This window comes from Proteus vulgaris (genome assembly GCF_033708015.1).
GTDB lineage: Bacteria > Pseudomonadota > Gammaproteobacteria > Enterobacterales > Enterobacteriaceae > Proteus.
Map to the genome: position 1 here is coordinate 2819886 of NZ_CP137920.1, position 57671 is coordinate 2877556.

Below are 57671 nucleotides of genomic sequence, written 5' to 3' on the forward strand. Positions count from 1 at the left end.
GTTTCTGACTTTACAGGTAACCACGGTTACCTACAAACAGGTAATATTGTTGCTGGTAACCCTCGTGTTGTCAGAGCATTATTAGCTGAGATTCGTAGCGAATTAACAGATGCATTAAAACGTTAATTTTATTGATACGAATTAAAATATAAAAGAAAAAGACCATCATATTATGGTCTTTTTTATTTTACTTACTCATCTATCGCGAATAGTGCGCTCACTGATAATTGGCTAATTTCGTGTGTGATATTCTCTAATAATTGTGGTGTTATTTCTTGTTTATCAATACGAAATAAAAATGCTTTTTTCGCGATCACAAACCCAAGTATTTGCCCAATGATCGCATGAGCACGGATAGTTGTAGTTAATGCCTTACTATTTTTATCGATTAATTTAATCAGATGGGATAGCCGTAAATGAAAAGGCTCAATAAAATTACGGTAAATTAACTCATAATTTTCAGTAGGCTCCAATTGCTCACGTAAAATCAACTGACTGTAATAATGACGCTCTGGTGCTAATAAAGCTTGTGTTAATCTTGAGACTAATAATGAAATCAGTGAGGCAAGTGATCCCCGATCTAACTTATTTTCTTTTAATAGAGACTGAAGCTTATTATCAAATTGGTCAAAATGAATTTCTGACGCTAATTCTGTCGCAATATATTGAATTACTGCGGTATAAACCCCCAGTTTCCCACCAAAATGATAAGGAATTGCTGATTGATTAACACCAGCATCCTGCGCAAGTTGTCTCGTTCTCAACCCACTTATTCCGTGTAATGCAAAAAGCTTAATACCTTCTTGTACTAACTTTTCTTGAGTCTGTTCTGTACTTATCACAGTTTTACTGGTGTTTTTCATTATTTATTAACTATTTATTATTAGGCTTATAAATCAGCCCGCATTAATTGTGTTGAGTTTGAATTTAACTCAATCCCATTACTTTTACCAACGACAACCGTACCACCTAAGTTACATAAATGATGACCGAAGCCACAGTTAGGTTCAAATGCAAATGTCATCCCTTCTTGTAATACAATTTCTCGTCCCGGATTTGGTAATCGTTCAATTTGTTTATAACGACTAGCCAATGGCAATGATTCAATACCCGGAGCAGTACCAAAGCCAATAGGCCCGTAAGGATTAATGCTATGGATAAGTGGATGTACATGCCATCCTCCTGATTTTAATAATGGTTTTTCCATTAAATCAACGACTTCACCAAAAGTAACACCCGCCTTTAAATGTTCAACACCTATTTGATAACATTCACGAGCAACCAAAGCGGCTTTTTCTAAATTCTCATGAATTTTACCCACGGCAACGGCAGCTTGGTGTTGTGTTTCATACATGCCATATAAAGCGAAGATTTCTGATAACACAATATCCCCCATTTGAATTTCACGAGGGGCTTGTGAACGATATTGCCAAGCTGGAGGCCCCCAACCGATGTATTCAGAACCTGAACCCATGAGAATTTCAGCCGTAAACCCACCTCTGGATAAACACGTCGCAGTAATAGCAGCAGCAAGATCGGCTTCTGTCGCTCCTGGTCTGGTTGTCACGCGCATAGCTTCACTCATTGCTTCACCAATGGTTGCCGCATATCTTATGTGAGCCAGTTCTTCTTCACTTTTGATCGATGCGCGTTTAAAGAAATCACGATAAACACAACTAAATTTAGCATAAGGAAATGCATCTTTAATACCGTTTAGAGTATTAAATGGCATTGCACCATCAAAGTAGAATGGAGGATAAGGCTCTAAACCAATCACACCAATATGTGCATTTTGTTGCACTCCCATTTCTTTCAACAATCGGGCAATATTACGCCCTGTTTTTCCTACAACAAGATTATCTTCATCAATCCACTGCAAATCACCGCGTAGTTTTGCTTGCATATGATCAGCGATCATCATTGGTGCAAAAGTAACGATAAGTGGTTTTTTATCTTCATGAAAAATAACGACCGCCCCGAGTCGATCATTTGTAAAATAGTGATCAATACAAAATGGTGCGGGTGCGGCAGATTCTCTATCACCATAGACAATCAATGTATCTAGCTGATTATCTTTCATAATATCTCGAGCTAACTGCCAGCGTCTGTCTCTTTCTTGTAAAGAAAAACTCGCTGGGATCTCCAATTTATTATTCATAATAGTACCTTTTAACATTCATTCATTTGAATGAATTAAATTTACCCCTAATATTTATGATAATCAATGATTCACTTGATCAAAAAATGCGCTTTTAAAGGAGAAAAAAAAGATCTGCAATATCAAGGGATATTACAGATCTTAATTTTTATGAAATAAAAAATTAGGTATTTTGAGGCTGTACTTTGGGTCTGATAAACATAGCAGGGATCGTTAATGCGGCCATTAACCAGAAGATCAATGATTCTTGATTAGGTAGTTTTTCATACAACCAACCAGAGACAATGGTCATGATCGCAATACTGCCGCCCATCGCTAATGCTGAATACACTGCTTGTAGACGAATAATTTCGTGCTCTTGACGTGCACTAATAAAACGCATCGCAGCTAAATGGCACACTGTAAATGTACCACTATGTAATATCTGAACAATAATAAGCGCAGGTAATGCGGTAAAACTTCCCATTAATCCCCAACGCAACAGTCCAGCAAAAGCAGAAAGTAAGAGTAGATTTCTTGCACTCCAACGGCGGAATAAACGATGGCTCAGCATAAAAACAACCACTTCTGAAACCACACCTAATGACCAAAGATAGCCAATTGTTGCGGTATCATATCCCGCTTTTTCCCAATAAAGTGCACTAAAGCCATAATAAGCTGCGTGTGCACCTTGCAATAAAGAGACACATAGCAGAAAACGCCAAACGGGACCATCTGAAATGAGTTTTATAAAGGACACATTATTGTGTTCTGCTTTTTTCACTTTACCCTGTGGCATAACTTTAGGGCGTAGCATAGATGTCAGGAATAGTGCAAATGTACTGGCAATCAATCCATAAAGAATAATGGGATGTCCAAACGCATCAATTAAAATGCCTAACAATGATGAGCTAATAATAAAAGCGATTGAGCCCCAAACTCGGATTTTTCCATAATTAAAAGGAAACTGCTTTTGCCACGTTCCGGCTAGAGAATCCCCTAAAGGCACCATTGGTGAAAAGAAAACGTTAAACCCGGTCATCACAAAGAATAACCATGCCCAATGACTCCCCATCATAAATGCAACAGTAAAAAGTAATGAAAGAAAAGCGAATAATCTCAATGCAGTGATAAGTTTTGATGGATCCTTTACCGCAGGCGTTAAAATTAGGCTACCAACAAAACGTGCGGTTAAACCTACACCCAATAATAGACCTATCATTGCAGGATCGACACCCTCTCCTTTTAGCCATATGGACCAAAAAGGCAAAAAGATACCGTATGAAAAGAAATAGGTAAAATAATCTAAGGCAAGCCACAATGTTGATGGAATAACCATCCAATCCCCCATTTTTAAGATGCAAAAAAACCCGCCAAGAACAAGTTCTCGAAGCGGGCTTGTACAACGGGTTTTATTATATCGTTACAAACTTATGCGTAAACTGGAAATTTAGCGCAGATATCCAAGACTTTTTGTTTCACTTTCTCAATGTTCGCTTCATCATTGATATTATCAAGGACATCACACATCCAACCGGCTAATTCACGAGCTTCCGCTTCTTTAAAACCACGACGTGTAATTGCTGGAGAACCAATACGAACACCAGAAGTTACAAATGGGCTACGTGGATCATTTGGTACACTGTTTTTGTTAACAGTGATATTTGCACGACCCAGTGCAGCATCTGCGTCTTTACCTGTAATATCTTTATCAACTAAATCTAATAAAAACAGGTGGTTTTCAGTTCCGCCAGATACTACTTTATAACCGCGATCTAAGAAAACTTCTACCATTGCTTTCGAGTTTTTAGCAACTTGTTGCTGATAAACTTTAAATTCTGGTTCCATCGCTTCTTTTAATGCAACCGCTTTACCTGCAATAACATGCATTAAAGGGCCACCTTGAGAGCCTGGGAATACAGCAGAGTTCAGTTTTTTATAAAACTCTTCATCACCACCTTTAGCAAGAATAAGACCACCACGTGGACCTGCTAAAGTTTTGTGGGTTGTTGTTGTAACAACATGCGCATGAGGAACAGGGTTAGGATAAACACCCGCAGCAACCATACCTGCTACGTGTGCCATATCAACAAATAAGAATGCACCAATGCTGTCTGCAATTTCACGCATTTTAGCCCAATCAACCAGACCAGAATAAGCAGAGAACCCACCAATGATCATTTTTGGTTGATGTTTTTTAGCTTGAACAGCGATATCTTCGTAATCGATTTTACCTGATTCATCAATACCATAAGGTACGATATTATACAGTTTACCCGAGAAGTTAACGGGTGAACCATGAGTTAAGTGGCCGCCTTGCGCTAGGTTCATACCTAAAACAGTATCACCTGGTTTTAATAATGCCATATAGACAGCGGCATTCGCTTGAGAGCCTGAGTGAGGCTGTACGTTAGCATAATCTGCACCAAATAATGCTTTTGCACGATCGATAGCCAGTTGCTCTACAACATCCACATACTCACAACCACCGTAGTAACGTTTACCCGGATAGCCTTCAGCATATTTATTTGTCAGCTGAGATCCCTGCGCCTGCATAACACGAGGGCTGGTATAATTTTCAGAAGCAATAAGTTCGATGTGCTCTTCTTGACGAGTCACTTCACCTTCCATTGCATTCCATAATTCTGGATCGTAATCAGCAATATTCATTTCACGTTTTAACATTCACATCTCCTGACTCAGCTAACTTCACTAAAGACAAACTCCCATTTGGGAGAAAGAATGCCATACAGTGTAAACTCTTTTTCTTCATTGAGATACCCCTTAATGAAAAAATACGCAATCGTTTGCCATCCAATTATAACAGTACATTATTACTTTTTAACAACCTCATTTTATCCTGCGCTTATTCCTCTTTTTGAGGCACATCTCGTCTTATTTTGCAAACCCCCCACATCATTCTCTAAGAATTGAGATTTTTTGTTAAAAAATAAAAACAGAGATTTACAAAATAATCAAAAAGAGATAAGTTGCATATAAAATGCAATTTATAAAAATTCACAATAAACTGAAAATTTTTCAGGAGCAATTATGTTAGATGCACAAACTATCACGACAATTAAATCAACAATTCCCCTCATTGCTAGAACAGGTCCTGCATTAACTGCCCATTTTTATGAGCGAATGTTTTCTCGCCATCCAGAGTTAAAAGACATTTTCACGATGAGTCATCAAAGCAGTGGTGCGCAACGTGAAGCCTTATTTAATGCGATATGTGCTTATGCAATGAACATTGAAAACTTAGCCACCATTTTGCCTGCTGTTGAAAAAATCGCACAAAAACACGCCAGTTTAAATATTCTTCCTGAACACTATCCCATCGTTGGTGAAAATTTATTAGCCACAATTGATGAGATGTTTAGTCCTGGACAAGAAGTACTCGACGCTTGGGGTGCGGCTTATCAAGTATTGGCTGATGTCTTTATCAAACGCGAAGAGCAAATTTATCAACAAAAAGAACAAGCAAACGGAGGTTGGAGAGGACTACGAAACTTTAAAGTTAAACATAAAGTAAAACAAAGTGATGTTATTACCAGTTTTGAATTAGAGCCCGAAGATGGACTTCCTGTGACTGCTTATCAAGCAGGGCAATATTTAAGTCTTTATATCCGTAATGAACATCTTGAAAACCAAGAAATACGTCAATATTCATTAACTCAATCTTCAAATAATAAAACCTATCGCATCGCAGTAAAACGCGAAGATCAAGGCATTTTATCCAATTTTCTTCATAACCATGTTCAAGAAGGTGATACTTTACAAGTCGCAGCACCAGGGGGAGATTTTTATTTAGATGTATCACCAACCACACCAGTCACCTTAATTTCAGCTGGAGTGGGTTTAACGCCAATGCTATCTATGTTACACACACTTTCAGCTCATCAAGCTAATATTAATTGGTTACATGCGGCTGAACATGGTGGTGTTCATGCGTTTAAAGATGAAGTTAATCAAATCGGCAATCAACTTTCGCACTATCAACAAGCAATATGGTATCGCACACCACGTTCTGAAGACGTGCAAAATACAGATTATCAATTCGAAGGCTTAATGACATTAAACCAAGTGGAAGATTGGTTAGTTATTCCTGATATGCATTTCTATTTTTGTGGTCCATTGCCTTTTATGCAATCTATTGCTAAGCAACTTATTGAATTAGGTATTCATAGTGAAAAACTTCATTATGAATGTTTTGGTCCTCATGCTGTTATTACACAAGATCAACAATAGAAATACCTTTATTAACGTTCAATTTTAAATTGAAGAAAAAAGCGCTGATAAAATTATATTTACTAGCGCTTTTATTGATTATTTTACTGCTTTTTATGATTGATATTTATTTTCAATCGCAGTAGGAATAACATGATCTTTAGCAGAAAAACCATACCAAATAACACTCGCTAAACAGAGCGTATAACCAAATAATTCACTGCCCTCTTCCACCATATTTTTAACAGCACGGTTATAATCTTCGCCTAATAATTTATGCCAAAGTATTCCCATCCCAAATAAACGAGAAAACAGTAAAATACATAATAGACCCGCGACTAACATTCCATGGCTCGGATGAGTAATAAAGTGAATTAAACCTTTTAACGTTCTCTTACCTTCTCTAATTGCAACTGCAATACAAATAAACGCCACCGTTAGCGCAAACCAAACCCAAGAACCATGTGCAATCTGATCAAATACACCGTCTAACTCACGAATTAAAATACACAAGAAAAAGCCCATAATAAGCGTGAACGCCCCCCGTTGTTCACTTTCTTGGCACGCTTTAACAAAAAAGAATAAGCAGATAATCGCGACAATAATCTCTTGACCTAATTCAGTTACCGATGTTTCAGAAATACCATTATCAAACACCAAAATATCAAGAAAGATAAATCCCGTAGTGATAGCGATTAACACTGCTGCACATAAAAATAAAGCAAGACACTTTAATAAATAATTAAACACTTTTTTGCCCATACCTTAATGATTTTTAATATTGATGATAATAACTTTCCTTAAAAGTTATTGAATAACATTTTGTGCCTTGAAGTTAACAAAAAATAGTAAAATAAATTGTTCAGTATCATCAATAGACTTGTATAAGATATAAATAGCATTATAGGCAAAACATAAAAAAACTAATTATGTACAAGAAAAAGAAAAAGCTCGATATTTTGATTAAAAATATCGAGCTTTAATAAAAATGCAGAATATATTTATTTGGCTTAAATTAATAACTAAATAGCTTCTTCGTCTTGTTCACCAGTACGAATACGAATAACACGATTCACATCAAAGACAAAAATCTTACCATCACCAATTTTACCTGTTTGTGCCGTTGTCATAATAGTCTCTACACAGGTTTCAACAATCTCATCAGAGACAACAATTTCAATCTTCACTTTAGGTAAAAAGTCGACCATGTATTCAGCGCCGCGGTAAAGCTCAGTATGCCCTTTTTGGCGACCGAAACCTTTCACTTCTGTTACGGTCATTCCCGTGATACCCACTTCGCCGAGCGCTTCTCTTACATCATCTAATTTAAACGGCTTAATTATCGCTTCAATTTTTTTCATCGTATTATCCTGCTATTACCAGTTGTGGCGACCAAAACCGCTTGTAATTGGGTATCTGCGATCTTTACCAAAATTACGACTTGTAATACGTGGCCCAACAGGGGCTTGACGTCGCTTATATTCATTAATATCGACTAATTTTATCACTTTACGGACTGTCGCTTCATCAAATCCGACTGCAACTAAATCAGATACAGATTTATCTTGTTCAACATAACCTTCAAGAATAGCATCCAGAATGTCATAAGGAGGTAAATTATCTTGGTCTGTCTGTCCCGGTGCAAGTTCTGCTGATGGTGGCCTATCAATAACACGCTGAGGAATAGCGGGTGAAAGTGTATTACGATATTTAGAAAGTTCAAAAACTAACGTTTTAGGTACATCTTTTAGTACATCAAAACCACCCGCCATATCACCATACAATGTGGAGTATCCCACGGCTGATTCACTTTTATTGCTTGTCGTTAACACTAAACGGCGACGTTTATTCGACATTGCCATCAAAATAACAGCACGACAACGTGCTTGTAAATTTTCTTCGGTAGTATCTGCCGCGGTATCTTTAAAAATAGGGGCAAGCTGAGTCATAAAAGCATCAAACATGGGTTCAATGGAAACCGTATCAAACTCAACACCTAATAAATCTGCTTGTTCTTTTGCGTCATGAATACTCATTTCTGAAGTATAACGAAATGGCATCATAACAGCCTGAACACTCTCTTTTCCTAAGGCATCAGCCGCGATAGCAACCGTTAATCCAGAATCAATACCACCAGATAATCCAAGAATTGCACCTTTAAAACCGTTTTTAATGACATAATCACGTGTTGCAAGCACTAACGCTTGATAAACTTGCGCTAAAGGTGAAAGTTCTGGCGCAGGATCTTCCATCGGAATAATATTTAATTCGTCAAATTCAACGATGGTAGTTTGCTCATCAAATGCGGCTAAACGATGCGTAATAGTACCGCGTTCATCAAATACTTTTGAACAACCATCAAACACCAACTCATCTTGACCACCAATTTGGTTAAGATAAATCACAGGAAGATGTGTTCTTTGGCAATGTTCTTTAATGAGTTGTGTACGAACATGGGGTTTTTCACGGTTATAAGGAGATGCATTAATAGATAGAACGAGATCAGCACCTGCTTGCTTTAATGCATCGATAGGTTCATTGATCCAAATATCTTCACAAATTAACAAACCTAGATGGTAGCCTTTAAATGGTACCACACAGCGCTCATTGCCTTGTTGAAAATAACGCTTCTCATCAAACACACCATAATTAGGTAATTGCTGTTTGAAATAACGCGCTTGTAATTCACCTTTATAGAAAAATGAAAGTGCATTGTAAATTTTGCCGTTTTGCCACCAAGGATGTCCAACAACAATCGCCGTTTTTTTACTTGCTTGTTCTAAACGCGTAAGTTGTGTTTCACAACGCTGTTGGAAATCAGGACGAAATAGCAGATCTTCAGGAGAGTAACCGCATAAAGCCAATTCAGAGAACATGACTAAATCAGCCTCTTCTTGTGCTTTAACGGTAGATAACATGCGTTCGCAGTTACCTTCAATATCGCCAACAACCCAATTAAGTTGAGCCATGGCGAGTTTTAGTTTACGACTCATAACAATTAGTCTCTCCGCTATCTTCCGCATAAAAGGAAAGTTAGTTTAAAAATATATTCGTTATCTGAAAAGGTTATTCTTTAAAATCATTCGCATCTAGCTCATGACGAGATAACAATTTGTAAAACTCAGTTCGATTACGCCCAGCCATACGAGCGGCTTGGGTCACATTGCCCTTTGTCATTTGTAAAAGCTTTCTCAAATAGGTCATTTCAAAATGCCCTCTAGCTTCTGCAAATGTAGGCAGTGCTGTATTTTCACCTTGTAATGCCTGTGTTACAAGCGCTTCACTAATCACGGGTGCCGTTGTTAACGCAACACATTGCTCAATCACATTAACCAATTGGCGCACATTACCCGGCCAACTTGCTGTCATTAAGCATTTCATCGCATCGGTTGAAAAGCTTCGAACAAAAGGTTTATGACGTTTGGCAGACTCTCTCAATAAGTGATTAGCAAGAATAGGAATATCTTCGGCCCTCTCACTTAATGTCGGAATACGTAAATTAACCACATTTAAACGATAGAACAGATCTTCACGAAATTCATTACGTTCCATCGCTTTAGGTAAATCACGATGCGTTGCAGAAAGAATACGTACATCAATATCAATATCGCGGTTACTGCCTAATGGGCGAACTTTTCGCTCTTGTAAAACACGTAATAACTTAACTTGCAATGCCATTGGCATATCGCCAATCTCATCTAAAAATAATGTGCCACCTTCAGCGGCCTGAAACAGACCTTCACGACTACTCACCGCGCCTGTAAAAGCGCCTTTCGCATGACCAAATAATTCAGACTCGAGTAGTTGCTCTGGTAAAGCACCACAGTTAATGGCGATAAAAGGTTTTTTTGCTCTAGGACTTGCGCGATGGATAGCTTGAGCAAGCACTTCTTTCCCCGTACCACTTTGACCATTGATAAGTACACTCACATCTGATTGGGCGACGAGTTTTGCTTGCTCTAATAAACGTAGCATTTGCGGGCTACGTGTTACGATATCTTTTGACCATTCCTCATCTGAAACAATCGTCACAAGCTCAAGAGCTTCATCAATCGCTTTATACAGTGCGTCTCTATCAACCGGTTTGGTTAAAAAGCTAAATACCCCTTGCTGTGTTGCCGCTACCGCATCAGGAATAGAGCCATGAGCAGTAAGAATGATAACAGGCATACCGGGTTGTTGACGTTGTATTTCAGCAAACAATGCCATGCCATCCATTTCATCCATTCGGAGATCACTAATAACAAGGTCTATTTTTTCTTTTAAGAGAAGTTTTAGTGCTTCTTGTCCACTTTCAGCGGTGAAGATATGAAAACCTTCACTTGTTAATCGCATACCAAGTAACTTTAATAACCCAGGATCGTCATCGACAAGTAAAAGATTTGCTGATTTATGGCCAGCCATGCACATTCTCCTTATTTAGAACCTGCTTCAGTCGGTTTTGAGCTTTGTGTGTCAGTATCCGTTTTGACAGGTTCTGGTTTTACCGCCTCAGGTTTCGTAGATTCAGTTTTCGTAGATCCTGATTTTGAAGGCTCTGGTTTAACCACTGTTGCAGAAGGTTGTTTTTCCTCGCCCTTTGACTTATCTGTTATCGATTGCGTCGAAACAGGTTTTTCAGTCGTTTTTTCAACCTCGGGTTTTTCGGTAGTCGGTTTCTCTGTATTTACTGTTTCGGTTTCCGCAGAGGTTGCGGGTGCGCTCTCGGCTAAATCTTCATTTTGCGATAGCGAATCAACAGAGCTACTCTGTTTTCTATTCGATAACTGACGTTCAATTTGGGTAAGGCTTTCAAGCTTTTTCAGGGTCACATTCAGTTCATGCTGTAACACACTATTTTCTTTTCTTAGCGTATCAATTCTATTATCCGTATCTGTGGTTAAACGACGATAACGACTTTTTTCTTCTGCTAAAGAGAGAATGAGTGTTTGGTTCTCAATCCATGTCGATAATAGTGTTCGCATAGAACTCGGAAATTGTAATTTATAGCTTTCTAATAACACTAATTGTGTTCGACGATCGGCAATCGTCATTCCCGCACGCTCTAATAGGATACTTTTATAAAATGCATCATCCCAACCTGTGACGACAACACTGCTTGCTTGACGCTGTGCTTCTGTCGTCATTATGCGGTTTGTACATTCAATGACACGTAACCAATAAAGTGCGTTATTGATACCTTCATCATAAAATGAGCTTAATGTTTTGCATTCAGCCCAACGATAATCAATCGTTTTTTGTTTAACAACAGGGATTTCTTGCTCAGGCTCTTGTGTCTCAGTGAGCGACTTTGGGGTACACCCTGAAAGAACCAGCGGAAGCATAATAAATAAGAAACACTGCTTCCAATTTGATACGATTTTTCTAGTTGATGCAGGGGCCATAGATAACAATTCAATACCAAGCATCTTCTTATTTATTTTTTTATACTCATGATGAGGAGATGCTCGTTTTTGTGACCTGATTTGCATTATTTAATCTCAGAAAGTAGCGGTAATTCAATACGAAAACAGACATCGGCATAGTCAGAAGGAACAACGCTTAATTCACCTTCCATTCTTTTGATACAATCATGAGCAATACTTAAACCTAAACCACTTCCTTTTACAGCCCCTTTACGTAGCAACGATCCTTGGAAAAAGGGTTCAAAAATCATTTTTTGTTCAGATTCAGGGATAGGCGTTCCTTTATTGGCTATATCAATAACTATTTTCTGTTCAACTTGATAACTAGAGATCCAGATATTACCTGATTCAGCACCATAGTGCACCGCATTCGAGTAGAGATTGTCGATAACTCGTGATAATAACGTCGCTTCTGCTCGACATGTGGTTAGATTAAGTGAAATTATCGTTTTAATATCTTTTGCTCTCGCGGGTAAACTGTGAGCTAATACCACGTCATTGACTAAATCAGTCAAGTTCACATCTTCTATTTGTTGAGGGACTTCAGAAAGTTTACGATTATAATCAAGCAGTTGTTCAATTAATAGTTGTAATTGCTTGCTGCTATTATCAAGAATTGAAACGACTTCTTTTTGATCAAGCGTTAAAGGACCTGCTACTTCATCAGCTAATAATTCTGTGCCTTCTCGCATACTGGCTAATGGTGTTTTTAACTCATGAGAGATATGACGCAGAAATTCATGTCGCTGTGATTCAAGCCATGCTAAACGCTCACTTAACCAAATAATACGTTGAGCTAATGAACGTAACTCTCTAGGCCCTTGAAAAGTATCTAAATTATTACTGAGTGTGCGTCCTTCACCTAATCGATTGATCATCTTTTCAATCCCTTTAACAGGACCAATAATCATTCGAGTAAATAGCGCAATGAGGATCAAGCTGAAAACAAAAACGATAAGACTTTGCCAACCGAAATAGCGACCTTTCTCAGCAATTGCCATTTGGAGTTGTTCACCACGGCTAAAAATAATCTCTTTAGTTAATACCACAATACGGTTATTGGCATAAGAGAACTGCTCTAAAGCTTGTTGCATCTCTTTGGTGGGCTCACTGCTTTCACATTGAATCGATGTTAATTTTTCAAGTGAGGTATTAAGTACATCGGCTTCTTTAGAAGCAGAAAGAGGTATAATGGTTTGCTGTAATGTTGAGAAGAGTTTGGTGTATTGCTGGTAACGTTGCTGATACATATCATCATCGGTTTTATCTCTTAACACACAATATCGACGATAGTTTCCTTCCATTTCAATTGCTAGATTTCGCATCACTTCACTACGTTCAGTATCTGCAAGTGCATTTTTATTAGTAATAGCCGCCTGATTACTTAATTGATCAAGACTTTGATAAGCCTGATAAGCAAGCACAAGCAAAGGTAATAACACCATCCAAAATGCCATTATTACGAGCTGTCTTAAAGAACGAGGGAAAATACGCCACTTTTTCAATGAAATCATCTCAACACCTATTAGAGTAATGCGATGCTACATGACTTGATAACAAGAAAAAAGTCCGACATTAGGAAAATCAAATAAGAGAACAAACACAAACGAGGAAATGGGGCTGACTCTAGAAGTGGGAGAGCGGAATATCTTACTGAGATATTCCGCTCGTCAATATTTCATCTCTTTTTTCTCTAAAAGAGAATGAAGGTGGTGCCTCACTCCACGTGTCGCCCTGTGTTTGATAAGGTCCGAAGACGAGTATCATGATGTTGGACGGTAGGCACCTTACTCTGGCGTCATTCCTGGCTTATGTGGTATGTTCCCACCCATATTGTGGACCGACATAAAAAGTTGAATGAGCAACTGATTTATATAATGCACAAGGCGTGCCAACTTTTCAAGTAAATATTTAACGCGTTGAAAATAAACAAAAAATAAAAAATCTCTCTAATATTTTATTTATCACTCTTTTTTATCTAGTTATAAAACAATCAAACTGTCTCCATATCCAGACAGAGTTACCCTAAATTTAATAATTACTTATATTTCAATTAATTAAATGTCGCCAAAAAGAGACACTTAAAATAACGAGTGTCACCTATTTTATACAATGAAAAATAATTCCTTTATTATCAATAAAATAAAGCCTCTAACAATGTAGAGGCTTTATGTGTTTATTACTAAGGTAATATTACCTTTGATTAATCAAATTGTTTTCTTGCATTGCGGAATAAACGCATCCAAGGGCTGTCTTCCCCCCAGTTATCTGGATGCCAAGAATTACTGACCGTTCTAAACACACGTTCTGGGTGAGGCATCATAATGGTTGAACGACCATCTTTTGTCGTGACCGCAGTGATCCCTTTTACAGAGCCATTAGGATTTAATGGATATTGTTCTGTTGGATTGCCATAATGATCCACAAAACGTAATCCTACTAAATTTTGAGCCTCTAGTTGTGCTAATTGCTCTGTATTACGGAATTCAGCAAACCCTTCACCATGAGAAACAGCAATAGGCATTTGTGAACCCGCCATACCTTGCAATAATAATGATGGGCTTTCTGTCACTTTCACTAAACTAAAGCGCGCTTCAAAACGCTCAGAACGATTGCGAACAAAACGAGGCCACAAGTCTGCACCTGGAATAAGTTCGGATAATGTTGACATCATTTGGCAACCATTACAGACCCCAAGAGATAAAGTATCTTGGCGTTCAAAGAATTGAGCAAACTCATCACGTAAACGAGAATTAAATAAAATAGACTTAGCCCAACCTTCACCCGCACCTAATACGTCACCGTAAGAGAATCCACCACAAGCCACCAGCACATCAAAATCACTGAGTGAACGTCGTGATGAATGTAAATCACTCATATGAACGTCGATAGCATCAAAACCCGCCCTATCAAAAGCAGCCGCCATTTCAACATGAGAATTAACACCTTGTTCTCTTAATACCGCAATACGAGGACGGCTTCCAGTTGCAATATAAGGTGCAGCAATATCTTCATTTGGATCAAACGTTAACTTCACATTTAACCCTGGATCGTTGAGATCTTGTTTTGCTTGATGTTCTTCATCCGCACACTCTGGATTATCACGTAGACGCTGCATTTGCCAAGTTGTCTCTGCCCACCAAAGACGCAATGTACTGCGTTTTTCATTATAAACTTCGGTTTCACGACTTTGGATAATAATGGCGTCATTTTCTGTTGCTTGGCCTAAATAATGTAAACAATCCGCTAAGCCATATTCAGCAAATAATGCTTCGACAACCTCTTGATGTTCACCACGAATTTGGATCACACCACCGAGCTCTTCATTAAAGAGTCCCGCTAAAATATCTTCATCAAAAGCACTAATATCAACGCTTAAGCCACAATGACCTGTAAATGCCATTTCGGCAAGAGTGACAAATAATCCACCATCAGAGCGATCATGATAGGCCAACAATTTGCCATCACTGACCAATTGCTGCATCACATTGAAGAACTGTTTTAATTGCTCAACATCACGAAGATCTGCCGCTTTCTGACCTAGCTGACGATAAACTTGTGCGAGTGCCGTCGCACCTAATGCATTATGTCCATTTCCCAAATCAATCAAATACAAGCGGTTGCCTGCTTGTGTTGATAATTCAGGTGTCACTGTTTTACGCACATCTTCAACACGAGAGAATGCCGTAATAACTAAAGATAATGGGGATGTTACTTCTTTAGTTTGACCGTCTTTATCTTGCCAACGCGTTTTCATTGACATCGAATCTTTGCCCACAGGAATAGTAATGCCTAACGCTGGGCATAGCTCTTCACCAATGGCTTTCACTGCGTCATATAAACCGGCATCTTCACCAGGGTGACCTGCGGCAGACATCCAGTTAGCCGAAAGCTTAATGCGATTAAGCGCTTCTACATCACAACCCGCCATATTTGTTAGCGCTTCCCCGACGGCCATACGTGCAGATGCAGCAAAATCTAACAATGCGATAGGTGCGCGTTCACCAATAGACATCGCTTCACCATAATAACTATCTAATGTTGCTGTAGTAACAGCACAGTTAGCAACAGGAATTTGCCAAGGACCAACCATTTGATCACGTGCAACCATACCCGTTACCGTGCGATCACCAATAGTAATTAAGAAGGTTTTTTCAGCAACGGCGGGTAAATGAAGAACACGATAAACCGCATCTTTTAAATCGATATCTTTACGAGAGAGATACTCACCTTCTGTTTTAAGCGATTTTACATCACGCAACATTTTAGGCGCTTTACCTAATAATATGTCTAATGGCATATCAATCGGCTTATTATCAAAGTGTGTATCATTGAGCACTAATTCACGCTCTTGTGTTGCTTCACCGATCACTGCATAAGGTGCTCTTTCTCGCTGACATAACGCATCAAAAAGAGGCATTTTTTCAGGTGATACCGCCAATACATAACGCTCTTGGGATTCATTACACCAGATCTCTAGTGGGCTCATACCTGGTTCATCATTAAGAACATCACGCAATTCAAAACGACCACCACGACCGCCATCATTAACTAATTCAGGCATTGCATTAGAAAGACCACCAGCACCAACATCATGAATAAATAAAATCGGGTTATCGTCACCTAATTGCCAACAACGATCGATAACCTCTTGGCAACGCCGTTCCATTTCTGGATTATCACGCTGAACAGAAGCGAAATCTAAATCTGCATCTGATTGACCCGATGTCATAGAAGAAGCAGCCCCACCGCCAAGGCCGATATTCATAGATGGTCCACCAAGTACAATCAACTTGGCACCAACGGTGATTTCACCTTTTTGTACGTGATCTTCACGAATATTACCGATCCCCCCAGCTAACATAATGGGTTTATGGTAACCGCGAATTTCAATACCATTGTGGCTATTAACACGTTCTTCATAGGTTCGGAAATAGCCGAGTAATGCTGGACGACCGAACTCATTATTAAATGCAGCACCACCTAACGGGCCTTCAGTCATGATGTCTAATGCATTAACAATACGCTCTGGTTTACCAAAATTTTCTTCCCAAGGTTGCTCAAATCCAGGAATACGTAAGTTAGAAACCGAAAATCCAACTAGGCCCGCTTTAGGTTTTGCACCGCGTCCAGTTGCACCTTCATCTCGAATTTCGCCGCCCGATCCCGTTGCTGCTCCTGGCCAAGGTGAAATAGCCGTTGGGTGATTATGCGTTTCTACTTTCATCAAGATATGTACAGGTTCTTGATGATAGTGATAATGTCCTTTTTCTGAATCGGGATAAAAACGCCCCGCCACAGAGCCTTCCATTACTGCGGCATTATCTTTATAAGCTGACATGACATAATCAGGCGTTTGCTCAAACGTATTTTTAATCATTTTAAATAATGATTTATCTTGAGCTTTACCATCAATGATCCAATCAGCATTAAATATTTTGTGGCGGCAGTGTTCGGAGTTAGCTTGTGCAAACATATAAAGCTCAACATCGGTTGGATTACGTTGTAAGCGGTTAAACGCATCGACTAAATAATCAACTTCATCGTCTGCTAACGCTAACCCCATTTCGATATTAGCTTTTATTAGTGCGTCTTTACCTTTCGCAAGCACATCAATCGTTTTTAGTGGTGCTGGGGCTTGCTCAGCAAAAAGTGCATTTACATCTTGATAATTTAAAAAAATGGTTTCCATCATTCGATCATGAATAAAACCATAAAGCTGTTGCCACTGAGTGGCGGTCATCGTACCGCACTCAATAAAATAGGCGATACCTCGTTCAATTCGGACAACCTTGGCTAGACCACAGTTATGAGCAATATCTGTCGCCTTAGAAGACCAAGGTGAAATGGTTCCTGGACGAGGTGTAACGACTCGCATTTCCCCAACAGGCTCATGTTCTGTTAATGATGGTCCATAATGTAGGAGTTGACGTAATTTAATTTGATCATCTTCAGATAACTGCCCTTCCACTTTCGCGAAATGGACAAATTCCGCGTATATACTTTGTACAGGAAGATCATTTTCCTGACATAGAGTGAGTAATTTATTAATACGAAACGCGGATAAAGCGGGGGAGCCACGCAGGATTTCCATAGTATTGAGTTCTCTCTTTTAGCAGCTAGCCTGATCAATCATTCAGGGGAAACGCGCCTAGTATAATAGAATAACCGCCCAGACGAAACCGTTTGCGTGAACAAAATAACGGCATTTAACTTAGCGTGTTTTAATGATTAATTGGTGTAATCAAGTTGCGTCTTGCCAATATGTTAAGCAAAATGCTCGATTACTGGAAATTTATCCATGTTAAAATGACAATTTTACACACAACAACAAACAACGTTAACGAGAGCCAACCTATTGAATAATATAAGGATAAACTATTTTGTTATCGTTATCATAGCGCTTTTTTCAGCGGCGATTATCGCGTTGAATATTACATGGCCAGATAGGCAAAAAGCGCAGATAAATAAGATTTTATCTCGTGGTGAGTTAAGAATTAGTACGATACCTTCACCATTGATAACGATGAACGATAAAAAGGACCCCGTAGGTTTCGATTATGAATTAGTGAAACGCTTTGCTGATTATCTAGGCGTGAAACTTGTCGTTAATATGCGGACAAATATCAACCAAATGTTTGATGATCTGGAAAATAATAAAGCTGACTTTATCGCCGCCGGATTACTTTATAATAAAGAGAGATTAGAGACGACACGCAGTGGTCCTGCTTACTTTTCCGTTTCTCAACAGCTCATTTATCGTAAAGGGACATTAAGACCACGTAGCTTTGATACATTAGATGGGCGTCTTGTTGTCACAGCCGGCTCGGCTCATGCAAGTTTATTGCGAACATTAAAAGAGACGCAATATCCTGAGCTTGAATGGGAAGAATCAGATAATCAGACAACCTCTCAACTACTAGAGGCATTATCAGAAGGCAAAATCACCTATGTGTTAGCAGATTCAATTAGTGTTGCAGTACAACAACGCATTCATCCTAATGTTGCCGTAGGGTTTGAAGTCACTGAAAGCCGTCCATTAACATGGTATCTACCAGAAGGTGAAGATAATAGCTTATATGCAGCAATGCTCGATTACTTTAATCAATTATCTCAAGAAGATGTATTAGCAAGACTTGAAGAAAAGTATTTTGGTCATGTAGGTTCATTTGATTACTTCGATACTATCTCTTTTATTACGGCGATAGATTCTATTTTGCCAAACTATCAGCCTCTTTTTGAAAAGTATGCTGATACTTTCGATTGGCGATTATTGGCCGCTATGGCATGGCAAGAATCACATTGGGATCCTCATGCTACATCACCAACAGGCGTCAGAGGATTAATGATGTTAACTCGCCCTACTGCATCAAGTATGGGTGTTACTGACAGACTGGATCCTGAAGAGAGTGTTCGAGGAGGAGCGCAATATCTTAAGCATCTCCTTTCGCGCTTACCGGATTCTATCCCTGAAGATGAAAGAATTTGGTTTGCATTAGCCGCATACAATATGGGGTTTGGTCATATGCTTGATGCCAGAAGGCTTACTGAGCAACAAAATGCCGATCCTGACAGTTGGCTAGATGTAAAATCAAGATTACCTCTACTTAGCCAAAAGAAATATTATGCAGATCTCCCTTATGGCTATGCGAGAGGTCATGAGGCTTATCGTTATGTTGAAAACATTCGACGATATCAACTTAGCCTTGTCGGTTACCTTCAAGCTAAAGAGAGCAAAAATAAAATATTATCGAAAGATAAAGAGAATAATAACGAGGGTGAACAAGAAAGAACATCATTGTCATTGACTCAAGATATGGCTTATCAATAATTTTGATAATAAAAACAGCCCATTAAGCAACACAGCCTCTTTTATAGAGGCTTATTTATTTCATTTCTACTATTCAAAAACCACTTCAACCATTAAACAATCTCTAAATTAATATTTTCTTAATCTTAAAAATTACTACATTTTTTTATGCCATTTTTTACCCAAAATAGAAAAAACTTACGTGTTAAAAAATGTAACATTCATTAGCCAAAACACTCAACTGATGAGTAAACTGTATTTAAAACGCCCCAACTAATCATTTTAAGACTATCGTAATAAGTAAAATATTAGAAAAAATTAACTTAAATACGTAGGAATTATCTCACTAGTTATTATTCATTTTATGATTATTATTTTTGGAGAAACTTTTTTTTCTTTGTGAATTAACCTAATGATACCTTTATTAACATATAACTTATTGAATTATATATATTATGATAATCTATAATTAATTGTATTAATTTTCTTAACCTAATGTTAATAACATTACTTTCTGTAAAGTTAAAATAATGTTAATTGTATTGTCTATTAAATTTATCTGCCTGATAAACTTTTTCACCCATAAACTGAGTAATAAAAAGAATAAACTTATATAAAACTCTACTAATATGGAATAGGCAAGATTAAATATGAAATTTGAGGAAACCAACAAAACGTTATATCAAATAGAACGCCTTTATTGATATCATATAAACCAGTCATTATTCGAAATAATTCGAAATATAATGCAAATCAATTTTTATATTCCGACATTAATATTATTTTTCTATAAATAATAATACGCACGATCTTCAAGGGATTATCTATAATGAAACTGAGTAAAATTGCTTTAGCTGCTGCTTTAGTATTTGGTATTAATTCTGTTGCAACTGCTGAAACTCCTGCACCAAAAGTTGGCGCAACTAAAGGCGAAATTCAATTAAAAGGTGAAATTGTTAATTCAGCTTGTGGATTAGCAGCTTCTTCAAGCCCTGTTATTGTTGATTTCAGTGAAATCCCAACTTCTGCATTAGCAAATATGCAGAAAGCAGGTAACGTTAAAAAAGATATCGAATTACAAGACTGTGATACTACCGTAGCAAAAACAGCGACTGTTAGCTATACACCAAGTGTTGTTAATGCAACAAACACAGACCTAGCATCTTTCGTATCTGGCTCAGCGTCTGGCGCAGGTATCGGCTTAATGGATGCTGGCAGCAAAGCTGTAAAATGGAACACAGCAACAACACCTGTGCAATTAATCAATGGTGTTTCTAAGATCCCATTCGTTGCATACGTTCAAGCTGAATCAGCAGATGCTACTGTAACTCCAGGTGAATTCCAAGCCGTTATCAACTTCCAAGTTGATTATCAGTAATCATTTTATTTAAATTTATTAAATAATAAATTACTGCATTAACGCAGAGGATATCCTCTGCGTTAAATTTGATAAAACACTTCAATTTAATAAGAATAAAATAAAAACTAATTAAATAAATATTCATTATTTAATTACTTTTTATTTAATTAATAATTAGGCGTTTATTCATGTTAATTTCTTTTTTTCACAGCACAATATGGAAAAACATTTGTGCCATTTTGCTATTGTGCTTAGCGTTTTTCGCTCAAGCAGAGCAAGATGATTCTGTGGAATTTAATATTCATATGCTAGATGCCGAAGACAGAGATAATGTCGATTTATCTCGTTTTGCCACCTCTAATTACATTATCCCGGGTATGTACTACTTAGATATCCGTATAAATGGTCGTGATTTTCCTCGCCAAAATATTAACTATATTGAAGTAAAACCCAATTACTCCATCGCATGTATTGACCCTACTCTTCTAAAAAAGTTAACTATTAACGAAGAAAATCAGAAATTTATTGAAGAAATTTCACCAGATTGTTTCGATATTAGTCAATTGCCCGGTATCTCTATCAAAAATGATGGTGGTATTCTCGATATTGTTATACCTCGTTCATTAATGAAATATGAAGATATGGATTGGACACCACCTGAATTGTGGGATCCGGGTATATCTGGGTTATTAGTTGACTATACCTTAACGGGTACATCGACTCGCCCAAATAAAGGTAATAATAACAACACATTGACAGGATATGGACAAGCTGGGATTAACTTAGGTGAATGGCGATTACGTGCTGAATATCAAGGAAACTATTCATCTGAATATTCATCAAATAATCGCTTTGATTGGAATCAGATTTACGCCTATAAACCACTACCTAACCAAGCCGCAAAATTAACACTTGGTGAAACTTATTTAAACTCTCAAGTTTTTGATAGCTTTCGTTTTACTGGTGCCAATATACAAAGTGATGAAAGAATGTTGCCTCCTTCTTTGCAAGGATATGCACCTGAAATTCATGGTATTGCAAACACTAATGCTAAAGTAACTGTAACGCAAAATGGTCGCTTAGTTTATGAAACTACAGTACCTGCTGGTCCTTTTGTTATTAAACATTTACAAGATACCGTTCAAGGTCAACTCAATGTCAGAGTCGAAGAGCAAAACGGTAAAGTCAACGAATTTCAAGTACAAACAGCTAATCTGCCTTATATGACTCGTCCAGGCTCAGTGCGTTATAACACATCAATGGGTCAGTCATCACTCAACAATCATAAAATGCAAGGCCCTATTTTTTACCAAGGTGATTTTTCATGGGGTATGAACAACACATGGTCACTGTACGGTGGTGTTTTGTTAACGGCTAAAGATTACAATGCGTGGTCATTAGGTTTAGGTCACGATATGGGACGTTTAGGTACGCTTTCAGGTGATATTACTCAGTCTTATAGCAAAACCTATCGTAATGAAAATATCAACGGAATGTCATTTAAACTAAACTACGCTAAAACATTCGATGAATATCATAGTACGATCACATTTGCAGGTTACCGTTTTTCAGAGAAAACATTCCGCTCTTTCTCTCAATATATAGATGAACGTTACAACGACATTAATAATAACGGTTATGAAAAAGAGATGTATACCATTACAGGTAACAAAACTTTTTGGGCAGATGATATTGAAAAGTCGACAACACTTTATCTCTCTTACCGACACCAAAACTATTGGGATAAAAATACACAAGAGCAATATGGTGTTTCGGTAAGCCGCAATTTCTCTATTATGGGTATAGAGCAGATTAATACTAACTTATCTGCATTTCGTACTCAGCATAAAGGAAATACTGATGACAGTATTTCTTTCAATCTTTCAATTCCATTAGGAAGCGGCAAAAGCATAGGTTATAGCTTGCAAGACAGTAACGGAAAAATAAGCCAAATGGCCTCTTATTCCGATAATAGCAATTATAATAATCTATGGCGTGTCCGTGCGGGTTTAAGCTCAGATAATAAAGCGAATACTGATGGTTATTATCAACACCGTTCGCAATATGCAGAAATTAATGCCAATGCAAGCTATCAACAAGATAATTATGTTGCACTCGGTGCAACAATTAAAGGTGGATTTACGGCGACACGCCAAGGTGCCGCATTACACAGTAGTAGCATGACATCGAGTACTGCTCGCATGATGGTTGATACAGAGGGTGTTGCTGGTGTGCCATTTAATAATCAAAGCACTACGACAAACCTATTTGGTATTGGAGTATTAACTGACTTAACGAGTTATAACAATGTTGATGCTCGTATTGATGTTGATAAAATGGATTCAGATATTGAAACACACAAAGCTATTACTTCAGCAACATTAACTGAAGGCGCGATTGGCTACTATAAATTCCCTGTTCGCCAAGGTGAGCGCCTAATGGCTATCTTGCAAACTGTCGATCAAAAACACCCGCCATTTGGTGCCGAAATCACCAATAAAAACGGTGAAAATATGGGAATGGTGATGGAAGATGGCTTAGTTTATATCGCCGGTGTTAACCTTAATGAATCATTAAACGTGATCTGGGGGGGGAAAACCCAGTGCACGATTACAATTCCCGCAGCAATTAACGATCCACTCAAACGTGAATTGCTATTATGTCAGGGATTTTAATGAACAAAATGAATTACTAGAGATAATTGTATGAAATCATTCAACACAATCAAAACGCTTTTTTGTGGCTCTTTAATTGCACTCAGCATAGTGAGTACAACTCAAGCAGGCGTGTCATTAGATAGAACACGCATTGTACTCATGGGTAACGAAAACTCAGCTAGCGTAAATTTAAAAAATACTAGCCCTGATATCCCTTTTTTAGCGCAATCATGGGTTGAAAATGAACACGGACAAAAAATTGCTTCTCCTTTAGTTGCGTTGCCACCTTTACAGCGTCTTGATGGTGACCAAAAAGGGGTTGTCAGAATTACCAAAACAGCAGAAATTGGGCTTTTACCACAAGATAGAGAATCGTTGTTTTATTTAAACGTGCGTGAAATTCCACCCGCCCCCAAACAAGCTAACGTGTTGCAAATGGCAATGCAGTCTCGCATTAAATTATTCTACCGCCCAACTGCGATTATTCCTGAAAAGCCAGGCATGATTTGGCAAGACCAATTAGTGTTTAAAAAACAAGGTAATCAATTTATTGCCGAAAATCCGACACCTTACTACATCACTATTATTGGGCTTTCTAATAAATTGAATGGTGAAGATAGCGATAAGTTAACCACTTTCCCAGGTTTAATGGTTGCGCCTAAATCATCACTGGAAATTCCTGTGAAAACCAGTAACGTCAATCAGTTTTACATGATGTATGTGAATGATTACGGTGGGCATCCAGAATTAAAATTTGTTTGCCAACAAAATAGCTGTAAAGCAGCCCCAAAAGAACAACAACCCAAATATTAATTAACTTGATGCCGGTAGGAATAAAATGCAATTCAATAAAAAAAACATTCATTCCAAATCTGTAATGCTATTTTGTACCGGCATTTTCTCATTAATGCCAATTTCTACTATGGCTTATCTACAGGGTGAAGTGAGAACGAATGGCGGACCTAATATTTTTTATGCCGCATTAGATAATACAACGTTCCCTAATAATCGCGCAGGTGAAACAACGACTGTTAAATTTTCCTTGCCAGATCGCTATGATGGTACAGTACATTGCCCTAGCACAAATATTGATAAAAGAGCATTAACTTACTTTAAAGCGACCACAGACTTACTTCCTGTTGGTAATAATTTTTATCAATTAAATGAATATGTAGATGTTCGTATTAAATTTGAAATTTGGGGACCTGATCCTCTCCCTACCGTCCCTTTTGAAAATAAAGAAAACAAAAGAAATAATCTACAAGGTTGTACAAGACCTGAATCTCCAAAACCTCATATTTCATCCGGTAGCAGTGGAGAACTCACTTTCCGCTTAAGAAAACCCATTATTAACGGAGTAAGCTTAAATGGCCAATCTCTTGCACAAATGTATGCCATGGTAAGCTATAGAAGCAGACCGACAGGATATGGTAATGAGCCTATATCCAAACTGATTATTACATCAGGGATCATCACAACCGAAGATAAATGTATCTTTAATAACGGCGCCCCAATTACCTTTGATTTTGGCAATGTGGGTAATACTTCTGATTATTTAAATGGCCAAAATTATAAAATTACACGCAATATCCAAATTAGATGTGAAGGCGGCAGTTTTACTAATCCTAATAGCAAAATAATGTTTAAAATCCAAACGGGAAGCTCGGGTGTTGCAAGTTTTAACGCTGACTATCTTGGAACAACAGGCTCTGTTGATAGAACAAATTTAGGCATTGTTTTAAGAGATAAATCGGGGACAATTGTGCCACCAAATAAATATTTTTCTGTTGGTAAGCTGAATAATTTTACAGGAAACTGGGAAGTCAGTGCCGCCCCCATAGCAAAAACAGGAAGTAAAATTCCTGAAGGTGAGTTTTCAGCACATGCCACATTAGTTGCGGAGTTTATGTAATGAAAAATCCAATAATAAAATCTGCGATTTATCTTTTATTATTGCTTTCACCGACAACATTTGCTGCAACCGAACTTATTGGTGGCGATATGGAATTTAAAGGTGTAGTGGTTGCACATGGTTGCACTATTGTTGCTGGTGATGAAAATAAAGTTGTTGATTTTAAACAGATATCAGCAAAAGACCTCTATACTTTTCAAAAAAGTAAGCCTGTTGCTTTTAGCATTAGTTTAGAAAACTGCAGTCAGGATATTTATAAAAGCGTCACAATTACGTTAGATGGGAAGGAGCATCCTACAATGCCAAATCACCTTGCTGTTGTTGGTACAGGATCTGAAGATCCTAAAAGTATAGGGATTGTATTTACCGATCTTCAACGCAATATTATTCAATTAAAAAAGCCGAGTACAACTCAACTTCTTAATAATAAACGCATTCAATTTAATTTTATGACGTATGTTGAAGCATCACCCTCTGCGTTGAAAAATCAAACATTGCTAACAGGTCCTTTTCAAGCACAAGCAACATATACCCTGAATTATCAGTAAATAGAGATTATTCTTTTATTGTTGGTTCAGTATTAATAATAACTAGATTGTCTTTTTGTTTTTTAAGTTGTTTCTTTTCAGCCCTTCTCATTTTAAAGAATTGGCTTAAAAGCTGTGAACACTCTTCACCTAATACACCGGATGTTATTTCTACTTTATGGTTCATTCCAGGATGTTGTAAAATATCAATAAATGAACCTGCCGCACCTGTTTTTAAATCTGAGGCACCATAAACCACGCGTTTTACCCGACTATGCACAATCGCTCCAGCACACATCACACAAGGTTCTAGCGTAATATAAAGCGTCGCATCGAGTAGACGATAATTTTGTAAATGCTTTCCCCCTTTACGTAATGCCATAATCTCTGCATGTGCAGTGGGATCATTATCAATGATTGAATGATTCCATCCTTTAGCAATGATTTTATTATCAACGACTAATACTGCGCCAACCGGTATTTCACCAATTTCTTGTGCTTTTTGCGCTTGCTCAATCGCTTTATGCATCCAATAAATATCATCTTTAACTTTATTCACAAGGATATCTCTTCATTATCATATAGCGGGATATTGTACCCTGTTTTCTATTGATAACTAAAGAGATTGCCTTGAATTGTTTATGACAAAGACAGTAAGTTGGCATCCTCTCCGCGCTGAAGGATGGTATTTTACAGCGCACCTGATAAACCGTTAATTTACGCGCGCTTCTGTGGCTAATTTAATAGCTAAAGCCCCTAAAATTGTTGCCATAAACCAGCGTTGAACGAGTGCCCAACGCGGTCTTTGCATAAAGAACCCAGCAATAGAGCCTGCGGCAATAACAATCAATGCATTTACTGCTATGCTAATAATAATTTGAATGCTACCCAACACTAATGATTGATTTAAAACGCTGCCATTCTGAATACTAATAAATTGAGGTAACAATGATAAGTACATTAATGCGATTTTAGGATTGAGCAGGTTAGTGATAAACCCCATAACAAAGAGTTTTGTCGTATTACCTGAAAGTAATTTTTTGGGATGAAAGATAGAACGCCCACCGGGCTTAATAGATTGCCAAGCAATATAAAAAAGATAAATAGCCCCACAAATTTTTAATGTATCGTAAGCATAAGGCACTGCCATAAAAATCGCTGTAATACCAAACGCTGCAAGTAACATATAAAAAATATAGCCAACAGCCACACCAATTAGTGAAATAAATCCAGCTTTTTTCCCTTGAGAGATTGAGCGTGAGATCAGGTAAATCATATTAGGGCCAGGTGTTAGCACTAAACCTAAGGATAAAAGTGCAAACGTCCACATATTAAACAGTGTTGGCATAGTATACCCCTTTATATTATTTCGTTATTTAACATCAATAACAGGGTATTAGGTGTGCTGAATACCACAAAAAATACTATTTTTTGTTACTATTTTCTTGTTATTTATTTTTGTTTTTTTATTTATACATTCTAATTAATCATTTGAACGATGCTACTTTAGGTCAGTCACCATAAATGGTAATCTTACATCCCCTTACTTAGTGCCTATTAAGCAAAAAGATTGGGACAATATTCCTATTTGAATGATAAAACACTACTTTATCGGATATAGCGACACAAAACTGATAGATGGTAACATATAAGTGCAAGATATAAGTTACTGAAATTTAATAATTTATATATTAAGTGACTGATATGGCTTTATTAATTACGAAGAAATGCATCAATTGCGATATGTGTGAACCAGAATGCCCAAATGATGCCATTTCAATGGGGGATGAAATTTATGAAATTAATCCTGATCTTTGCACTGAATGTGTAGGACATTACGATAAACCAACTTGCCAATCGGTTTGTCCGATTACGAATACGATCATCACTGATCCTACTCATACTGAATCTCAAGATGAATTATGGGAAAAATTTGTGTTGATCCACCATGCAGATAAGATCTAAACCTTAATCGATGATTTTGTGGGTGATAAATTTAAGAGAGCTATTTTTCTAAAATAACTGTCGCACAAGCATAACGCTGTTCATCAGCAAGTGTTACGTGAATGGAATTTATCCCCGCTTTCTCTGCCATCTCTTTTGCAACCGCTAAAAAGTGCAGTGTGGGTTTGCCTAACTCATCATTACGTACTTCAAAATGATTAAAAGCCAATCCTAAACGAATGCCTGTACCTAATGCTTTTGCCGCAGCCTCTTTTACAGCAAATCGCTTAGCTAAAAAGCGTATTGGCTGTTTATGAGATTGATAGATTTCCCATTCTGTATCAGTAAGAATACGACGAGCAAGGCGTTCACCAGAACGCCCTATAATATCTTCGATACGTGATATCTCAACAATATCCATACCTAAGCCAACAATAGCCATTAGCGACGCGCTTCTCGCATTAAGCGTTTCATTTCTTCAATCGCGGGTGCCAATCCACTAAATACGGCTCTAGCAATAATTGCATGGCCAATATTCAGTTCATAAAGTTCAGGCAATGCGGCAATACGTTGCACGTTATGGTAATGCAAACCATGGCCCGCATTCACTTTTAAGCCTTTGGATGCGGCATAAGTCACTGCATCACGAATACGTACAAACTCTTTTTCTTGAGCCATCTCATCTTCAGCATCAGCATAAGCGCCAGTGTGGATCTCAATAAAAGGTGCACCAACACGGTCAGCTGCGTTAATTTGTTCATGGTCAGGGTCAATAAACAAAGAAACTTTGATACCCGCTAACGATAAACGCTTAATTGCATCAGCAATTTTCTCTTCATTGCCAACAACGTCTAACCCACCTTCTGTTGTCACTTCTTGGCGTTTTTCAGGTACTAAACAGCAAAAATCAGGCTGAGTTTGACACGCTATCTCGATCATCTCTTCAGTGACGGCCATTTCTAGATTTAATCTTGTCTGAACTGTTTGGCTTATCAACATTAAGTCACGATCAGTGATATGACGTCTATCTTCACGTAAATGGATAGTAATACCATCAGCACCAGCTTGTTCTGCAATAAAAGCCGCTTGAACAGGATCGGGATAAGTTGTGCCTCGGGCATTACGAAGGGTGGCGATATGGTCAATATTAACGCCAAGTAGAATATCAGACATGCTCTTCTCCTGAAAAATAACGTTGCATTACCTTAGTTTACACATTCCATAGAGAAGAAAAAGACAATATTACTGTTCTACCATCAATGCTCTTTTCTTAGGGGATTTTTTAATGGCGAATTGTCTAAATAGTTCTCTACTTTTTAATGGTTTTCCGCCTAAATAGGGCTTCAATGCCATTCGAGTAAACCGTTTTGCCGCTTTTAATGTTTCAACAGTAGGAAATTCGCGACTGGCTAAAGATTTTAATTCAAATCCAGTAAAACTATTATGATCAACCACTAAACTCGCAATAAAACCTTTTTCTTCTCGATAACGGTAGGTCATCGAATCTGAAACAGGTTCTCCACTTCCAGCACAATGCAGAAAATCTAAGCCATAGCCAAGTTGTGTTAATAACGCGAGTTCAAAGCGTCTTAGTGCGGCTTCAGGTGTCGTATCGCTAGCGGCAAGAATTTGCAAACAAGAGAGATATTCAAAGAAAAGCACACTATAAGATGTACCACTTTCTAAAACACGAGACAATAACTCATTAAGATACAAACCACTGTATAGTACAGAGCCTGTCAATGGTAATGCTAAAGAGATAGGTTCAGCATCACGAAGGGTTTTGATTTCTCCTCGCCCACTCCAACGAATGAGCAAAGGAGTAAAAGGTTGAAGTGCGCCTTTTAAGGGTGAGCGACGGCCTCGTGCACCTTTTGACAATATGCGTACTCGCCCTTCATTTTCAGTGAAAAAATCGAGTAATAAACTCGTTTCACTGTAAGGTCGAGCATGGATAACAAATGCACGTTGCCAGCCATCCACTTCAGTTACCTACTTTAAATCGTCCACATAGCCAAGGCTACGTAAAGCGCGTTCATCATCAGCCCAGCCAGCTTTGACTTTTACCCAAAGTTCTAAGTGAACTTTGTTTTCAAATAAGTCTTCCATATCCATACGGGCTTCAGTACCAATTTTCTTGATTTTCGCACCTTTATTACCAATAACCATTTTTTTCTGGCCTTCTCGCTCAACCAGAATTAATCCGTGGATATCATAACCCCCACGCTCATTGGTAACGAATTGTTCAATTTCAACAGTGACAGAATAAGGTAATTCCTCACCTAAAAAGCGCATCAATTTCTCACGAATAATTTCTGATGCCATAAAACGCTGAGAGCGATCAGTAATATAATCTTCTGGAAAGTGATGAGTCGCTTCTGGTAAACATTTACGTACGATTTTCGCTATCGTATCGATATTCATGTTTTTTTCAGCACTGATTGGTACGACATCAAGAAAATCCATTTGTTGACTTAAAAAGCCAATATGTGGAAGTAACTTGGTTTTATCAGTCACGTTATCCACTTTATTAATGGCTAATAAAACAGGACAACGCAATGATTTTAATTTATTTAACACCATTTCGTCATCTGGCGTCCAGTTAGTGCCCTCAACAACGAAAATAACTAATTCAACATCACCAATTGAACTGCTTGCTGCGCGGTTCATTAGTCTGTTAATCGCTCGCTTTTCTTCAATATGCAAGCCTGGTGTATCCACATAAATCGCTTGGTAAGCACCATCAGTATCAATCCCCATGATACGGTGACGCGTAGTTTGCGGTTTACGTGATGTAATAGAAACTTTCTGCCCCAGTAATTGGTTCAGTAGTGTTGATTTTCCCACATTTGGGCGACCGACTATCGCAATAAATCCGCAATAGGTTTGTTCTTCGCTCATTCAAGCTCCAGTTGTATTAATGCCTGTTCAGCAGCGGCCTGTTCAGCTTTACGACGGCTTGTCCCCATCCCTTTGACAGGTTGTTCGATACCGCTTATCTGACAATGGATCGTAAACTCTTGATCATGGGCTTCGCCACGAACCTGCACAACAATATAAGAAGGTAATGGTAAATGACGACCTTGCAAATACTCTTGCAAACGAGTTTTAGGATCTTTTTGCTTATCGCCTGGGCTGATTTCAGCCAAACGATTCTCATACCAGTTTAAAATAATTTTTTCGATATTTTGAATATCACTATCAAGGAAAATTGCACCAATTAAAGCTTCCACCGTATCCGCTAAAATTGATTCACGACGAAAACCGCCACTTTTTAATTCCCCTGGACCTAAACGTAGGCATTCGCCTAGTTCAAATTCACGCGCTAATTCAGCGAGTGTATTTCCACGAACAAGCGTTGCTCTCATTCGGCTCATATCACCTTCATCAACACGAGGAAAGCGATGATAAAGTGCGTTAGCAATCACATAGCTTAGAATTGAATCACCTAAAAATTCTAAACGTTCATTATGCTTACTGCTAGCACTTCGATGCGTTAAAGCCTGTAGTAATAATTCATTTTGCGTAAAAGTATAACCCAGCTTCTTTTGTAACTGGTTTACTAATAAAGTATTCATGTGCGATCAATTTCCATAACTTAATTTGAAGCACACGCAACAAATCTGTTTGAAACAACGAGAGATTATCGGGTTGGATAACAGAACTGTTGCGTTTGCACTGGCTCCTGCTAATAACAGGAGCCAATCAGATTTAAAGAAGCGACATATTCTACACTTAGATAAGAAGGAATGCTGTCGCTATTTTGTTAATAATTACTTAATGCCACCGATACGGCTAAAACGAACGCCTGTTGGCCATTCATTCTCTACTTTTTCAAAGCTCATCCAGATTGTTGTCGCTTTACCTACTAAGTTTTTCTCTGGAACAAAGCCCCAGAAGCGACTATCTGAACTACCATCTCGATTATCACCCATCATAAAGTAATGACCTTCAGGGACAATCCACGTACCAACAGGTAATCCGGGTTGGATAAACTCTGGCATCGTCATATCACCAGGTATTGTCATAATACGGTGAGAGACTTTATCAATAGTTTCTACCCTTTCTTCTTCACGTAATTGAGTTGCCGTTGAAATAGGCTCCTCAATTGGAATAGATTTCATACCACCCGGTACATTCTGTAATAATAGCGTCCATTCACTTGGGTAAGCAGTACCATAAGTTACTGATATTTCTTCATTACAAATAGTTTTATCACAATTTGGATAGATATGAAGTTTTTTCGACATCATATCATAAACAATTTTATCGCCTGGTAATCCAATAACGCGTTTAATAAAGTCAGTAGAAGGATCACGAGGGTACTTAAATACGGCGATATCGCCTCGTTTGGGCTTCCCTGTATTAATTAACGTCGTTTGTGTAATTGGATCTTTTAATCCATAGGCAAACTTTTCAACCAAGATAAAATCGCCAACCAACAAAGTTGGCATCATGGAGCGAGAAGGTATTTGAAACGGCTCATACACAAATGAACGCAAAATCAAAACAATAATCAAAACTGGGAATAAAGAGCCTAATGTCTCTGCCCAGCTTGGTTTATTAATTGATTTTGCTAACTCCTGCTGATCCTCGGTTCCTTGCGTCATCTCTTGAAGACGCTTTAGTTTTGCTTTTCGAGCGGGCTTAAGCTTAAAGTGCTCAAATCCCCAAAAAATTCCCGTTATTAGCGTTGCCAGCGTTAGGATCAAGGCAAACGTGGTAGCCATGTTCTCTCCTTAAATTATTTATCTTTACCAACATGAAGAATGGCTAAAAACGCTTCTTGTGGTAGCTCTACGTTACCAATTTGCTTCATACGTTTTTTACCATCTTTCTGTTTCTGTAACAGTTTCTTCTTACGGCTAACGTCACCACCATAACATTTGGCTAATACGTTTTTACGTAACTGTTTGACAGTTGAACGAGCAATAATATGGTTACCAATTGCCGCTTGGATAGCGATATCAAACTGTTGTCGTGGAATAAATTCTTTCATTTTTTCCACCAGTTCACGACCACGATAAGGTGCATTATCGTTATGTGTAATCAATGCTAAAGCATCAACGCGATCACCATTAATCAAGACATCTACACGTACCATGTTAGAGCCTTGGAAACGAATAAAGTTATAGTCTAAAGAAGCATAACCGCGTGATGTTGATTTTAAGCGGTCAAAGAAATCTAATACCACTTCAGCCATCGGGATTTCATAAGTTAATGAAACCTGATTACCATGATAGACCATATTGGTTTGAACCCCGCGTTTTTCGATACATAAAGTAATGACATTACCTAAGTATTCTTGCGGTAATAACATATGACATTCAGCAATAGGTTCTCTGATTTCTTCAATATTATTCAATGGTGGTAATTTAGACGGGCTATCCACTAATATAATATCACCATTCGTCATTTCAACTTCATAAACGACGGTTGGCGCCGTTGTAATCAGGTCGAGGTCATATTCACGTTCTAAACGCTCTTGAATAATCTCCATATGAAGAAGACCCAAGAAACCACAACGGAAACCGAAACCTAATGCAGATGAGCTTTCTGGTTCATAGAATAATGAAGCATCGTTTAAGCTCAATTTACCTAATGCATCGCGGAATGATTCATAGTCGTCAGAACTTATTGGGAATAAACCTGCATAAACCTGTGGTTTAACTTTTTTAAAGCCTGGTAATGGCTTATCAGCTGGTTTTTGTGCTGCTGTTAAGGTATCCCCTACCGGCGCACCTAAAATATCTTTAATACCACAAACAACCCAACCCACTTCACCACAATTTAATGATGCTGTGTCAATTTGTTTTGGTGTAAAAATACCAATACGGTCAATGTTATAAATCTGCCCCGTACTCATTACCTTGATTTTATCGCCTTTACTGACTTTACCGTTTTTAACACGGATCAGAGAAACTACACCAAGGTAGTTATCAAACCAAGAGTCAATAATCAGTGCTTGTAATGGTGCGTCTGCATCACCTTCAGGTGCTGGAATTTCTTTAACAAGACGTTCGATAACTTCTTTAACACCAATACCTGTTTTTGCAGAGCAACGTACTGCATCTGTGGCATCGATCCCCACAATATCTTCAATCTCTTCTGCAACACGCTCAGGCTCTGCTGCGGGTAAATCTATTTTATTTAAAACGGGAACGACGGTGAGATCCATATCCATCGCGGTATAGCAATTTGCTAATGTTTGCGCTTCAACCCCTTGCCCTGCATCTACGACCAATAAGGCGCCTTCACACGCAGCAAGTGAACGAGATACTTCATAAGAGAAGTCAACGTGTCCTGGGGTATCGATAAAGTTAAGCTGATAAACTTCACCGTCATCAGCGGTGTAATTCAAGGTTACGCTTTGCGCTTTGATTGTAATACCACGTTCACGCTCAAGATCCATAGAATCAAGAACCTGCGCAGCCATTTCACGATCTGATAAGCCACCACAAATTTGAATAATTCGATCTGATAACGTCGATTTACCGTGGTCAATATGTGCGATAATGGAAAAGTTACGTATGTTTTTCATTCTGAAATTATTTTTCTCTATTGCTTTGCTCTATAAATCTGGCTTTGGAGTCATTCATGGACACAAAGCGAAAACTCTATATTGCAGGAGTTATTATTGATGACGCATTCTACACACTAGAGACATTATACTCAAAGAAACGTTCATCAAACACAAACATTTATGCTAAGACTTGCATATATTTGTAATTTTTTGCGGGTAATTTCCAGATATAGAAATGAGTTAATTTAAGATAGTGATTATGACAAAAACAAACATGACAAAAATAATGGAGCAGATGCCCCACTATTTAATCAATGCATTATTCTTGAAATTGAACTTTAAGCTCATGGGGTGGAAGCCCTATTTGCAATACAATAGGTTCAAAACCTTCATCTTTACTCCACCAAGTCGCCACTTTTTTAGCAAATAAAAAACCAAGGGCACCGCCCACAAGTCCACTGAAAAAAATAGCCAGTTCACTTGAAAACCAAAAGCTCGAAATGCCGGCGATAATAAATAAGCCAATTAGTGGTGTTAAATACACTAGCATTGCGGAAAGAAGCAGATTATTTTCAGGAATACCCACTTCCACTTTTTGCCCTTCGACTAATGGTTGTGCAATGGGAAGTTCGAGTTGATGAACGGTTTCAGGCCCTATTTTATTTAATAAATAAGAGCCACACGCAGCGCGAGCTTGGCAACTACCACAGCCAGAAGAAGATCCATAGCGTAATAACGCACGTCCTTCATGCCAATGTATAACGGTTGCCCACTCTTTAACCATAACTTATACCCTTTTACTTTTTCGTAAATACAACACTATTCACTATTGCTTGTGCCGTAGGAAATGGTAATTGACCAATAAAGGTAATTTCATTACCTTCTTTGTCATAGGTATAAATTGTATTACGACCATACCTCAACATTTTATCGCGTTCGGGCGAATTAACCTGTTGACTACTTTTATTAACATAAATAGAGAAGTCAAATAAACCATCGCTAAATAAAATAGACTGACTGAACTCAGTTTCAGAAATTTGATGGTTACTACGTTTTACCTCTTTAAATCCCTCAGGTAATTGACTAACCGACCAGTTATAAACTAATGGCTTAGTTTTTGGTACAAGTAATAAAGGTGGCATATTGACGGTACGTAACGCATTAAGTTCTGTTTTGACGTTACTCCCTTCATTAACGGTGATCACTCGAAATTGTTCAATGATGTCATTATTCTTATCTAAAAGATCGACTCTTAAAGGCAAATATCTTTCTTCATCAATAAACAAGACATAATCATAACGGTCATTGTTTTTTGAGAGCACTCGGACAACTCGGCTTGGAATATCACCAATATGCGTTCTACCTGCATCAATAAAATTATAATAATCTGATAATTCTTTGAAATCTTGGTAAATGATCGAAGGGATATAATCAACAATATGATCATTTCTTAAGCTAAAAGCATCTAAGCCTGGCTCAAAATAGCTGATTTCATCACCACGTTGAACTATTTCACGGCGAGTACTATCCATTTGCATTAATTGTGCAAGTGGTTTGCCATCAATAAGAGTGTGACGATAGCGAATAGGAACAATACCTTGAGAATTGATATTGATAAAAGATAATTCATAGGTAGAGCTTTGACTTGTCTGACCCATCTTTTGCAACAAAGCCTCGACACTACCCGTTTGAGGTTGTGCCAAGGCTTGTATCGGCATTGATAGGCTGCCCACCAGCAATAAGGTGGATAACCATGATTTTTTCATTACGACTGTTTTATTCCCACACGTTATTTATACATTCACATCTATTATTACTGTGCTACTACGGGTTGAGTTTCACCTTGAGCACTCACTGGTGCTTCATTTTGTGGTGCATTATAGATACGACGATCTAACTCATACTGTTGCAACATTAATCCAAGACGCTGATTACGCTCTTGTAAACGTGTTTGCTGGTCTTTACCTAAAGTATCACTTTGAAGATTTAAGCTTACCGGTGAACCTGAACCCATAATAGGTTGAGTATTAAATACAGGCGTGTCTACTTGGAAATCTTCAGAACCGCTTTGTCCATTATATTGTTGAACCCCCACAATAACAGCTAATGAAACACAAGCTGCGACACCGATTTGAGTTAACTGACTTGCCCAAGGGCGTAACTTTTGTAAGAAAGCGTGCTGACGCCATTGTGATGGCGCAGGTTGCTGCTCTCGTTGTTGTTCAGGACTTATGCGAACAGGTTCATTCTCTAAAGCGAGCGCAACGCGACTTGCGATATCAAAGTGGACTACTTCACCTACATCACCACGCATTGTGTCACGAATCAAATGGTAGCGTTGCCATGTCTCTTTCATTGAGTCATCACGTGCAATTGTACCCATTAATTCTTTATCAAGAACTTCGCCATCCATAAATGCAGAAAGTTTTTCTTTTTGCATGTAAAAGTACCCTTCAGTTAATGATGGTTCACCCACAATTAAAACTCTTGTATTAATGGTTGAACCTTATTATCAATAGCTTCTCGTGCCCTAAAAATACGTGAACGTACTGTTCCGACAGGGCAATCCATAATGACCGCTATCTCTTCATAGCTTAGCCCGTCAAGTTCCCGAAGTGTAATAGCAACCCTTAAATCTTCAGGTAATGACTCTATGGTGTGAAAAACCACTCTCCGTAACTCTTCAGACAACATTAAATTCTCAGGGTTCGAAATTTCTTTTAGCGCATTTGGTGATTCGAAATTTTCAACATCACTCGCATCCAAATCATTCGAAGGCGGACGTCGCCCCTGTGCGACTAGATAATTCTTTGCTGTATTCACTGCAATGCGATAAAGCCATGTATAAAAAGCACTATCTCCACGGAAAGAACCAATGGCGCGATAAGCTTTAATAAAGGCCTCTTGCGAAACATCTGGCACATCGCCCTGTGGTACGTAACGGGAAATCAGGCTTGCTACCTTGTGTTGATAGCGGATAACCAGCAAATTAAAGGCTTTCTGGTCACCATTTTGTACCTTTTCAACCAACATTTGGTCCGTTAACTGCTCGCTCATTAGAGATGGACTCTCCCGAAGTCAAGCTTCGCACTATTTTTAAATGACTCCGTCATATTTACTCTCGTTATTCCTTCTCGTTTTTATGAGCTACAAGACTTAGAGCATAAAAATAGTATGAAGTTCAATTCAATCATTATTTTAAGAGATGAATCACAAAAAAAATATCATGGTGATCACCTAACCAAAATGCAATTTGCCAATAAAAAAAACATAACACAATGATATTATTTAAATATATACGATTACTTACAACAATATATACTATCTTAAACAATGTATTATTAAATATAGATTTAATAATATAAATAAAAGTCAGTTACCCATGATTGGAACTTATCGGTATAGTGCCCTTCATGATCACGAATAATAAGTTCATCTATACTACATTTAACACCGCTTTGATTTTGTCTTTGAAATGCTAACAAAACTCGATGATAAGGTTTATCTGCGCTGTCTTTAATATTAACGCGCTTTGCAATATTCCACTCTTTTTTTTCTGCAATTTCAATAAATTGCTCACCAATAGAATAAGGTAATACGACACAGAGCAAACCATCTTCAGTGATAAGTGATTGCGCACTATCCAGCAATCCCTCATGCGTTAAGGTTTTGGTATAACGTGCTTGCTCACGAACATCATTACGACACGCAATTGCTGGCTCAAAATAAGGCGGATTACTCACAATCAAATCATATTTATTTTGCACTTGCTCTGCATAATGATGAATATCACTATGATGGATATGAATAAATGAATGCCATTGTGACCCTTGAGCATTTTCTGTCGCTTGTAATGCGGCTTTCTCATCCAGTTCAATGCCATCAATACACTCAATTTTATTCGCTCTTTGAGCGAGCATTAATGCAATTAAGCCACTCCCCGTACCAATATCAAGTGCTCTTTTTACATTATCGATAGGTGCCCAAGCCCCTAATAAAACACCATCTGTACCCACTTTCATTTCACACTTATCATGAGCAACAAAAAATTGTTTAAAGGTAAAACCACCTTTGCGTAATCCTGCTTTTTTCACTTTCTTTTGATTCATCTATTGGCTCTATTGATTTGTACAGCAATCTCTTTTTTATTGCTTATCAATCATGTCACGTAAAAAGAGATATATGGTAAGATAACGTTTCTACAACCCCTATCTTAACATTAAACTATTTGTATACGATGCACGCTTATTTAGATTAAGCCTAAAAACAACGAATACCTTCGTCTATCGGTAATATATAATGTGATAGCGGTAAATCCTCTGGCTTTTAGCGGGGGATAATGTCAAAATCCGCGCCCTAAACAGAGGTATACAATGACAGCCACGACATTTTCCAGTCTTGAACTTGATGAAAGTTTATTGACCGCATTAGAAGAAAAAGGATATCAACGTCCTACTGCTATTCAAGCAGATGCAATTCCTGCTGCCATGGATGGACGCGATATTTTAGGCTCTGCGCCAACAGGCACAGGCAAAACGGCGGCCTTTTTGCTTCCAGCAATTCAACACTTGCTTGATTATCCACGTAAAAAATCAGGCCCGCCGCGTATTCTTATCCTGACACCAACACGCGAACTTGCCATGCAAGTTGCCGATCAGGCAAAAGAATTATGTGCGCACACACATTTAGATATCGCCACGATCACGGGCGGTGTTGCTTATATGAATCACGCTGAAGTCTTCAGTGAGAATCAAGATATCGTTGTTGCAACAACAGGTCGTTTATTGCAGTACATCAAAGAAGAAAACTTTGACTGCCGTGCGGTGGAAATGCTGATTTTAGATGAAGCAGACCGTATGTTAGATATGGGTTTTGCTAACGATATTGAAACGATTGCAGGCGAAACTCGCTGGCGTAAACAAACATTACTGTTCTCTGCAACACTAGAAGGTAATGCAGTTATTGATTTTGCACAGCGCATTCTCAACGAACCAGTTGAGCTGAATGCCGATCCATCTCGCCGTGAACGTAAAAAAATTCAGCAATTCTATTATCATGCTGATAATCTCGAACATAAAACAGCGTTACTTGCTGCATTACTGAAGCAAGATGATGTTAAAAAATCGATTGTCTTTGTTCGTAAAAGAGAGCGTGTAAGAGAGCTTGTCACTGCGTTAGAAAAGCAAGGTATTAAATGTAGCTACCTTGAAGGTGAAATGGCACAAACACAGCGTAACGATGCGATCAAACGTTTAGAATCAGGCAAAATGAATGTGCTTGTTGCCACTGACGTTGCTTCTCGTGGTCTTGATCTTGACGACATTACACACGTTTTCAACTTTGACTTACCTCATACTGCGGATGTTTACTTGCATCGTATTGGTCGTACAGGACGCGCGGGTCGTAAAGGTATCGCAATTTCATTAGTTGAAGCTCACGATCACCCATTATTAGGGAAGATTGGCCGTTATATCCAAGAGCCAATTAAATATCGAGTTGTTGCTGAACTACGCCCAGAAACCAAAGCACCAAGCCTAAAAGCAACTTTCAAACCTTCTAAAAAAGTGCTTGCAAAACGTAAAGCAAAAAAAGAAGAAGAGAAAAAAGCGGTTAAAGAAAAAGTGCGGGCTCGCGATCGTAAAAATATAGGTAAACGCCGCAAAGCCGTTGCTGAGCATACAGAAAAAAAAGTTGCGCCTACTGCACCAACAAAAAAAACGAATACTGATAACGAATAACTGTATTTTTTTACTCTTATAAAAAACCGTAGCTATACAATATAGTTACGGTTTTTTGTTATTTTATCTTTTTTCTTATTCTATATAGAAAAAAAGCCCGATATTTTTATATCGAGCTTATTATTAACTTATTACTTTAGTAAAAATTACAGACTTTCTGTAAAAGTACGAGTAATAACATCACGTTGTTGTTCTAGAGTCAGTGAGTTAAAACGCACAGCATAACCAGAAACACGAATAGTTAATTGAGGATATTTCTCAGGATTATTAACCGCATCTTCCAGTGTTTCACGACTCAATACGTTAACGTTAAGGTGTTGACCGCCTTCTACACGAACAACAGGTTTAGATTCTACAGGCACTTCACGGTATTCGATATTGCCTAGCTCTTTGCGGTTAATCACTTGACCTTCTTCAAAGCCTTTTTTAGCACAGATGCAACGAGCTTCGCCATTTTCATCATCTAATAACCAAAAAGAGTGTAATAAATCGTCATTATCAGCTTTAGTAATTTGGATACCAGTAATCATTTCGACCTCCAATTTGGGCGCAAAATCAAATTCCAATCTCATATCAGAACTTGGGTATTTGGTCTAACCAATGTTTCTATCTACTTATATACCAGTATAAATGGTGTCATTCTTTGATAAATATCAACAAAATTTCTAAGCCTCTCACCCATCAGGGTGCAAAGTCTTGTTTTAAATCAAAAATCACTTATCACTGATTTGCAATTTTTTTTGTAAATTTTCAAATAAAAGTTGAGGGTACAATTAATTTTTATTTTTAGTCCGTAATATTTTCATTACTCTGATGAAATCGGTAAGCTTAGGCACTATAAGATATCAACAAGGATTTTAGGTTATGACTACCCCATTAACTTGGCATGATGTGATAGGCGCAGAAAAAGAAAAGCCTTACTTTCATCAAATTATGTCTCAAGTCGCACAACAAAGAGCTGCAGGTAAAATTGTTTATCCTCCTCAAGAAGATATTTTTAATGCTTTTCGTTTTACGCCTTTTGATAATGTGAATGTCGTTATTTTAGGGCAAGATCCTTATCACGGGCCTAATCAAGCACATGGACTCTCTTTTTCAGTGCGACCAGGTGTGCCAGCCCCCCCTTCATTAGTCAATATGTATAAAGAGCTTGAGAAAGAATATCCCGATTTTAAACGTCCTAACCACGGCTATTTAGAAAGTTGGGCAAAACAAGGGGTATTATTACTTAATACTGTATTAACGGTAGAGAAAGGTCAGGCTCATTCCCACGCTAACTATGGTTGGGAAACCTTTACTGATGCAGTCATCGAACAGATCAATCAGCGAAGAAATGGGGTTATTTTCTTACTTTGGGGTGCCCATGCTCAGAAAAAAGGGCGTTTTATAGATACCAATAAACACGTTATTTTAAAAGCACCTCATCCATCTCCGCTTTCTGCTCACAGAGGCTTTTTAGGTTGTGGTCATTTCAAACAAGCCAATGATATTTTACAGCAACAAGGTCGCTCACCAATCAATTGGCATCTTGATCCCATTGAATAAAATCACCTGATAAAATTTATAAAATACAAAACCGCACAATAACAAGAATATTAAATAATCTTCGTATTGTGCGGTTTATTTTATCTATATGTGATAACGAATGTTTTATCTATCTTATTTAGAAACAATAACCATAGCTGGGCGTAATAAACGACCATTTAAGGTATATCCTTTTTGCATAACATCAACCACATGATTAGATTCATGCTCAGGGCTATCAATTAAAGTCATCGCTTGGTGAACTTCGGGGTTAAATGCCACGTTTTTTTCTTCCACCACTTCGATACCAAATTTACGAACAGCATCTAAAAATGATTTCAACGTTAATTCTAACCCTTCAATCATAGGTTTTAATGATTCATTTTCATGATCAGCCGCTGATAAAGCACGCTCTAAATTATCGAGTACAGGCAATAACTCATTAGAAAACTTTTCAAGTGCAAATTTATGTGCTTTCTCAATATCTTGTTGAGTACGACGACGCACATTTTCAACTTCCGCTAAAGCACGAGCCATGGCTTCACGTTCTGTTTTTTGTGATTGCTCCAGTTGTTTTTCAAGAGAATCGATACGTGCTAATGCTTCCACTAACTCAGCTTGAGCATTAAAGTCCGCTTGTGCTTCTTCAGTCATTGTTGGCTCTTGAGACTCATCCATTACAGATCCCATTCCTTCTTTTTCTTTTGAGACTTGCTCTTCATGTACATTTTGTTCTTTACTACTCATGAACATCTCCGCGTAGTTTTGGTATTCATCTTCATATTTAGTTTATTATGGGGATCAATAAACGGGTTTCAAGGAATTGGCGCAAAACGAGGGTAAAAAAATGCCAGACAATACCGTAACGGAAGAAAAACGCTTTAAATGCATTGGCATTGTTGGTCATCCACGCCACCCTGAAGCAATTTCAACACATGAAATGCTTTATCATTGGCTATTGGCTCAAGGCTATGACGTTATTATTGATACACAAGTTGCTCAAGAGCTGAAGCTAGAAAATGCACAAACAGGTGATTTAACACAAGTTGGCAAAGTTGCCGATCTCGTTATTGTTGTTGGCGGTGATGGCAATATGCTTGGGGCTGCGCGTGTTTTGTCCCGCTATAATATTAAAGTGATTGGTGTCAACCGAGGTAATTTAGGCTTTCTGACTGACCTTGACCCTGATAATGCCTTACAGCAATTAACTAATGTGCTGGCTGGACACTATCGTGAAGAAAAACGGTTTTTACTTGAAGCCCGCGTCTATGCTGAAGGTCAAAGAAATCGCATTGGTACAGCCATCAATGAAGTCGTACTTCATCCTGGTAAAGTTGCTCATATGATCGAGTTTGAAGTTTACATTGATGATCGCTTTGCTTTCTCTCAACGTTCTGACGGCTTAATTATCGCAACACCAACGGGATCAACAGCCTATTCACTTTCTGCGGGTGGTCCTATTTTAACGCCAAATCTTGATGCTATTGCGCTTGTGCCTATGTTTCCACATACCTTATCAGCACGTCCTTTAGTTATCAGCAGTGATAGCCAAATTCGCTTAAAATTCTCACAAACGAATATCGATTATGAAGTCAGTTGCGATAGCCAATTAGTGTTACCCATTAAAGAAGGTGATGAAGTTATTATTAAAAGAAGTCGTCAAAAACTCAATTTAGTTCACCCGACTGATTACAATTATTTTAACACACTCAGCTCAAAGTTAGGTTGGTCGAAAAAAATGTTCTAATTTTTGTGCCTCACTACTTTACTGTATAAAAAACCAGTTTATACTGTATGTAATTACAGATATGTTTTTATACACAGGAGAGGCACTATGCTGACTCAATTAACCATTAGTCATTTTGCCATAGTCCGTGAACTTGAAATCGATTTTTCTGGTGGCATGACCACCATTACAGGCGAAACTGGCGCAGGTAAGTCTATTGCAATTGATGCACTGGGTTTATGCTTAGGTAACCGTGGTGATGCTAATATGGTGCGCCCAGGTGCGACTAGAGCCGATTTATGTGCACGATTCTCACTCTCTGATACGCCATCAGCACAACGTTGGCTCGAAGAACATCATCTTGATGATCATAACGAATGCCTATTAAGAAGAACTATTTCTGCTGATGGGCGTTCTCGTGGTTTTATCAACGGCACTTCTGTACCACTTTCACAATTAAGAGAGCTTGGTTCTTTACTTATTCAAATTCATGGCCAGCATGCTCACCAGCAACTTCTAGAGCCCCGCTATCAAAAACAATTGCTTGATATCTATGCGCATGAACCTACTTTATTAAAAAGCATGAAGTCGGCGTATCAAACATGGCATCAAAGTTGCCAAACTTTAGCCGCTTTTCAACAACTCTCTTTAGAACGAGAAGCTAGGCAGCAACTGGTTGATTACCACTTAAAAGAGCTCAATGAATTTCAACCAGTACAAGGCGAATACCCAGAATTAGATCAAGAATATAAACGTCTTTCTAACTGTGGGCAGTTTTTAACACTAAGTCAAAATAGTTTACAAATTTTAAGTGACAATGAAGAGCAAAATATTTTAAGTATGCTTAACGTAGCTAAACATGAAATTGCTGAACTGACCTCTATGGAAAGTCAATTCAATTCACTATTAGAGATGTTAGAAGAAGCAACTATTCAAATTAGTGAAGTGAGTGATGAACTTCGTCATTATAGCGATCGCTTAGAGATGGATCCTAATCGCTTATTTGAAGTAGAAAAGCGCATGTCTAAGTATATTAGTTTATCACGTAAACATCGCGTGGCACCGGAAGAACTCTATGATCTTCATCAGCAATTAATTGAAGAGAAGAATGCTCTGCTTCGTCAAAATGATGATTGTGACGCTTTAATCGAACAAGTCAAAGCTGACCATTTAATTGCGTTGGATGTCGCAAAACAACTGCATCAAGTTCGCCAACAATATGCAAATGAATTGAGTCAACTTATCACTAACAGTATGCATCAGTTATCCATGCCACATGGTTATTTTACTGTTGATATCTATTTTGATGACAGCTCACTGCAAATTGATGGTGCTACAAAAGTTGAATTTAATGTCACCACAAACCCAGGACAACCTCATCAAGCGCTTTCCAAGGTGGCTTCAGGCGGTGAATTATCACGCATTGCGCTCGCAATCCAAGTGATCACAGCAAAAAAAATGGATACACCCGCACTTATTTTTGATGAAGTCGATGTGGGTATCAGTGGTCCAACAGCGGCTATTGTGGGTAAATTGCTGCGCGAGTTAGGCGAGTCAACTCAAGTTATGTGTGTCACTCACTTACCTCAAGTTGCAGGTTGTGGTCATCAACACTATTTCGTTAATAAAGAGACAAATGGTGAAGAAACAGAAACAACCATGAAACTGTTATCGAAAAAAGAGCGCCTACAAGAGCTCGCTCGTTTATTAGCAGGTAGTGAAGTCACCAAAAATACCTTAGCAAATGCAAAAGATTTGTTGGCTGCATAACGATTAACAAACTTTTATTGATATTTAGGGTCATAGGCAGAGCGTGAAAGGTTTTCAATTGCTGCGTTGTCGATTATCATCGTCACTATGACCCTAAAAGGAATGTAATAACCATGCGTTTTAAACTGTTAAAAGTTACCGCCTTATCTTTAGTCGTAATGACTTCAGGTTGCTCTATGTTCGAGAGACTGGTTTATCACCCAGATATCAATCAGGGAAATTATTTAACACCAGCCGAAGTCGCAAAAGTTCAGCAAGGAATGACACAGCAGCAAGTTCAATTTGCCCTTGGTACGCCAATGCTTAAAGATCCTTTCGGAAGTCAGACTTGGTATTATGTTTTCCGTGAAGAGCCAGGCCATCAAAAAGTACGTCAAGAGACTCTTACGCTGACTTTTGATAGCAATGGCATACTGACTAAAATTGATAAGCAAGGCAATATGCCTAACCTCTCAGCACCTGAAACAAAATCGTAATACGATTACAGTGCTAAGAAAACTTAGTTTTGTATAAGATTGGCAAAAACGAATTGCACCCCATACGTTAAACTTGACGTTGGGGTGTGTTTTTATAAAGAGAAATTGCTTTATAGTCGTGTTGTCTTTTATTGTATCTGTCTGTAATCAAACGAACTATCAGTGCAGTCTATGATGCTTCCTTCTATGGGGCAGAAAGCATAATATTAATCTGCTTTTTGTCGTGCTTTCTCAGCACGTTTACGACGCATCTCTTTAGGATCCGCAATTAAAGGTCGATAAATTTCAACTCTATCACCGTCTCGCACATTATCGCTTAACTTTGCTGGTCGACTATAAATACCCACTTTATTCTTAGTCAAATCAATATCATTACAAATCGTTAAGATATTTGAAGCAATAATGGCTTGTTCAACAGTGTCCCCTAACGTTAGTTCAACAGGGATAAGGTACTGTTTATCAGGCAACGCATAGGTTACCTCTACCCATATTTTAGTCACGATAGATCTCTTTCGCTCTGAGAGTAAATGCCTGAACCATATTGTTCGTTAAATCCTTAAAAATACGGCCAAAAGCCAACTCAATTAATTTATTAGTGAATTCAAAGTCTAGCTGAAATTCTATCTTGCACGCATTATCATCAAGTGCGGTAAATACCCACCCCCCGGTTAACTTACGGAAAGGACCATCAACAAGACGCATATCAACACGTTCATTAGTCTTTAAAAAGTTATGGGTAGTAAATGTTTTACTAATTCCCGCTTTAGAGACATTTATTGATGCAATCATTTCTTCTGGAGTGCTTTTGATCAGTTTACTTCCAACGCATCCTGGTAGAAAATCAGGATAAGTAAGAACATCATTAACCAGTTTAAACATTTGCTCTGTGCTAAAAGGGACAAGAGCAGATCGACTAATCTGAGGCATAGTTATTCCTGTACGACAACACTGTGTGTGATCATATCATTGAACAGTGACTAATTAAAAATCTAATGGAATATAGCTTAAGTTTTATGCAATTGAAAAGAAAACAGTCGGTTAAATGATTTCTTTCTATTGCTCATACAGTATAATGTGGACATTATGACAAAGAAAAAATCACACAAACCTGGTTCTGCGACCATAGCGTTAAACAAACGTGCTCGCCATGAATATTTCATTGAAGATGAAATTGAAGCGGGCTTGGCGCTTCAAGGCTGGGAAGTTAAATCACTGCGTGCAGGAAAAGCCAACATCAGTGATAGCTACGTTGTCATGCGTGACGGTGAAGCTTATCTTTTTGGTGCAACCATTACTCCTTTAAATGTTGCATCAACTCATGTGGTTTGTGATCCGACACGTACCCGTAAACTATTATTAAAACAACGTGAACTTGATAACCTTTATGGTCAAATCAACCGTGATGGTTATACCGTTGTTGCGCTTTCCCTTTATTGGAAAAACGCTTGGTGCAAAATCAAAATTGGCGTTGCAAAGGGTAAGAAAGATCACGATAAACGTGAAACCATTAAAGATCGTGAGTGGAAATTAGACAAAGCACGTATTATGAAAAATGCTAACCGCTAAATTGCGTTAAGTACTAGCAATTACAAGTATTTTTCTGATATACTCGCTTTCAACAACTTGGGGCTGATTCTGGATTCGACGGGATTTGCGAAACCCAAGGTGCATGCCGAGGGGCGGTTGGCCTCGTAAAAAGCCGCAAAAAAATAGTCGCAAACGACGAAAACAAACTAGCACTAGCAGCTTAATAACCTGCTTAGAGCCCTCTCTCCCTAGCTTCCGCTCTTAAGACGGGGATCAAGAGAGGTCAAACCCAAAAGAGATCGCGTGGATGCCTAGCTTGGAGTTGAAGCGTTAAATCTAATCAAGCTAGCTTATTCATGGCGTGTCTGTCCGCAGTGGGTAAGTGAAATCAAAGACTAGACTAAGCATGTAGTGCCGCGGATGTAGAAATTTCGGACGCGGGTTCAACTCCCGCCAGCTCCACCAAATCTTGACTTAGTGACACTCACTAAATCCTAAAAAAGCTTTCAGAATCAATGCTGAAAGCTTTTTTTATGGCTTGTAATGTGTAGTTATACTCGCTGACAATCACTGTTTTTAGTTATATAATTAGTTATATACACACCATATAACTAAAGGACGTATAACTATGGCGCGTACAACTATACCGTTAACTGACACAAAAATTAAAACAGCCAAGCCCACAGACAAAGAGTACACCCTACAAGACGGTAACGGCCTGTACTTATTGATAAAACCCTCGGGTTCCAAGATATGGCGATTTAACTACTATCGGCCAATCACTAAGAAAAGAACGCTTGTCAGTTTTGGTAGTTACCCCGCAGTAAGCCTCGCAGATGCCCGACAAAAAAGAGAAGATGCCAAAGAACTCCTCGCCAAGGGCATAGACCCGCAAGAACATAAACAAGCAGAAGAACAGCGTCTCTTTGAGGAAAAGAACAATACCTTCAAAAAAATTGCCTGCAGTTGGTTTCAAATAAAATCCAAATCAAACCTGCAAGAAACTACTCTAAAAGATATCTGGCGCTCCCTCGAACTACACGTCTTCCCTACCGTTGGCAATACCGCCATCACCGAACTTAAAGCACGTCACTTTATCACCGCACTAGAGCCATTAAAGGCACAGGGCAAGCTTGAATCAGTTAAGCGCGTGGCTCAGCGTATTAATGAGGTCATGTACTACGCGGTTAACGTTGGTTTCCTTGATGCTAACCCAGCGGCTAAAATCACCGCTGCATTTGAAAATCCGGTTGTCAAAAATCTCCCCGCACTACGGCCTGAACAACTACCAGAACTAATGTCAGCATTACAGGGCGTCAACATCGAGCGTCAAACATACTGTTTACTGCAATGGCAGCTATTGACCATGACTCGCCCAGCAGAAGCGGCTGAAGCAACATGGGATGAAATAGACACCGACGATAAGTTATGGACTATCCCTGCCTCACGCATGAAGATGAAACGGGAACACATAATCCCGCTATCACCACAAGCTCTAGCCATTCTTGAAATCATGAAACCTATCAGTGGTCATAGAGAGCACGTATTCCCAAGCATGAAATCTCCTCATACCAAACCGATGAACAGCCAAACAGTAAATGCCGCCATTAAGCGCGTTGGTTTTGCTGGGCGTCTGGTAGCTCATGGTTTTCGCTCAATAGCATCAACCGCGTTAAACGAAAAAGGCTTTCCACCTGATGTGATTGAAGCAGCTCTAGCTCATATTGATAGTAATGAGGTTCGACGTGCTTATAACAGGGCTATCTACTTAGAACAGCGTCGTGAAATGATGGATTGGTGGGGGGAATTTGTGGAAAAATCTAAATTCTAATGTAATAACCTTGCTAGCAATAACGTCTTACCAGCAAGGTTATATAAAAATTATCCTCGAACCTCTAGCTCTTTAGAAATAAAGTCTTGGTGATATTGGTTCAAAGAGCTTCTATTATTAAATATAGAGTCTAGCAAGTTAACGGTTTCATCTATAGTCAAATCTCCTTGTATACGATTACCATTTGCAGACTGCCAACAAACATTGACTCCATTATGGTAGCCACCTCGTTTCAGGGGATATAAATGCCCTACCTGATATTCAGCTCGGCCATGTACCACATCATTTAACAATGTCAAATAATTTAATCTTTCAAGAGTTACAGGACACCGAGTGTGATTAAAACCACTGACTAATCCATTTTGATTTAATAATTGAATTACATCTTGAGGAAAATTATCAAAACCAATTAATTCAGAAAGAAGTTTTCGTTCAACACTCCAGCAATCAGTTAAACTCGCATACTGAAAGTCACCAAAAAGAACCTCCCACCGTTTTGCTCGATTAGTTTTATCTCTCCCTGTTAAAGCACGATCTGTTTTAAATGTTTTGGTCTTAATTTTGTTTACTATGCTTTGTTGCAAAACACTGTATAATATTGGTCTGACCTTAACCAACCAAGATATATCTTCGTTAAAAATCCATACAATATTATCAGGTGTATGAACCCGAGGTTTAGAAGGCTCTAAATAGTCAAACAAAAACTCATAAGGGACACTTCTAACTTTAAATAACTGCGTCAAAAACGTTAATGTTATATTTCCAGAGGAAATTTTTTCAATAATATCTTGAATGCAATTTTTAAAAATCAAAACGCATTCTTCAAACGTTGAAGCTCGGGGATCATTTCCCGGTATAAACTCTCCTCGAATTGGTTCGAATGAGCCTAATTGTGGCATCAATATTAGCCCAGAAAGCCATCTGGTTTTCATTTTTGTTGAGCCAACACTTAGATTAGTTAGCTCAATCAAAAAACTAAATCTAATCAAACTATCTAAAGTATTATTTATTATTGATGATTCAATTAATAATTGATTAAAATTATTTAATAATATGGCAAGTTCATCATCATTATTATTTATATTAAGCAATAAAAACTGTCTAACTGACGATACAGAAAACGAAAGTGCTCTTCCCCCACTATGCGAACCTCCAAAAGAGCCCCCTACTGTACGCCGCTCTTCATTTTCTAATGCTACTTTCAGTCGATATTCCAAACTCATAGCTTTAACATCCTTCCGAGGAGTAAAACTATTAAGTTACCTCACTACTGAATTTTTATCCATAAAAAAGAAAAGAGACAGAAACTTTGGTACATTATTCACTATAAAAATTTAAATATTCACACTAAGCGCAAGAATAGTAGATTAAAAAACACATAAAGACGTCTAGATAGAGAATAACTCAACCAACTCACTTGAAAAAAACACCACACACAACAATGTGTGGTGTTTTGTTAGAAACCATGTATTTCAAAGCATAATATAAAATTAAATATCCAATAATGGAAAAATGATCTCAACTTTAGCTCTTCTTGCTAACTCTCTAGCTTCAATTCTTTCTTCTATAGATTTTTTAACCATTTGCTCAATTTTATGCCTATGTTCCCTAGACCTAGGTATTGGCAATTGTAGCTCATAAACTCGCTTACCTAGCGTATCAATAATATCTTGAGTAAAACGTTTCGCTTTAATTTGCTTTACTACAGGATCACATGAAAGCAAGGCAAGAAGAAGAAAAGGTGACATCACCTCTTTTTTTCTCACTCTTATTTTATATAAATGACTTTGATAAATAATTTTTTCATCATATTTAGAAATATATCCACATGAGCCAATTAGGTAGGTTCCATCTCTTACCATTAAGATATCACCTTCCTTGACATCTTGTTTTTTTGCATAGGCTGTATATATTTCTTCTGAAACTCCTTGTTTCGGATCTATTTTTATTTCCCAGTTTGTTATATCAGAAGTCCTCACAAAGGGAATTGTCCCAGTACCATATGCTAATTTCCCTATCTCATCGCCAGTAGAAAACTCAATCACACCTTTATCTACTAAAGATTGAATTGTCACAATATCGTGTGTCGACTCTAATTTATCAATTTCATTCTGACTATCAGGATCGTAATAACGTGGAGCAAGGATATTATCAATAACATTTTTATCATTAATGTAATACCCAAGATTAGAAAAGTCTCTCTCCAGGATTCCATTTTGATAATTTCTTAGTAAATGAGGTAAGTCATTATGTGGGATAGAATTCCCTCGACTATCATGACCGCACCATTTTGCCTCAGCCATAAAAATTAATGAATTATTTTTATTATTTCGTTTAGTTGCAATTAATAAGCAAGTCTTAGTATGAGTCCCACCTTTACCACTAGTTTTAAATAAACTCTCAGGCATTCCACACACTGCATTTATTTCTGCATGATCTCGAATAAACTGAACAACATAACTTGTAGATGAATTAGATATCATACTTTCGGGTACTACCACCCCCATACGTCCGCCTGGCTTTAATAGACTCAAACAAAGTTCTATAAATAGAATCTGTGGGGGTGTATTAGCTTTTAGCACATTTGTATTAATTAACTTACCATTATCTTTACTTACAGACCACTTATGCGCCAGCTCAAATTTTCTTCTTACCTCTTCAGAACCAACCTTTATTTTTGCACCAAATGGTGGGTTTGCTAAAACGATATCATAGCTATTTTCTACAGGAATATTTAATTTCTCTCCACCTTCAGTTTTCCATTCAATAGAATCGGCACAAAATATATTCGATTTTTTTAACGTTACTAATGCAATATGAGCATTAGCAAGTTTTGCTAAATATGAGTCCTTTTCTATTCCATATAGAGAATCATTAATGATATCCCTTTCTACACCCTTATTAAGTAAATATCGAGCGGAATAACTTAGAAAACCACCAGGCCCACATGCAGGATCAATAATTTTTTCACCAGGCTTAGGTTCAATTGCTTCGACTAGCCATGCTATTGCCTGATGAGGTGTAAAGAATTGCCCTTCAGCCATTCTCAAATCTGAACTAATAAAACTTTGGTACAATTCACCTAAAGGATCTTTTGATGGATTAGTGAGATCTATATAAGATAATTCTTTATCAACATACTGAATGGTTGAGGGATCTAATAAAATTTCCTCATCATCGTCAAATATATGCGGTAATTGAACTTTAAGTTTTAAAAACTCTCTTCTATATAAAAGAGCTATTTGCTCAGCAGGCTCATTACTGACATCAATATTTTGAGATGAAAATTTCACCTTACAAAACAAACATTTTACAACTTCATGCAAGAGAGTTTTATCACGAGTTATTCCAATGACCCTTCCTGCTAAATAGTTTCTAATTCTTGAATATACTTGATGCATTTCTATATCAACATCGAGGGCTTTCTCAAGCATTTATCTTACCTTTTATAATAAACTCAATAGGTTATTATTTTAACACAAGACAAAAAAACATCAACTGTTTTCAACAAAAGACAAAACATAAACTGTTTAAAAGAGTATGTATATTAATGAGCAAACATAGCCACTATAAAATTCATAGTGGCTATCCATTTAATAAATACTTTGATTATGTTACGGGTACTATATCTGCAAACAATACCTCCGCCCCATGCCCTTACGTACTGCTCGAGTATTCTTTCCCGTGGCATCACGCAGCAGCATTCCTTGTGCGGCCAAGTGCTCCAACAGCAATTTCCGTTGTTGGCGATCGGGCTCAATCTCTTTTAAAACATCACTTTTTAAAGCTAATACGCTCACACCATCAATTTTCTTCTTAAAGACGGCAAGTTCATCAATCTCATCACTAGAAAGAGACTTATCTTTATCCAAATCCATAACATCAACAGTAGAAAGCAGAGGTAGCAGCTCATCTGGTATGCGAACAACCTTTGGAGCGGATTTAACAGCCCCCTCGTTCAAATAGGCACGGGCATCCTGATAACAACGAGAAATCCCGTTCATGACGTCTTTCTTATCAAACGGCAATACCTTGTATTTAGCGGCCAAAGCCCCCGCAGCATAAGTCAAGGCAAAACGTTTAGCCGTGCGTATTTCTACTCCATTGTTTTTATCAACCTTATGCTTTTTCATAAAGAAATCAATACGTTTATTTAAGTACTGCTTCATTTTTTCAGGATTAGCCTTGCGTTGACTAACATATTTCTTCAAAAATGCATACTGGGCTGTACCGTGATACTGATTGCACAGCACCGCTATGTTTTGTACTAATTCGCTAGAAGAACCCACTTCCATTGGTATTGTTTCAAAAATACCGTGACCACTTCCTGTATCCGCAGGAATATCGATAGCACGAGCTTCTTCCCCCTCAAGACGAGAGATTCCACCATCAGCAGCGTGTTGTTTTAAACTACGTTCTCCTGCACTTAGAAAAATAACACGCCACTCATCGCTCCCCTTCTGCTTTTCATAATTCTTTGAGTATTTAGTCCCGCGGCCACTCGCTAAGACATAAGTGACTCCCTGAGTTTTTTCCGCAGCTTTTTTAGGATTAGAGTCCGCGAGTTTCAATTCATCAAGACACAATAAAGCGTCATTATGGGCTTGGGCTAGCTCTTGCCCTGCCTTGTCAGTAAACTTCATCGTATTGACATATTCAGGGCTACCATAGGCTGAGGCACTAAAGAGTAAAACAGTGCTTTTCCCTAGAGAACTCATTCCAAAAACATGAAAACCGCCACTTTCTATTCCCGTATCCTTTAACAAAAATGCAGAAAAAGCCGAACATAAACCAAGCATCAAACGTGAACTATAAGTAGCATAAACAGCTAAATTATCCTGCCAGTTCTGGAGGCTACCCTTTTTACTGACTGCTGGTAGATTATTTTGATACTCAGGCTGTATTATCGGACCATACTTATCATCGCTTCCCCATATTTTTCCACACGGTGAAACATAAGAATCGCCAACAAATCCGGGCTTTTTAGTTAGAATAAATGTGTTGTCACAATGTTCGCACAACTCATCAATTAGCTGCTTACGCACATTTTTATCTACATTGGCAGGAAATCCTTTAGAGATTAATAAGCTAAAAAACTCACGAGGCTTATCTAATAAATTAGTATGGATAATTAGCTTTGTCATACCTAAATCAAGGCTAGAATATTCAATTAATAAAAACGATTCATCAGCACTGCTTTTCATAACAGAACGAGCTAATAGCTTAACTACGGGCTTAAATTTTTTCATAATAAAATCCATTATAAGGTAACATGTTCAAGTAAACGTGATAGGCCGTCTGTATCACCTATCACTTAATCACCAATAAAAAATTAATTACATAAATATGAATGTAGCTATAGCCATAAACTGATCAGTGTTGGTGGATTAGATCTGTCTAACCATAGAGTTATTGCATCTACGGAGGCTATAGCTATAGTTTTGAGGCTATTTAGTATTACGTTTCAATGACAATCCAGATTTAGAATGTGTAATGCCATACATAAACTTCAGTCCAGATAGACCTACGCTATCTAATTTAATTAGAGCTTGAATGAACTGTTTTTTACGTAAGCGATAATCTTTGGTACGGCGCTGTCCATCGCATCCCTGATAAAGTTCGATACGTTTCCATTGAGTTTTAAAAATATAAGTAATCTGTTTCTCTGGATTACGTAACATCCCTACATGCATAGGGCGATTCTTAACACCATCCCGTGCATTCATATTTTTAGGACGTTTCATAAAATTGCGTAATTTTGTGAATGCCTCAGCGTCATATTCCATCAATAGATGAAAATGAAGTATCCAGCGCTTACTATCTGAATGAAAATCAGCTTCAAGCGAACCAATCGCAATACCGTTATAGCCAATCCGTTGAAGCTTTTTATAGAACTTATTAATTAGATTATTAATGTCATATTTTAATAATTCTCCATCTTCTAATGAATCACATAAAAATACTAAAGTGACAAAGCGTATATCATTAAATTGCTCTAAATTTGCCACGATATCTTTTGCCATTGCTGTTTTGTTTATATGACAACAAATAGGACAGGCAGCACTTTTACAATAAACTCCAATATCACAATTGGCTAACTTATTTGCTAATTTATTTGCCTTCTTACTTTTACTGTTAGATAAGTAATTATGACGAGTTTCTAATTCTTTAAGGCAATCTACTAATTGCTTTTTATTTTTAAAATATGAACATTCTTTCAATATTGATTGAATATAAGAATGACGAATATCATTATGAATAAAACTCATATTGTTTTCCTTTTAGGATAATTAGTTTTTATTGAAATCCAGACAAATAAATCCCATACAGAAATAATTAATTATTTCCGTTGCTTATGCTTTATCTGGATATCGGTGGTGTATTACATAGATTACATAGTCCGAGACTGTAACCACTGTTGAATTGCCTCAAAGTCGTAACCAACGCGGCGAATACCGATCTTAATACGAGGCGGGAAATTAGCCTTAGCTTCTAAATAATAAATAGAATTGCGCGTTTTATAATTTAGCATTTCCATTACTTCACTCATGGTGACAATCTTAATTGTGTTCTTAACGTTCATTTTTGATTACCTCTGTTTGTTGTTGAGTGACACTAATTATCCTTAAATCAAAAATTGATATGGTAATTTTACGAAATTAATTGTAGTTTTACGAAAAAATCACCCCATCACATTGATTTTTAATGGTTATAAAAAACCTCTTTCTGCAAATGAGACACTCTCAGTACCGCCCACAACAAAGTGATCCAATACCCTGATATCCACCAGTTCAAGCGCATATTTCAGCTTTAACGTAATGTGCTTGTCGGCCTGACTAGGCTCAGGATCGCCGCTTGTATGGTTATGCACAAAAATGATAGCGGCAGCATTCAACAATAGTGCTTGCTTGACGACTTCTCGAGGGTAGATAGCAGTTTCATTAATCGTTCCTCGAAACAGCTCCTTAAACGCTAGCACTTGGTTCTGGTTATTCAGAAACATGGCGCAAAATGCCTCGTACTCATAGGATGCCAGCTTCAATTTAAAATATTCACGAGTTTGGTTGGGTGAGGTTAGTTTGGTACGCCGTTTAAATCGTCTGGCTAGTAGCGTATTGGCAATGTTCAAAATATCTTGTTCAGTAACGGGCTTGTTGATGGTGTAATAGCCCTTGTCTTTAGTTGGTTGAAATAACATAGCTCGCCCTACCTAAAACGGTCGTTCAATAAAATAGATTGCTGTAGGGAATAGTGTGTGGCGTGTTTTTTGAGGAATTAATGAGAAGGAGTCTTGTTGCGCTTTTACGTTGCCACTACTATCAAAAAAATAGAAATACTTATTATCCGCACCAATAATAATTGACCAGTGCTCTTGTGTTCCAATTAATATCACTCGTTGGTAAAGGTTATCTTTGTTATTAATAAAAGTGATTATATCTTTTATGATATTTTTGGTGCGGAGGTTAATTTGGTGTTGATAAGGTTTTTTGATTATTAGAGGGTAGTGCTTAAGATAATATCCCTGCTGAAGGGTCGATTGAATTAGATAGTCCATTTCATCATCATCTAATCCAGATGTCATTAAATCATAAATGTCATAATGGTATTTATATTCTAGCAGTAATGCATTAATTAGCGGTTTTCTTTTTATCCGGCCATCATATAAATAAGCCAGTGTATTAACTAAGCTATATATACCACACAAACAGTCTAAGTGGCCTTGTTGAGACGCACGCAACCCTCTATTAAATCTCAATAGATAATACCTTTGCTTGATTTTGAATATATGTTTTTGGTCAGTGGAAATATAAAATAAATATGATATTTACCACTTTTAGTATTATATCAAATTCAACACCTAAATACAAATAATTATTATTATCAATTAGTTAACTTATCAAGAAGCACAATAAAGGCACGTTGCTGTTCACTAGAAAGTTTTGTCCATAACAAATCTAGTTGAGCTTTTAGCTCTTCAGTTTTTACACTCTGGTATACCTTTTCAGGTTCTTGTCTGCTTTCTTCGTCATGACTAATAAAAAACCAACTAATCGGTGTGTCCAGATAAGTAGCAATATCAATTAAGTGAGTCACGTTAATCTTATTGGTTCCCCTCTCATAGCGAGAGAGCTGCTGCTGTGAAACCCCAATCTTTTCAGAGAGGCTAGCCGCCGTTAGCTTTTTCTCCTTACGCCTCTGCTGAATACGCTTTCCGATCAGTTTATCGGCTTCTGTTACCGTGAGTTTTGACATTGAACCACCTACCTTAAGGTTACGCTTTACCTAGTAAGTGGAATTTTCGTCTACGTTTACACTTGTATAAACATCGCCATTAGTGTAATAATGCCATTAAATACTCGCTTATGGACATTTTTACTAAAAACGTATCTTTAAAAGGAAGGGAAGACGTTGACTAAGTGTAAATATTGCGGTTTGACCGCTAATGCGGGTCAGCCTTGTAAGAAAAGTCCAGCTGCTTATCACATCGTTGATAATGGAGAAATAACGATCGCTGACATCAGGGAAAATTATAAAAACGCTCATATCAATTATGGCGATTTATTAATAAAAATT

Annotated in this window: 53 protein-coding genes and 1 other RNA gene (1 of these 54 only partly in view); 17 read left to right on the top strand and 37 right to left on the bottom strand. The window is 37.8% G+C overall.

The genetic code is table 11. The annotated features are described in order from the left end of the window. Positions 1-126, top strand: the 3' end of a protein-coding gene (gene suhB, locus SB028_RS13595; protein WP_069367846.1) for an inositol-1-monophosphatase. The gene continues 678 nt to the left of window position 1, outside the view; the window shows 126 of its 804 coding nt (coding positions 679-804); its start codon lies beyond the left edge, outside the window; the stop codon is at positions 124-126. A 65-nt stretch (positions 127-191) separates the two neighbouring features. Here suhB and SB028_RS13600 read toward each other — a convergent pair whose 3' ends face one another. The 4 genes from SB028_RS13600 to glyA form a co-directional block, all read right to left on the bottom strand. Then, positions 192-863, bottom strand: a complete 672-nt coding sequence (locus SB028_RS13600) for a CerR family C-terminal domain-containing protein (protein ID WP_069367845.1) — start codon at positions 861-863, stop codon at positions 192-194. Between the two features lie 26 nt (positions 864-889). Then, positions 890-2158 (bottom strand): M24 family metallopeptidase, encoded by a 1269-nt coding sequence (locus SB028_RS13605; protein ID WP_069368028.1) that lies wholly within the window; start codon positions 2156-2158, stop codon positions 890-892. A gap of 163 nt (positions 2159-2321) precedes the next feature. Next, on the bottom strand, positions 2322-3476 hold the full coding sequence (locus SB028_RS13610) for a 3-phenylpropionate MFS transporter (RefSeq protein WP_318859587.1): 1155 nt from the start codon (positions 3474-3476) through the stop codon (positions 2322-2324). Between the two features lie 92 nt (positions 3477-3568). After that, positions 3569-4822, bottom strand: a complete 1254-nt coding sequence (gene glyA, locus SB028_RS13615; RefSeq protein ID WP_069367843.1) for a serine hydroxymethyltransferase — start codon at positions 4820-4822, stop codon at positions 3569-3571. 366 nt (positions 4823-5188) lie between these two features. Here glyA and hmpA point away from each other — a divergent pair, with 366 nt between their 5' ends. Beyond that, complete coding sequence (gene hmpA / locus SB028_RS13620; protein WP_069367842.1) at positions 5189-6388, top strand: NO-inducible flavohemoprotein; 1200 nt, start codon at positions 5189-5191, stop codon at positions 6386-6388. 93 nt (positions 6389-6481) lie between these two features. Here the strand turns inward: hmpA and SB028_RS13625 are convergent, their stop codons facing one another. The 7 genes from SB028_RS13625 to purL all read right to left on the bottom strand — a co-directional run bounded on the left by SB028_RS13625 (position 6482) and on the right by purL (position 17866). Further along, positions 6482-7129, bottom strand: coding sequence for a hypothetical protein (locus tag SB028_RS13625; protein ID WP_069367841.1), 648 nt, complete (start codon positions 7127-7129; stop codon positions 6482-6484). Positions 7130-7389: 260 nt separating this feature from the next. Next, positions 7390-7728, bottom strand: coding sequence for a nitrogen regulatory protein P-II (glnB, locus tag SB028_RS13630; RefSeq protein ID WP_069367840.1), 339 nt, complete (start codon positions 7726-7728; stop codon positions 7390-7392). A gap of 15 nt (positions 7729-7743) precedes the next feature. Continuing rightward, the gene (locus SB028_RS13635; RefSeq protein WP_069367839.1) at positions 7744-9360 is read right to left on the bottom strand and encodes an NAD+ synthase; all 1617 of its coding nucleotides are present in this window, start codon (positions 9358-9360) and stop codon (positions 7744-7746) included. Between the two features lie 73 nt (positions 9361-9433). Beyond that, positions 9434-10771, bottom strand: coding sequence for a two-component system response regulator GlrR (gene glrR / locus SB028_RS13640; protein WP_023581612.1), 1338 nt, complete (start codon positions 10769-10771; stop codon positions 9434-9436). Between the two features lie 11 nt (positions 10772-10782). Then, positions 10783-11838 carry a two-component system QseEF-associated lipoprotein QseG gene (gene qseG, locus SB028_RS13645; protein ID WP_069367838.1) on the bottom strand — a complete coding sequence of 352 codons (1056 nt, stop codon included), beginning with the start codon at positions 11836-11838 and terminating at the stop codon, positions 10783-10785. After that, positions 11838-13286, bottom strand: a complete 1449-nt coding sequence (locus SB028_RS13650; RefSeq protein ID WP_069367837.1) for a sensor histidine kinase — start codon at positions 13284-13286, stop codon at positions 11838-11840. The genes qseG and SB028_RS13650 overlap by 1 nt, the downstream gene beginning before the upstream one ends. A gap of 689 nt (positions 13287-13975) precedes the next feature. Beyond that, positions 13976-17866 carry a phosphoribosylformylglycinamidine synthase gene (gene purL / locus SB028_RS13655; protein ID WP_248620722.1) on the bottom strand — a complete coding sequence of 1297 codons (3891 nt, stop codon included), beginning with the start codon at positions 17864-17866 and terminating at the stop codon, positions 13976-13978. Between the two features lie 264 nt (positions 17867-18130). On the opposite strand from purL, the gene mltF reads away from it, so the two are divergent. The 6 genes from mltF (at position 18131) to SB028_RS13685 (ending at position 26059) form a co-directional block, all read left to right on the top strand. Further along, positions 18131-19603, top strand: a complete 1473-nt coding sequence (mltF, locus tag SB028_RS13660; RefSeq protein ID WP_069367835.1) for a membrane-bound lytic murein transglycosylase MltF — start codon at positions 18131-18133, stop codon at positions 19601-19603. Between the two features lie 808 nt (positions 19604-20411). Next, positions 20412-20960 carry a fimbrial protein gene (locus SB028_RS13665; protein WP_069367834.1) on the top strand — a complete coding sequence of 183 codons (549 nt, stop codon included), beginning with the start codon at positions 20412-20414 and terminating at the stop codon, positions 20958-20960. Positions 20961-21130: 170 nt separating this feature from the next. After that, entirely contained in the window at positions 21131-23617 is a 2487-nt protein-coding gene (locus tag SB028_RS13670; RefSeq protein ID WP_069367833.1) for a fimbria/pilus outer membrane usher protein, read from the top strand. A gap of 30 nt (positions 23618-23647) precedes the next feature. Continuing rightward, positions 23648-24412 (top strand): molecular chaperone, encoded by a 765-nt coding sequence (locus SB028_RS13675; protein WP_069367832.1) that lies wholly within the window; start codon positions 23648-23650, stop codon positions 24410-24412. A gap of 25 nt (positions 24413-24437) precedes the next feature. Beyond that, entirely contained in the window at positions 24438-25511 is a 1074-nt protein-coding gene (locus SB028_RS13680) for a fimbrial protein (RefSeq protein ID WP_069367831.1), read from the top strand. After that, positions 25511-26059, top strand: coding sequence for a fimbrial protein (locus tag SB028_RS13685; RefSeq protein ID WP_069367830.1), 549 nt, complete (start codon positions 25511-25513; stop codon positions 26057-26059). The genes SB028_RS13680 and SB028_RS13685 overlap by 1 nt, the downstream gene beginning before the upstream one ends. A 7-nt stretch (positions 26060-26066) precedes the next feature. On the opposite strand, the gene tadA is transcribed toward SB028_RS13685, so the two are convergent. Next, the gene (tadA, locus tag SB028_RS13690) at positions 26067-26597 is read right to left on the bottom strand and encodes a tRNA adenosine(34) deaminase TadA (protein ID WP_069367829.1); all 531 of its coding nucleotides are present in this window, start codon (positions 26595-26597) and stop codon (positions 26067-26069) included. A gap of 153 nt (positions 26598-26750) precedes the next feature. Continuing rightward, a complete protein-coding gene (locus SB028_RS13695; protein WP_023581605.1) occupies positions 26751-27386 on the bottom strand; it encodes a LysE family translocator in 636 nt (211 codons plus the stop codon). A 356-nt stretch (positions 27387-27742) separates the two neighbouring features. Between SB028_RS13695 and SB028_RS13700 the strand changes: the two genes are divergently transcribed. Next, positions 27743-28003, top strand: coding sequence for a YfhL family 4Fe-4S dicluster ferredoxin (locus SB028_RS13700; protein WP_069367827.1), 261 nt, complete (start codon positions 27743-27745; stop codon positions 28001-28003). Positions 28004-28043: 40 nt separating this feature from the next. Here SB028_RS13700 and acpS read toward each other — a convergent pair whose 3' ends face one another. From acpS to trmN, 12 genes are all read right to left on the bottom strand, one after another. Further along, a complete protein-coding gene (gene acpS / locus SB028_RS13705) occupies positions 28044-28424 on the bottom strand; it encodes a holo-ACP synthase (protein WP_069367826.1) in 381 nt (126 codons plus the stop codon). Next, entirely contained in the window at positions 28424-29155 is a 732-nt protein-coding gene (gene pdxJ / locus SB028_RS13710; protein WP_069367825.1) for a pyridoxine 5'-phosphate synthase, read from the bottom strand. Before pdxJ ends, acpS begins: the two co-directional genes overlap by 1 nt. Before the next feature lie 69 nt (positions 29156-29224). Beyond that, positions 29225-29965 carry a DNA repair protein RecO gene (gene recO, locus SB028_RS13715; protein WP_069367824.1) on the bottom strand — a complete coding sequence of 247 codons (741 nt, stop codon included), beginning with the start codon at positions 29963-29965 and terminating at the stop codon, positions 29225-29227. Between the two features lie 9 nt (positions 29966-29974). Next, positions 29975-30883 carry a GTPase Era gene (gene era, locus SB028_RS13720; RefSeq protein WP_069367823.1) on the bottom strand — a complete coding sequence of 303 codons (909 nt, stop codon included), beginning with the start codon at positions 30881-30883 and terminating at the stop codon, positions 29975-29977. Beyond that, complete coding sequence (rnc, locus tag SB028_RS13725; RefSeq protein WP_069367822.1) at positions 30880-31560, bottom strand: ribonuclease III; 681 nt, start codon at positions 31558-31560, stop codon at positions 30880-30882. The genes era and rnc overlap by 4 nt, the downstream gene beginning before the upstream one ends. Positions 31561-31755: 195 nt before the next feature. After that, on the bottom strand, positions 31756-32712 hold the full coding sequence (gene lepB, locus SB028_RS13730) for a signal peptidase I (protein ID WP_069367821.1): 957 nt from the start codon (positions 32710-32712) through the stop codon (positions 31756-31758). Between the two features lie 14 nt (positions 32713-32726). Continuing rightward, positions 32727-34523, bottom strand: coding sequence for a translation elongation factor 4 (lepA, locus tag SB028_RS13735; protein WP_069367820.1), 1797 nt, complete (start codon positions 34521-34523; stop codon positions 32727-32729). A 301-nt stretch (positions 34524-34824) separates the two neighbouring features. Further along, on the bottom strand, positions 34825-35289 hold the full coding sequence (gene rseC / locus SB028_RS13740; protein WP_069367819.1) for a SoxR-reducing system protein RseC: 465 nt from the start codon (positions 35287-35289) through the stop codon (positions 34825-34827). A 13-nt stretch (positions 35290-35302) separates the two neighbouring features. Continuing rightward, positions 35303-36271, bottom strand: a complete 969-nt coding sequence (rseB, locus tag SB028_RS13745) for a sigma-E factor regulatory protein RseB (protein WP_069367818.1) — start codon at positions 36269-36271, stop codon at positions 35303-35305. A gap of 47 nt (positions 36272-36318) precedes the next feature. Then, entirely contained in the window at positions 36319-36945 is a 627-nt protein-coding gene (gene rseA, locus SB028_RS13750; RefSeq protein WP_248620715.1) for an anti-sigma-E factor RseA, read from the bottom strand. A 38-nt stretch (positions 36946-36983) separates the two neighbouring features. After that, the gene (rpoE, locus tag SB028_RS13755) at positions 36984-37562 is read right to left on the bottom strand and encodes an RNA polymerase sigma factor RpoE (protein ID WP_006533574.1); all 579 of its coding nucleotides are present in this window, start codon (positions 37560-37562) and stop codon (positions 36984-36986) included. 296 nt (positions 37563-37858) lie between these two features. After that, positions 37859-38614 carry a tRNA(1)(Val) (adenine(37)-N(6))-methyltransferase TrmN gene (gene trmN / locus SB028_RS13760; protein WP_069367816.1) on the bottom strand — a complete coding sequence of 252 codons (756 nt, stop codon included), beginning with the start codon at positions 38612-38614 and terminating at the stop codon, positions 37859-37861. Between the two features lie 264 nt (positions 38615-38878). On the opposite strand from trmN, the gene srmB reads away from it, so the two are divergent. Beyond that, positions 38879-40243: an ATP-dependent RNA helicase SrmB gene (gene srmB, locus SB028_RS13765; RefSeq protein WP_069367815.1), complete on the top strand. Its 1365-nt coding sequence runs from the start codon at positions 38879-38881 to the stop codon at positions 40241-40243. Between the two features lie 146 nt (positions 40244-40389). On the opposite strand, the gene grcA is transcribed toward srmB, so the two are convergent. Beyond that, on the bottom strand, positions 40390-40773 hold the full coding sequence (gene grcA / locus SB028_RS13770) for an autonomous glycyl radical cofactor GrcA (RefSeq protein ID WP_069367814.1): 384 nt from the start codon (positions 40771-40773) through the stop codon (positions 40390-40392). 334 nt (positions 40774-41107) lie between these two features. Here grcA and ung point away from each other — a divergent pair, with 334 nt between their 5' ends. Continuing rightward, on the top strand, positions 41108-41788 hold the full coding sequence (gene ung / locus SB028_RS13775) for a uracil-DNA glycosylase (protein ID WP_069367813.1): 681 nt from the start codon (positions 41108-41110) through the stop codon (positions 41786-41788). A gap of 114 nt (positions 41789-41902) precedes the next feature. On the opposite strand, the gene grpE is transcribed toward ung, so the two are convergent. Then, entirely contained in the window at positions 41903-42514 is a 612-nt protein-coding gene (gene grpE, locus SB028_RS13780; protein ID WP_069367812.1) for a nucleotide exchange factor GrpE, read from the bottom strand. Between the two features lie 100 nt (positions 42515-42614). Between grpE and nadK the strand changes: the two genes are divergently transcribed. From nadK to bamE, 3 genes are all read left to right on the top strand, one after another. Then, positions 42615-43514: an NAD(+) kinase gene (nadK, locus tag SB028_RS13785; RefSeq protein ID WP_069367811.1), complete on the top strand. Its 900-nt coding sequence runs from the start codon at positions 42615-42617 to the stop codon at positions 43512-43514. Positions 43515-43601: 87 nt separating this feature from the next. Next, a complete protein-coding gene (recN, locus tag SB028_RS13790) occupies positions 43602-45263 on the top strand; it encodes a DNA repair protein RecN (protein ID WP_069367810.1) in 1662 nt (553 codons plus the stop codon). 113 nt (positions 45264-45376) lie between these two features. After that, positions 45377-45739: an outer membrane protein assembly factor BamE gene (gene bamE, locus SB028_RS13795; protein WP_069367809.1), complete on the top strand. Its 363-nt coding sequence runs from the start codon at positions 45377-45379 to the stop codon at positions 45737-45739. Positions 45740-45945: 206 nt separating this feature from the next. Here bamE and SB028_RS13800 read toward each other — a convergent pair whose 3' ends face one another. Both SB028_RS13800 and SB028_RS13805 read right to left on the bottom strand, forming a co-directional pair. Then, positions 45946-46242, bottom strand: a complete 297-nt coding sequence (locus SB028_RS13800) for an RnfH family protein (protein ID WP_369961909.1) — start codon at positions 46240-46242, stop codon at positions 45946-45948. Next, positions 46232-46666 carry an SRPBCC family protein gene (locus SB028_RS13805; RefSeq protein ID WP_069367808.1) on the bottom strand — a complete coding sequence of 145 codons (435 nt, stop codon included), beginning with the start codon at positions 46664-46666 and terminating at the stop codon, positions 46232-46234. Before SB028_RS13805 ends, SB028_RS13800 begins: the two co-directional genes overlap by 11 nt. A gap of 156 nt (positions 46667-46822) precedes the next feature. On the opposite strand from SB028_RS13805, the gene smpB reads away from it, so the two are divergent. The 3 genes from smpB (at position 46823) to SB028_RS13820 (ending at position 49097) form a co-directional block, all read left to right on the top strand. After that, complete coding sequence (gene smpB / locus SB028_RS13810; protein ID WP_069367807.1) at positions 46823-47305, top strand: SsrA-binding protein SmpB; 483 nt, start codon at positions 46823-46825, stop codon at positions 47303-47305. Between the two features lie 59 nt (positions 47306-47364). After that, positions 47365-47731, top strand: a transfer-messenger RNA (tmRNA) gene (ssrA, locus tag SB028_RS13815). Between the two features lie 163 nt (positions 47732-47894). Then, complete coding sequence (locus SB028_RS13820) at positions 47895-49097, top strand: integrase domain-containing protein (protein ID WP_318859594.1); 1203 nt, start codon at positions 47895-47897, stop codon at positions 49095-49097. 50 nt (positions 49098-49147) lie between these two features. Here the strand turns inward: SB028_RS13820 and SB028_RS13825 are convergent, their stop codons facing one another. From SB028_RS13825 to SB028_RS13860, 8 genes are all read right to left on the bottom strand, one after another. Then, positions 49148-50320, bottom strand: a complete 1173-nt coding sequence (locus SB028_RS13825) for a hypothetical protein (protein ID WP_318859595.1) — start codon at positions 50318-50320, stop codon at positions 49148-49150. A gap of 267 nt (positions 50321-50587) precedes the next feature. Then, complete coding sequence (locus SB028_RS13830; protein WP_318859596.1) at positions 50588-52531, bottom strand: N-6 DNA methylase; 1944 nt, start codon at positions 52529-52531, stop codon at positions 50588-50590. 189 nt (positions 52532-52720) lie between these two features. Next, positions 52721-54346, bottom strand: a complete 1626-nt coding sequence (locus SB028_RS13835; protein ID WP_318859597.1) for a DUF927 domain-containing protein — start codon at positions 54344-54346, stop codon at positions 52721-52723. Positions 54347-54544: 198 nt separating this feature from the next. Beyond that, on the bottom strand, positions 54545-55366 hold the full coding sequence (locus tag SB028_RS13840; protein ID WP_318859598.1) for a hypothetical protein: 822 nt from the start codon (positions 55364-55366) through the stop codon (positions 54545-54547). Positions 55367-55488: 122 nt separating this feature from the next. Beyond that, on the bottom strand, positions 55489-55680 hold the full coding sequence (locus SB028_RS13845) for a helix-turn-helix transcriptional regulator (RefSeq protein ID WP_218466327.1): 192 nt from the start codon (positions 55678-55680) through the stop codon (positions 55489-55491). Between the two features lie 126 nt (positions 55681-55806). Further along, entirely contained in the window at positions 55807-56295 is a 489-nt protein-coding gene (radC, locus tag SB028_RS13850) for a RadC family protein (protein ID WP_318859599.1), read from the bottom strand. Between the two features lie 12 nt (positions 56296-56307). Beyond that, positions 56308-56853 (bottom strand): hypothetical protein, encoded by a 546-nt coding sequence (locus tag SB028_RS13855; protein WP_318859600.1) that lies wholly within the window; start codon positions 56851-56853, stop codon positions 56308-56310. Positions 56854-56978: 125 nt separating this feature from the next. Then, a complete protein-coding gene (locus tag SB028_RS13860; RefSeq protein ID WP_318859601.1) occupies positions 56979-57350 on the bottom strand; it encodes a helix-turn-helix transcriptional regulator in 372 nt (123 codons plus the stop codon). Positions 57351-57671: the final 321 nt, after the last annotated feature.

Excerpts from the sequence above, each read along its gene's own strand:
- SB028_RS13670 (WP_069367833.1), top strand. The coding sequence starts at position 21,131 with ATGTTAATTTCTTTTTTTCACAGCACAATATGGAAAAACATTTGTGCC.
- ung (WP_069367813.1), top strand. The coding sequence starts at position 41,108 with ATGACTACCCCATTAACTTGGCATGATGTGATAGGCGCAGAAAAAGAA.
- smpB (WP_069367807.1), top strand. The coding sequence starts at position 46,823 with ATGACAAAGAAAAAATCACACAAACCTGGTTCTGCGACCATAGCGTTA.
- SB028_RS13635 (WP_069367839.1), bottom strand. The coding sequence starts at position 9,360 with ATGAGTCGTAAACTAAAACTCGCCATGGCTCAACTTAATTGGGTTGTT.
- SB028_RS13830 (WP_318859596.1), bottom strand. The coding sequence starts at position 52,531 with ATGCTTGAGAAAGCCCTCGATGTTGATATAGAAATGCATCAAGTATAT.
- srmB (WP_069367815.1), top strand. The coding sequence starts at position 38,879 with ATGACAGCCACGACATTTTCCAGTCTTGAACTTGATGAAAGTTTATTG.
- SB028_RS13825 (WP_318859595.1), bottom strand. The coding sequence starts at position 50,320 with ATGAGTTTGGAATATCGACTGAAAGTAGCATTAGAAAATGAAGAGCGG.
- SB028_RS13805 (WP_069367808.1), bottom strand. The coding sequence starts at position 46,666 with ATGCCTCAGATTAGTCGATCTGCTCTTGTCCCTTTTAGCACAGAGCAA.
- SB028_RS13680 (WP_069367831.1), top strand. The coding sequence starts at position 24,438 with ATGCAATTCAATAAAAAAAACATTCATTCCAAATCTGTAATGCTATTT.
- SB028_RS13610 (WP_318859587.1), bottom strand. The coding sequence starts at position 3,476 with ATGGTTATTCCATCAACATTGTGGCTTGCCTTAGATTATTTTACCTAT.
- rnc (WP_069367822.1), bottom strand. The coding sequence starts at position 31,560 with ATGAATACTTTATTAGTAAACCAGTTACAAAAGAAGCTGGGTTATACT.
- SB028_RS13700 (WP_069367827.1), top strand. The coding sequence starts at position 27,743 with ATGGCTTTATTAATTACGAAGAAATGCATCAATTGCGATATGTGTGAA.
- acpS (WP_069367826.1), bottom strand. The coding sequence starts at position 28,424 with ATGGCTATTGTTGGCTTAGGTATGGATATTGTTGAGATATCACGTATC.
- lepA (WP_069367820.1), bottom strand. The coding sequence starts at position 34,523 with ATGAAAAACATACGTAACTTTTCCATTATCGCACATATTGACCACGGT.
- bamE (WP_069367809.1), top strand. The coding sequence starts at position 45,377 with ATGCGTTTTAAACTGTTAAAAGTTACCGCCTTATCTTTAGTCGTAATG.
- glyA (WP_069367843.1), bottom strand. The coding sequence starts at position 4,822 with ATGTTAAAACGTGAAATGAATATTGCTGATTACGATCCAGAATTATGG.
- pdxJ (WP_069367825.1), bottom strand. The coding sequence starts at position 29,155 with ATGTCTGATATTCTACTTGGCGTTAATATTGACCATATCGCCACCCTT.
- SB028_RS13860 (WP_318859601.1), bottom strand. The coding sequence starts at position 57,350 with ATGTCAAAACTCACGGTAACAGAAGCCGATAAACTGATCGGAAAGCGT.
- glrR (WP_023581612.1), bottom strand. The coding sequence starts at position 10,771 with ATGGCTGGCCATAAATCAGCAAATCTTTTACTTGTCGATGACGATCCT.
- rseB (WP_069367818.1), bottom strand. The coding sequence starts at position 36,271 with ATGAAAAAATCATGGTTATCCACCTTATTGCTGGTGGGCAGCCTATCA.
- grcA (WP_069367814.1), bottom strand. The coding sequence starts at position 40,773 with ATGATTACTGGTATCCAAATTACTAAAGCTGATAATGACGATTTATTA.
- qseG (WP_069367838.1), bottom strand. The coding sequence starts at position 11,838 with ATGCAAATCAGGTCACAAAAACGAGCATCTCCTCATCATGAGTATAAA.
- lepB (WP_069367821.1), bottom strand. The coding sequence starts at position 32,712 with ATGGCTACCACGTTTGCCTTGATCCTAACGCTGGCAACGCTAATAACG.
- SB028_RS13845 (WP_218466327.1), bottom strand. The coding sequence starts at position 55,680 with ATGAACGTTAAGAACACAATTAAGATTGTCACCATGAGTGAAGTAATG.
- SB028_RS13675 (WP_069367832.1), top strand. The coding sequence starts at position 23,648 with ATGAAATCATTCAACACAATCAAAACGCTTTTTTGTGGCTCTTTAATT.
- SB028_RS13665 (WP_069367834.1), top strand. The coding sequence starts at position 20,412 with ATGAAACTGAGTAAAATTGCTTTAGCTGCTGCTTTAGTATTTGGTATT.
- SB028_RS13625 (WP_069367841.1), bottom strand. The coding sequence starts at position 7,129 with ATGGGCAAAAAAGTGTTTAATTATTTATTAAAGTGTCTTGCTTTATTT.
- SB028_RS13685 (WP_069367830.1), top strand. The coding sequence starts at position 25,511 with ATGAAAAATCCAATAATAAAATCTGCGATTTATCTTTTATTATTGCTT.
- era (WP_069367823.1), bottom strand. The coding sequence starts at position 30,883 with ATGAGCGAAGAACAAACCTATTGCGGATTTATTGCGATAGTCGGTCGC.
- recN (WP_069367810.1), top strand. The coding sequence starts at position 43,602 with ATGCTGACTCAATTAACCATTAGTCATTTTGCCATAGTCCGTGAACTT.
- trmN (WP_069367816.1), bottom strand. The coding sequence starts at position 38,614 with ATGAATCAAAAGAAAGTGAAAAAAGCAGGATTACGCAAAGGTGGTTTT.
- purL (WP_248620722.1), bottom strand. The coding sequence starts at position 17,866 with ATGGAAATCCTGCGTGGCTCCCCCGCTTTATCCGCGTTTCGTATTAAT.
- rseC (WP_069367819.1), bottom strand. The coding sequence starts at position 35,289 with ATGGTTAAAGAGTGGGCAACCGTTATACATTGGCATGAAGGACGTGCG.
- SB028_RS13820 (WP_318859594.1), top strand. The coding sequence starts at position 47,895 with ATGGCGCGTACAACTATACCGTTAACTGACACAAAAATTAAAACAGCC.
- grpE (WP_069367812.1), bottom strand. The coding sequence starts at position 42,514 with ATGAGTAGTAAAGAACAAAATGTACATGAAGAGCAAGTCTCAAAAGAA.
- hmpA (WP_069367842.1), top strand. The coding sequence starts at position 5,189 with ATGTTAGATGCACAAACTATCACGACAATTAAATCAACAATTCCCCTC.
- rpoE (WP_006533574.1), bottom strand. The coding sequence starts at position 37,562 with ATGAGCGAGCAGTTAACGGACCAAATGTTGGTTGAAAAGGTACAAAAT.
- SB028_RS13605 (WP_069368028.1), bottom strand. The coding sequence starts at position 2,158 with ATGAATAATAAATTGGAGATCCCAGCGAGTTTTTCTTTACAAGAAAGA.
- glnB (WP_069367840.1), bottom strand. The coding sequence starts at position 7,728 with ATGAAAAAAATTGAAGCGATAATTAAGCCGTTTAAATTAGATGATGTA.
- nadK (WP_069367811.1), top strand. The coding sequence starts at position 42,615 with ATGCCAGACAATACCGTAACGGAAGAAAAACGCTTTAAATGCATTGGC.
- SB028_RS13835 (WP_318859597.1), bottom strand. The coding sequence starts at position 54,346 with ATGAAAAAATTTAAGCCCGTAGTTAAGCTATTAGCTCGTTCTGTTATG.
- rseA (WP_248620715.1), bottom strand. The coding sequence starts at position 36,945 with ATGCAAAAAGAAAAACTTTCTGCATTTATGGATGGCGAAGTTCTTGAT.
- radC (WP_318859599.1), bottom strand. The coding sequence starts at position 56,295 with ATGTTATTTCAACCAACTAAAGACAAGGGCTATTACACCATCAACAAG.
- SB028_RS13840 (WP_318859598.1), bottom strand. The coding sequence starts at position 55,366 with ATGAGTTTTATTCATAATGATATTCGTCATTCTTATATTCAATCAATA.
- SB028_RS13600 (WP_069367845.1), bottom strand. The coding sequence starts at position 863 with ATGAAAAACACCAGTAAAACTGTGATAAGTACAGAACAGACTCAAGAA.
- SB028_RS13695 (WP_023581605.1), bottom strand. The coding sequence starts at position 27,386 with ATGCCAACACTGTTTAATATGTGGACGTTTGCACTTTTATCCTTAGGT.
- SB028_RS13650 (WP_069367837.1), bottom strand. The coding sequence starts at position 13,286 with ATGATTTCATTGAAAAAGTGGCGTATTTTCCCTCGTTCTTTAAGACAG.